Source organism: Aquibium oceanicum (assembly GCF_001889605.1).
GTDB lineage: Bacteria > Pseudomonadota > Alphaproteobacteria > Rhizobiales > Rhizobiaceae > Aquibium > Aquibium oceanicum.
Window position 1 is genome coordinate 2,990,800 of record NZ_CP018171.1, and the last position, 56,379, is coordinate 3,047,178.

Annotated in this window: 56 protein-coding genes and 1 tRNA gene (2 of these 57 cut by a window edge); 24 read left to right on the forward strand and 33 right to left on the reverse strand. The window is 64.7% G+C overall.

Going from position 1 to position 56,379, the window contains the following annotated elements; all coding sequences use genetic code 11:
* From BSQ44_RS14595 to BSQ44_RS14605, 3 genes are all read right to left on the reverse strand, one after another.
* Positions 1-1,208, reverse strand: the 5' portion of a protein-coding gene (locus BSQ44_RS14595; RefSeq protein WP_072605421.1) for a homoserine dehydrogenase. It extends 106 nt beyond the left edge of the window; only the first 1,208 of its 1,314 coding nucleotides appear in the window; the start codon lies at positions 1,206-1,208; the stop codon falls past the left edge of the window.
* 42 nt (positions 1,209-1,250) lie between these two features.
* The gene (locus tag BSQ44_RS14600; protein WP_179948750.1) at positions 1,251-2,471 is read right to left on the reverse strand and encodes an LL-diaminopimelate aminotransferase; all 1,221 of its coding nucleotides are present in this window, start codon (positions 2,469-2,471) and stop codon (positions 1,251-1,253) included.
* Between the two features lie 69 nt (positions 2,472-2,540).
* Positions 2,541-2,819: a hypothetical protein gene (locus BSQ44_RS14605; protein ID WP_162276743.1), complete on the reverse strand. Its 279-nt coding sequence runs from the start codon at positions 2,817-2,819 to the stop codon at positions 2,541-2,543.
* Between the two features lie 392 nt (positions 2,820-3,211).
* Here BSQ44_RS14605 and BSQ44_RS14610 point away from each other — a divergent pair, with 392 nt between their 5' ends.
* The 12 genes from BSQ44_RS14610 (at position 3,212) to BSQ44_RS14665 (ending at position 17,588) form a co-directional block, all read left to right on the forward strand.
* The gene (locus BSQ44_RS14610; RefSeq protein WP_072605428.1) at positions 3,212-5,041 is read left to right on the forward strand and encodes a PHA/PHB synthase family protein; all 1,830 of its coding nucleotides are present in this window, start codon (positions 3,212-3,214) and stop codon (positions 5,039-5,041) included.
* Positions 5,042-5,268: 227 nt separating this feature from the next.
* On the forward strand, positions 5,269-6,432 hold the full coding sequence (locus BSQ44_RS14615; RefSeq protein ID WP_235633241.1) for a YcbK family protein: 1,164 nt from the start codon (positions 5,269-5,271) through the stop codon (positions 6,430-6,432).
* Positions 6,433-6,506: 74 nt separating this feature from the next.
* Positions 6,507-6,582 (forward strand) — tRNA-Glu (locus tag BSQ44_RS14620).
* A 412-nt stretch (positions 6,583-6,994) separates the two neighbouring features.
* Complete coding sequence (locus BSQ44_RS14625) at positions 6,995-7,810, forward strand: IclR family transcriptional regulator (protein WP_072605433.1); 816 nt, start codon at positions 6,995-6,997, stop codon at positions 7,808-7,810.
* On the forward strand, positions 7,785-9,026 hold the full coding sequence (locus BSQ44_RS14630; protein ID WP_072605435.1) for a M24 family metallopeptidase: 1,242 nt from the start codon (positions 7,785-7,787) through the stop codon (positions 9,024-9,026). Before BSQ44_RS14625 ends, BSQ44_RS14630 begins: the two co-directional genes overlap by 26 nt.
* A 6-nt stretch (positions 9,027-9,032) precedes the next feature.
* Positions 9,033-9,881, forward strand: coding sequence for an ABC transporter permease (locus tag BSQ44_RS14635; RefSeq protein WP_072605437.1), 849 nt, complete (start codon positions 9,033-9,035; stop codon positions 9,879-9,881).
* Positions 9,878-10,690: an ABC transporter permease gene (locus tag BSQ44_RS14640; protein WP_072605439.1), complete on the forward strand. Its 813-nt coding sequence runs from the start codon at positions 9,878-9,880 to the stop codon at positions 10,688-10,690. Before BSQ44_RS14635 ends, BSQ44_RS14640 begins: the two co-directional genes overlap by 4 nt.
* A 35-nt stretch (positions 10,691-10,725) precedes the next feature.
* Entirely contained in the window at positions 10,726-11,826 is a 1,101-nt protein-coding gene (locus BSQ44_RS14645; protein WP_083534756.1) for an ABC transporter substrate-binding protein, read from the forward strand.
* Between the two features lie 75 nt (positions 11,827-11,901).
* Positions 11,902-12,975 (forward strand): ABC transporter ATP-binding protein, encoded by a 1,074-nt coding sequence (locus BSQ44_RS14650; RefSeq protein WP_072605443.1) that lies wholly within the window; start codon positions 11,902-11,904, stop codon positions 12,973-12,975.
* A 33-nt stretch (positions 12,976-13,008) separates the two neighbouring features.
* A complete protein-coding gene (locus BSQ44_RS14655; protein WP_072605445.1) occupies positions 13,009-13,698 on the forward strand; it encodes a DUF1028 domain-containing protein in 690 nt (229 codons plus the stop codon).
* A 48-nt stretch (positions 13,699-13,746) separates the two neighbouring features.
* Entirely contained in the window at positions 13,747-15,831 is a 2,085-nt protein-coding gene (locus tag BSQ44_RS14660) for a hydantoinase/oxoprolinase family protein (protein ID WP_072608076.1), read from the forward strand.
* 8 nt (positions 15,832-15,839) lie between these two features.
* Positions 15,840-17,588, forward strand: coding sequence for a hydantoinase B/oxoprolinase family protein (locus BSQ44_RS14665; protein ID WP_072605447.1), 1,749 nt, complete (start codon positions 15,840-15,842; stop codon positions 17,586-17,588).
* Positions 17,589-17,682: 94 nt separating this feature from the next.
* Here the strand turns inward: BSQ44_RS14665 and BSQ44_RS14670 are convergent, their stop codons facing one another.
* Both BSQ44_RS14670 and BSQ44_RS14675 read right to left on the reverse strand, forming a co-directional pair.
* On the reverse strand, positions 17,683-18,885 hold the full coding sequence (locus tag BSQ44_RS14670; protein ID WP_072605450.1) for an adenylate/guanylate cyclase domain-containing protein: 1,203 nt from the start codon (positions 18,883-18,885) through the stop codon (positions 17,683-17,685).
* Positions 18,886-19,114: 229 nt separating this feature from the next.
* A complete protein-coding gene (locus tag BSQ44_RS14675; RefSeq protein WP_072605452.1) occupies positions 19,115-19,618 on the reverse strand; it encodes a single-stranded DNA-binding protein in 504 nt (167 codons plus the stop codon).
* Between the two features lie 249 nt (positions 19,619-19,867).
* Here BSQ44_RS14675 and BSQ44_RS14680 point away from each other — a divergent pair, with 249 nt between their 5' ends.
* The gene (locus BSQ44_RS14680) at positions 19,868-20,140 is read left to right on the forward strand and encodes a hypothetical protein (RefSeq protein WP_157894602.1); all 273 of its coding nucleotides are present in this window, start codon (positions 19,868-19,870) and stop codon (positions 20,138-20,140) included.
* A 123-nt stretch (positions 20,141-20,263) separates the two neighbouring features.
* Positions 20,264-20,674, forward strand: a complete 411-nt coding sequence (locus tag BSQ44_RS14685) for a DUF1801 domain-containing protein (RefSeq protein ID WP_072605456.1) — start codon at positions 20,264-20,266, stop codon at positions 20,672-20,674.
* 4 nt (positions 20,675-20,678) lie between these two features.
* Here the strand turns inward: BSQ44_RS14685 and BSQ44_RS14690 are convergent, their stop codons facing one another.
* Positions 20,679-21,035: a gamma-butyrobetaine hydroxylase family protein gene (locus BSQ44_RS14690; RefSeq protein WP_072605458.1), complete on the reverse strand. Its 357-nt coding sequence runs from the start codon at positions 21,033-21,035 to the stop codon at positions 20,679-20,681.
* Positions 21,036-21,167: 132 nt separating this feature from the next.
* Here BSQ44_RS14690 and BSQ44_RS14695 point away from each other — a divergent pair, with 132 nt between their 5' ends.
* From BSQ44_RS14695 to lexA, 3 genes are all read left to right on the forward strand, one after another.
* Positions 21,168-21,818: a L,D-transpeptidase gene (locus BSQ44_RS14695; RefSeq protein WP_072605460.1), complete on the forward strand. Its 651-nt coding sequence runs from the start codon at positions 21,168-21,170 to the stop codon at positions 21,816-21,818.
* Between the two features lie 6 nt (positions 21,819-21,824).
* On the forward strand, positions 21,825-22,349 hold the full coding sequence (locus tag BSQ44_RS14700; protein ID WP_072605462.1) for an OmpA family protein: 525 nt from the start codon (positions 21,825-21,827) through the stop codon (positions 22,347-22,349).
* Between the two features lie 302 nt (positions 22,350-22,651).
* On the forward strand, positions 22,652-23,362 hold the full coding sequence (lexA, locus tag BSQ44_RS14705; RefSeq protein WP_072605464.1) for a transcriptional repressor LexA: 711 nt from the start codon (positions 22,652-22,654) through the stop codon (positions 23,360-23,362).
* A gap of 53 nt (positions 23,363-23,415) precedes the next feature.
* On the opposite strand, the gene BSQ44_RS14710 is transcribed toward lexA, so the two are convergent.
* A complete protein-coding gene (locus BSQ44_RS14710) occupies positions 23,416-25,842 on the reverse strand; it encodes a ComEC/Rec2 family competence protein (RefSeq protein ID WP_114579975.1) in 2,427 nt (808 codons plus the stop codon).
* A 79-nt stretch (positions 25,843-25,921) separates the two neighbouring features.
* Here BSQ44_RS14710 and gltX point away from each other — a divergent pair, with 79 nt between their 5' ends.
* Together gltX and gltA are read left to right on the forward strand one after the other, a co-directional pair.
* Positions 25,922-27,343, forward strand: coding sequence for a glutamate--tRNA ligase (gene gltX / locus BSQ44_RS14715; RefSeq protein WP_072605466.1), 1,422 nt, complete (start codon positions 25,922-25,924; stop codon positions 27,341-27,343).
* A 186-nt stretch (positions 27,344-27,529) separates the two neighbouring features.
* The gene (gene gltA, locus BSQ44_RS14720; RefSeq protein ID WP_072605469.1) at positions 27,530-28,819 is read left to right on the forward strand and encodes a citrate synthase; all 1,290 of its coding nucleotides are present in this window, start codon (positions 27,530-27,532) and stop codon (positions 28,817-28,819) included.
* An 87-nt stretch (positions 28,820-28,906) separates the two neighbouring features.
* Here gltA and lpxB read toward each other — a convergent pair whose 3' ends face one another.
* From lpxB to BSQ44_RS14795, 15 genes are all read right to left on the reverse strand, one after another.
* Complete coding sequence (lpxB, locus tag BSQ44_RS14725; RefSeq protein WP_072605471.1) at positions 28,907-30,079, reverse strand: lipid-A-disaccharide synthase; 1,173 nt, start codon at positions 30,077-30,079, stop codon at positions 28,907-28,909.
* Positions 30,076-30,963: an LpxI family protein gene (locus tag BSQ44_RS14730; protein WP_072605472.1), complete on the reverse strand. Its 888-nt coding sequence runs from the start codon at positions 30,961-30,963 to the stop codon at positions 30,076-30,078. The genes lpxB and BSQ44_RS14730 overlap by 4 nt, the downstream gene beginning before the upstream one ends.
* Positions 30,947-31,780: an acyl-ACP--UDP-N-acetylglucosamine O-acyltransferase gene (gene lpxA / locus BSQ44_RS14735; protein WP_114579976.1), complete on the reverse strand. Its 834-nt coding sequence runs from the start codon at positions 31,778-31,780 to the stop codon at positions 30,947-30,949. The genes BSQ44_RS14730 and lpxA overlap by 17 nt, the downstream gene beginning before the upstream one ends.
* Positions 31,781-32,251, reverse strand: coding sequence for a 3-hydroxyacyl-ACP dehydratase FabZ (gene fabZ / locus BSQ44_RS14740; protein WP_072605475.1), 471 nt, complete (start codon positions 32,249-32,251; stop codon positions 31,781-31,783). It abuts the gene before it with no gap.
* Positions 32,248-33,303 (reverse strand): UDP-3-O-(3-hydroxymyristoyl)glucosamine N-acyltransferase, encoded by a 1,056-nt coding sequence (gene lpxD, locus BSQ44_RS14745; protein WP_072605477.1) that lies wholly within the window; start codon positions 33,301-33,303, stop codon positions 32,248-32,250. The genes fabZ and lpxD overlap by 4 nt, the downstream gene beginning before the upstream one ends.
* Before the next feature lie 60 nt (positions 33,304-33,363).
* Positions 33,364-35,721, reverse strand: coding sequence for an outer membrane protein assembly factor BamA (bamA, locus tag BSQ44_RS14750; RefSeq protein WP_072605479.1), 2,358 nt, complete (start codon positions 35,719-35,721; stop codon positions 33,364-33,366).
* Between the two features lie 214 nt (positions 35,722-35,935).
* Complete coding sequence (rseP, locus tag BSQ44_RS14755) at positions 35,936-37,075, reverse strand: RIP metalloprotease RseP (protein WP_072605481.1); 1,140 nt, start codon at positions 37,073-37,075, stop codon at positions 35,936-35,938.
* An 81-nt stretch (positions 37,076-37,156) separates the two neighbouring features.
* Positions 37,157-37,975 (reverse strand): phosphatidate cytidylyltransferase, encoded by an 819-nt coding sequence (locus BSQ44_RS14760; protein ID WP_072605483.1) that lies wholly within the window; start codon positions 37,973-37,975, stop codon positions 37,157-37,159.
* Positions 37,976-38,003: 28 nt separating this feature from the next.
* Positions 38,004-38,723, reverse strand: coding sequence for an isoprenyl transferase (locus BSQ44_RS14765; RefSeq protein WP_072605486.1), 720 nt, complete (start codon positions 38,721-38,723; stop codon positions 38,004-38,006).
* Positions 38,724-38,760: 37 nt separating this feature from the next.
* Positions 38,761-39,321 carry a ribosome recycling factor gene (gene frr, locus BSQ44_RS14770; protein WP_072608078.1) on the reverse strand — a complete coding sequence of 187 codons (561 nt, stop codon included), beginning with the start codon at positions 39,319-39,321 and terminating at the stop codon, positions 38,761-38,763.
* A gap of 40 nt (positions 39,322-39,361) precedes the next feature.
* Complete coding sequence (gene pyrH, locus BSQ44_RS14775) at positions 39,362-40,084, reverse strand: UMP kinase (protein ID WP_072605488.1); 723 nt, start codon at positions 40,082-40,084, stop codon at positions 39,362-39,364.
* Between the two features lie 98 nt (positions 40,085-40,182).
* A complete protein-coding gene (tsf, locus tag BSQ44_RS14780; protein ID WP_072605490.1) occupies positions 40,183-41,106 on the reverse strand; it encodes a translation elongation factor Ts in 924 nt (307 codons plus the stop codon).
* Positions 41,107-41,259: 153 nt separating this feature from the next.
* Positions 41,260-42,021 (reverse strand): 30S ribosomal protein S2, encoded by a 762-nt coding sequence (gene rpsB / locus BSQ44_RS14785; RefSeq protein WP_072605492.1) that lies wholly within the window; start codon positions 42,019-42,021, stop codon positions 41,260-41,262.
* Between the two features lie 189 nt (positions 42,022-42,210).
* Positions 42,211-42,495, reverse strand: a complete 285-nt coding sequence (locus BSQ44_RS14790; protein WP_072605494.1) for a DUF4031 domain-containing protein — start codon at positions 42,493-42,495, stop codon at positions 42,211-42,213.
* A 4-nt stretch (positions 42,496-42,499) separates the two neighbouring features.
* A complete protein-coding gene (locus tag BSQ44_RS14795; protein WP_072605496.1) occupies positions 42,500-43,324 on the reverse strand; it encodes a cell envelope integrity EipB family protein in 825 nt (274 codons plus the stop codon).
* 140 nt (positions 43,325-43,464) lie between these two features.
* Here BSQ44_RS14795 and BSQ44_RS14800 point away from each other — a divergent pair, with 140 nt between their 5' ends.
* From BSQ44_RS14800 to BSQ44_RS14810, 3 genes are read left to right on the forward strand one after another with little or no spacing between them, the layout of a single operon-like run.
* A complete protein-coding gene (locus BSQ44_RS14800; RefSeq protein ID WP_072605498.1) occupies positions 43,465-43,929 on the forward strand; it encodes a RidA family protein in 465 nt (154 codons plus the stop codon).
* An 18-nt stretch (positions 43,930-43,947) separates the two neighbouring features.
* Positions 43,948-44,664 (forward strand): glycerophosphodiester phosphodiesterase, encoded by a 717-nt coding sequence (locus BSQ44_RS14805; RefSeq protein ID WP_072605500.1) that lies wholly within the window; start codon positions 43,948-43,950, stop codon positions 44,662-44,664.
* 59 nt (positions 44,665-44,723) lie between these two features.
* Positions 44,724-45,929, forward strand: a complete 1,206-nt coding sequence (locus BSQ44_RS14810) for a GNAT family N-acetyltransferase (protein ID WP_072605502.1) — start codon at positions 44,724-44,726, stop codon at positions 45,927-45,929.
* Positions 45,930-45,932: 3 nt separating this feature from the next.
* Here the strand turns inward: BSQ44_RS14810 and BSQ44_RS14815 are convergent, their stop codons facing one another.
* Entirely contained in the window at positions 45,933-46,319 is a 387-nt protein-coding gene (locus tag BSQ44_RS14815; protein ID WP_083534758.1) for a DMT family transporter, read from the reverse strand.
* A gap of 32 nt (positions 46,320-46,351) precedes the next feature.
* On the opposite strand from BSQ44_RS14815, the gene BSQ44_RS14820 reads away from it, so the two are divergent.
* Positions 46,352-46,786, forward strand: coding sequence for an HIT family protein (locus BSQ44_RS14820; RefSeq protein WP_072605506.1), 435 nt, complete (start codon positions 46,352-46,354; stop codon positions 46,784-46,786).
* A gap of 4 nt (positions 46,787-46,790) precedes the next feature.
* Here the strand turns inward: BSQ44_RS14820 and BSQ44_RS14825 are convergent, their stop codons facing one another.
* The 5 genes from BSQ44_RS14825 to BSQ44_RS14845 all read right to left on the reverse strand — a co-directional run bounded on the left by BSQ44_RS14825 (position 46,791) and on the right by BSQ44_RS14845 (position 51,464).
* Complete coding sequence (locus BSQ44_RS14825) at positions 46,791-47,144, reverse strand: AzlD domain-containing protein (protein ID WP_072605508.1); 354 nt, start codon at positions 47,142-47,144, stop codon at positions 46,791-46,793.
* On the reverse strand, positions 47,141-47,890 hold the full coding sequence (locus BSQ44_RS14830) for an AzlC family ABC transporter permease (RefSeq protein ID WP_072605510.1): 750 nt from the start codon (positions 47,888-47,890) through the stop codon (positions 47,141-47,143). Before BSQ44_RS14830 ends, BSQ44_RS14825 begins: the two co-directional genes overlap by 4 nt.
* A 164-nt stretch (positions 47,891-48,054) precedes the next feature.
* Positions 48,055-50,523 carry an ATP-dependent Clp protease ATP-binding subunit ClpA gene (gene clpA / locus BSQ44_RS14835; RefSeq protein WP_072605512.1) on the reverse strand — a complete coding sequence of 823 codons (2,469 nt, stop codon included), beginning with the start codon at positions 50,521-50,523 and terminating at the stop codon, positions 48,055-48,057.
* An 8-nt stretch (positions 50,524-50,531) separates the two neighbouring features.
* Positions 50,532-50,882 carry an ATP-dependent Clp protease adapter ClpS gene (clpS, locus tag BSQ44_RS14840; RefSeq protein ID WP_072608079.1) on the reverse strand — a complete coding sequence of 117 codons (351 nt, stop codon included), beginning with the start codon at positions 50,880-50,882 and terminating at the stop codon, positions 50,532-50,534.
* 255 nt (positions 50,883-51,137) lie between these two features.
* Positions 51,138-51,464 (reverse strand): phasin family protein, encoded by a 327-nt coding sequence (locus tag BSQ44_RS14845; protein WP_072605515.1) that lies wholly within the window; start codon positions 51,462-51,464, stop codon positions 51,138-51,140.
* A gap of 263 nt (positions 51,465-51,727) precedes the next feature.
* Here BSQ44_RS14845 and BSQ44_RS14850 point away from each other — a divergent pair, with 263 nt between their 5' ends.
* Complete coding sequence (locus tag BSQ44_RS14850) at positions 51,728-53,062, forward strand: D-alanyl-D-alanine carboxypeptidase family protein (protein WP_072605517.1); 1,335 nt, start codon at positions 51,728-51,730, stop codon at positions 53,060-53,062.
* Between the two features lie 69 nt (positions 53,063-53,131).
* Here BSQ44_RS14850 and BSQ44_RS14855 read toward each other — a convergent pair whose 3' ends face one another.
* The 5 genes from BSQ44_RS14855 to BSQ44_RS14875 all read right to left on the reverse strand — a co-directional run.
* Complete coding sequence (locus BSQ44_RS14855) at positions 53,132-53,824, reverse strand: DnaJ domain-containing protein (RefSeq protein ID WP_083534759.1); 693 nt, start codon at positions 53,822-53,824, stop codon at positions 53,132-53,134.
* The gene (locus tag BSQ44_RS14860) at positions 53,821-54,567 is read right to left on the reverse strand and encodes a vWA domain-containing protein (protein WP_072608081.1); all 747 of its coding nucleotides are present in this window, start codon (positions 54,565-54,567) and stop codon (positions 53,821-53,823) included. The genes BSQ44_RS14855 and BSQ44_RS14860 overlap by 4 nt, the downstream gene beginning before the upstream one ends.
* Before the next feature lie 70 nt (positions 54,568-54,637).
* On the reverse strand, positions 54,638-55,573 hold the full coding sequence (locus BSQ44_RS14865) for a division plane positioning ATPase MipZ (protein ID WP_072605520.1): 936 nt from the start codon (positions 55,571-55,573) through the stop codon (positions 54,638-54,640).
* A 131-nt stretch (positions 55,574-55,704) separates the two neighbouring features.
* The gene (locus BSQ44_RS14870) at positions 55,705-56,142 is read right to left on the reverse strand and encodes a DUF1489 family protein (protein ID WP_072605522.1); all 438 of its coding nucleotides are present in this window, start codon (positions 56,140-56,142) and stop codon (positions 55,705-55,707) included.
* Positions 56,143-56,208: 66 nt separating this feature from the next.
* Positions 56,209-56,379 carry the final stretch of an L-serine ammonia-lyase gene (locus tag BSQ44_RS14875; protein WP_072605524.1) on the reverse strand. It continues 1,230 nt past the right edge of the window, so 171 of the gene's 1,401 nt are visible here — the last part of the coding sequence; the start codon falls outside the window, past its right edge; the stop codon is at positions 56,209-56,211.

A 56,379-nucleotide genomic window follows, 5' to 3' on the forward strand; every position in this document is an offset into this window, starting at 1 on the left:
GTAACCAGGATGACCGTCTTGCGATCGGAGGAATCCTCGCCACTGGCGTGCTGCACGATCGATTCCAGCGAGATGTCGTTGTCGGCCATGCGCTTGGCGATCGCCGCGAACACGCCGGTCCGGTCGTGCACAGTCAGGCGGATGAAGTAGCCGCCGGCATGGGCGCGCATGCGCGCCTTGCGGTAGGGCGCGAGTTCCTTCGCCGGACGGCCGAAGACGGGACCGTGCTGGAAACCAGGTCGGCTCTTGGCGATGTCGGCGATGTCGCCGATCACGGCCGATGCCGTTGCGTTGCCGCCCGCGCCGGGTCCCGAAAGCAGGAGTTCGCCCAAAATGTCGGTCTCGATCGCGACCGCGTTGGTGACGCCATGGACCTGCGCGATCACCGAGGCGGTCGGAACCATCGTGGGATGCACGCGCTGCTCGATGCCGCTGTCGGTCCGCTGCGCCACGCCGAGAAGCTTGATCCGGTAGCCGAGTTCCCCGGCGGCGCGGATGTCGGCTTGCGTGATGTTGGAAATCCCTTCCATGTAGATCGCCGAGGGAGAGATCTTTGTGCCGAAGGCCAGGCTCGTCAGGATCGACAGCTTGTGGGCGGTGTCGTGGCCCTCGATGTCGAAGGTCGGGTCGGCTTCGGCGTAGCCCAGCCGCTGGGCGTCGGCCAGGCAGTCGGCGAAGGATATGCCTTCCTGCTCCATGCGCGTCAGGATATAGTTGCAGGTGCCGTTGAGGATGCCGAACACGCGGGTGATCGCATTGCCCGCCAGCGCCTCGCGCATCGTCTTGATCACCGGGATCCCGCCGGCCACCGCCGCCTCGTAGTTCAGGAGCACGCCCTTCTTCTCGGCGATTTCGGCAAGCGCAAGTCCGCTGGCTGCAAGCAACGCCTTGTTGGCGGTAACGACGTGACGGCCGGCTTCCAGCGCCGCCTTCACGCTCGCCTTGGCCGCCCCCTCCTCACCGCCGATCAGTTCGACGAAGACGTCGATGTCGCCCTTGCGGGCAAGCTCCACCGGGTCGTCGAACCATGCGATGCCGTCAAGCGTTATGCCGCGGTCCCGGGCGCGGTTGCGGGCCGAAACGGCCGTCACAGTGACGGCGCGGCCGCACTGGCGGGTGAGTTCGGCGGATTTCTCCGCCAGTATCCGCACGACCGACGCGCCGACCGTCCCCAAGCCGGCGATCCCCACACGCAATGCTTCGCCCATGGTTCCGGACCCCTCCTGAACGCTGATGGAAATTTCGATGGCTCAGCGATGCGCGCTGAGCGGAATGACGTTGTCGAGCGTCTGGCTCGCGGTGGACAGGAAACGCTTGATATTCCGCGCCGCCTGGCGAATGCGGTGCTCGTTCTCGACCAGCGCGAGGCGTACGAAATCGTCGCCATGCTCGCCGAAGCCGATACCGGGCGCCACCGCCACGTCCGCCTTCTCGACCAGGAGCTTGGAAAACTCCAGCGAGCCGATGGACTTGAACGGGTGTGGAATGGGCGCCCAGGCGAACATCGTCGCCGCCGGTGCCGGAATCTCCCAGCCAGCACGCCCGAAGGTGTCGACCATCACGTCGCGACGCTTGCGATAGACCTCGCGCACGTCCTCGATCTCGGTTCCGTCGCCGTTCAGGGCAGCCGTTGCCGCAACTTGGATGGGCGTGAAGGCGCCGTAATCGAGATAGGACTTTACCCTCGTCAGTGCCGAAATCAGGCGCTCGTTGCCGACGGCGAAGCCCATGCGCCAGCCGGGCATGGAGAACGTCTTCGACATGGAGGTGAACTCCACCGCGACGTCCATCGCGCCGGGCACCTGCAGCACTGAGGGCGGCGGATTGCCGTCGAAGAAAATCTCGGCATAGGCGAGATCGGACAGGATGATGATGTCGTTGCGGCGCGCATAGGCCACGACGTCCTTGTAGAAATCGAGCGTGGCGACATGCGCGGTCGGGTTGGACGGATAGTTCAGGATCAGCGCGAGCGGCTTGGGGATCGAATGCTTCACAGCCCGCTCCAGCGCCGGGATGAAGCTGTCGTCCGGCTGGGCCTGGATCGAGCGGATCACGCCGCCCGACATGATGAACCCGAAGGCGTGGATCGGGTAGGTCGGGTTGGGGCACAGCACCACGTCGCCGGGCGCGGTGATCGCCTGCGCCATGTTGGCGAAGCCTTCCTTTGAACCGAGCGTCGCCACTACCTGCCGCTCGGGATCGAGCTTCACGCCGAATCGCCGCGCATAGTAGTTCGCCTGCGCCCGCCGCAGTCCGGGGATGCCGCGCGAGGACGAATAGCGGTGGGTGCGCGGGTCGCGCACGACGTCGCACAGCTTGTCCACGATGGATTTCGGCGTTGGAAGATCGGGATTGCCCATGCCGAGATCGATGATGTCGGCGCCTTGCGATCGGGCGGTGGCCTTGAGCCGGTTCACCTGCTCGAAGACGTAGGGCGGCAGCCTGCGGGTCTTGTGGAATTCTTCCATGATGGTTCCGGCGGGATCAGGGGGCGGAAATTCGCGGCGATATACACCCATTCGCCGGGAGGGTCGATAGCGTCACTCGCCCTCGATCTCCTTCAGGGCGTCGGCGCCGTGGGTGGCTCCGAGCTTTCGAAGCTCGTCCATGTCCTTCTTCCCCACCGTGGAGCGGTCGAGATCCTTGCCCTGGTCGCGTGCCGCCGACTTCAGGTCGCGTTCCGCCCGCTTTGCCTCGCTGCTGCCGAGCTGTTCGGCGGCGCTGCGGCGGGGAATGTTGAGGTTGGGATACTGGCCAGTGTTCGCCGGAGCCGAGGGTCCCATGCCGACGACGCCGGTCGCCGTCCGGGCCGGTGGCACGGCCGGAGCCTGAGCCGCTACCGGACTGGCGGCTGAGGGTTCCGTCGATGCGGCGGGCTGCGATGAGGGCGTGGCGGGTGCGGGAAGGGGCGCGGCGGATCCAGACGCAACGGGTTCGCTGGATGCCAGCGCCGCCGACGGTACGGCTTCCTCGATGGAGACGCTCGCGCAGCCCGGAAGCAGAAGCGAAAAAGCAAGAAACGCGCCGGATGCGACGATTCGACCGGCGCCGGGCAGGCAAAAACGATATCGAGGACGCCTAAGGGACATATTGTCTTCCCGACCACACGTTAGGGAAGCCGGAGACCGGCGGCCCCCAGGGAGTTGGACCCGTATGGTCGTCACATGATATTGTGTCAAGAAAGCGCCTGCCCGGAGGAGATGCAACCGAAATGACCCGCCCTGAGGACAACAAGGATTCGTCCCGGCAAGCATCTTCCGCCGAACAATACATCATCAAGGATCCCGAACTTTTCGCACGTAATCTGGCGCGCATGATCGAGAACGCCGGCAAGGCCGCCTCCGCCTGGGTGACGCCGCGCGAACGCGGCGAGGTGCGTGACAGCATGGCCGAGCCGATGGCCGACATGGTCAAGACCTTTTCCAAGGTCAGCGAGTACTGGCTGTCCGACCCCTCCCGCGCTCTGGAGGCCCAGACGAAGCTGTTTTCGAGCTACATGACCATCTGGGCCAACGCGGTGAGAAAGTTGAGTGGCGAGGACGTCCCCTCCCCGGCCGAGCCGGAAAAAGGTGACAAGCGCTTCCAGGACCCGGAGTGGAGCACGCATGCCTTCTTCGATTTCCTGAAGCAGGTCTACATCGTGACCACGCGCTGGGCCAACGACCTCGTGCAGAACGCGGAAGGCCTCGACGAGCACACCCGCCACAAGGCGAATTTCTACGTCAGGCAGGTCTCGCAGGCGATATCTCCCTCGAACTTCATCCTCACCAACCCGGAACTCTTCCGCGAGACGGTTTCCAGCCACGGCGAGAACCTCGTGAAGGGCATGCAAATGCTGGCCGAGGACATCGCGGCCGGAAAGGGCGAACTGAAGCTGCGTCAGGCCGACTACACCAAGTTCGCGGTCGGCAAGAACATCGCCACCACGCCGGGCAAGGTGATCGCCCGCAGCGAGCTCGCCGAAATCATCCAATACGAGCCGTCGACCAAGAAGGTGCTGAAGCGGCCCCTGCTGATTTGCCCGCCATGGATCAACAAGTACTACATCCTCGACCTCAACCCGCAGAAATCCTTCATCGCCTGGGCGGTCGAACAAGGGCACACTGTCTTCGTCATCTCCTGGGTCAACCCGGACGAACGCCACGGTTTCAAGGACTGGGAGGCCTATATCGACGAGGGCTTGAAGTTCGCACTCGAGACGATCGAGAAGGCGACCGGCGAGCGGAACGTCAACGCCATCGGCTATTGCGTCGGCGGCACGCTTCTGGCGGCGGCACTCGCGCTGATGGCTAAGGAGGGCGACGACCGGATCCGTTCGGCGACCTTCTTCACCACCCAGGTGGATTTCACCCATGCCGGCGACCTCAAGGTCTTCGTCGACGAGGAGCAGGTCGCGGCGCTGGAAAAAGCGATGAAGGAGAAAGGCTACCTCGACGGCACGCGGATGGCGACGGCCTTCAACATGCTGCGCGCGGGCGACCTCATCTGGCCGTACGTGGTCAGCAACTATGTGCGCGGCAAGGAACCGATGCCGTTCGACCTGCTCTACTGGAACGCCGATTCGACCCGCATGGCGGCGGCGAATCATTCCTTCTACCTGCGCAACTGCTACATGAACAACGCGCTGTCGCAGGGAACGATGATGCTGGCCGGCAAGAAGGTGGCACTGAGCGACATCACGATTCCCGTATACAATCTCGCGGCTCGGGAGGATCACATCGCCCCTGCCCGCTCGGTCTTCACCGGCTGCTCCTTCTTCGGCGGCGAAGTCGAATACGTCATGGCGGGATCCGGCCACATCGCCGGCGTGGTGAACCCGCCGGCGATGAAGAAGTACCAGTACTGGACCGGCGGCAAGCCGGTCGGCGATTTCGATGCCTGGGTGACGGCGGCGAAGGAAAATCCGGGCTCGTGGTGGCCGCACTGGCAGGAATGGGTCGCCCGGCAGGACGACAAGCGCGTCGCCGCGCGCAAGACGGGCGCGCGCGGGTTACAAGTTCTGGGCGAGGCGCCCGGCACCTACGTGGCGGTTCGCGTCTGATCTGTAATGCGGTGTAACTGTCTGTGATCCATGCGGAGGTGCCATCGCGCACGTTTCGCCTGTATGTATCTTGCGTCGATTTCGGCAACTCCTCGTTAACGTTTCCTTGATTGACGGAGGCCGGTTCGCTGCGGCAAGGATCTCGATTCGAAGGTCCGGCTGAATTCATTCTTCCCGGATGTCCGGGGTGCAGGACGTTTCCGATGGAAGCGCCAAGGGGGTCACGCTTGAGATCAGTCGCAACGCTTCTCGCGGGCGCGAAGCTTCGATCAGCCTCCTGCGCGCTGGGCGCCGCTTTCCTGGCTGCTTGCACAGTCACCTCCGGCCCTAGCCTTGATGTCGCCGCGCCGGGATATGCTGGCGGAGCACCCTCGCTCGCAGGCGTCCTGACCCAGGCCGAGGCGCAGCTCTCCGCCGATGCAGCGGCTGACGCCGTGGCGGAAGGCGATGCGGCGGACACCACCGCAGTCGCCCAGGGGAACGGGGATGCGGAAGCGCCTGCCCTGCCCGATCAGGTCGCGTCCGTCCCCGAGGTCAAGCCCGGCGAGGCTGCGGCCGGTAAGGCTTCGGCGACGCCGGCCGGCAAGAAGCCGGTCGAGCTTGCCCTGGCCGCCGCGCCGGCATCAGGCGCTGCCGAGCCGCAAGCCCCCGCGCCCGAAATCAAGCCCACCGCCTTCATCGAAAACGGCCCCGGCCCGGCGCCCGCGCAGCCGCAGAAGAAGCGCGGCTTCTTCACCTCGCTCTTCTCGAGCGAGTCCCAGGCAGCGAAATCGGCCAGCCCCATCGTCGAGTTGAAACAGGCGCCGAAAGCGGAAACGAAACCCGCCGCGGAAAAACCCATCATTGCGCTGGCCTCCACCGGCGGCACGGCAGAGGCCGCCCGACCGGTGTTCTCCGGAGATGCGCTGCCCGGTGTCCGGCAGGACTCGCTCTTCGAGATCACCCGCAAATCCGGCATGGACGACATCTCGGACATCGACCTGCACGAGGAGGATGGCCCCGTCCAGATCGCATCGGCCGCCGGCCTGGCACGACTCGCGCCCAACGGCCTGATCAAGCAGACGGAGGGCGTGGACGTCGCCTGCCTCAAGCCTTCGCTGGTGCGTGTGCTCAAGACGGTCGAGCAGCGTTTCGGCAAGCGCATGATCGTCACCTCGGGCTACCGCAGCCCGGAGCGCAACCGGCGTGCACGCGGCGCGAAGAACTCGCTCCACATGTACTGCGCCGCCGCGGACGTTCAGGTACCCGGCGTGAGCAAGTGGGAACTGGCCAAGTTCGTGCGCTCCATGCCCGGCCGCGGCGGGGTCGGAACCTACTGCCACACCAACTCGGTCCACATAGACGTCGGTCCGGAGCGCGACTGGAACTGGCGCTGCCGGCGCCGCAAGTAAAATTCTCGTTGCGACGCGACGTAGCGGGTTGCCCCCTCGCGGGAAGCTGACTATAAGGCCGCACGTTCTGCCAAGCGCCCATCGTCTAGCGGTCTAGGACGCCGCCCTTTCACGGCGGAAACAGGGGTTCGATTCCCCTTGGGCGTACCAGGCAGCTTCTTCCACCGAATGTTTTCAATGGCCTGCAAGCCATTCCGTCTATGGGCCATAGCCCGTCGGACGGCTTCTCACCGCTTGTGCGCTGCCAGCCAGTGCAAACAGTTCGGGACACCGCTGCGCGGTGGTAAGCAGCAAATCCATGGCAAGCTGCGCTCGGCGCCCGCTCGGCCTCCGAGAATAAAAGAGCACGCTCCATATCTACGCTCGTTCCAGGTCGAACAAGATCTGTTTCGGCGGGACCAATATCTCCTGTCGTCGCCGCCCGCCGCAAAACCGCATTCGCGAATACTGGTCGCGCCCCCCTGCATCTCGCAAGAGTCACGGTTGACAGATCGGACGAACAATCTCTAAGCTTAATTATCGAGACGCCGTCTCTCATATCGAGACGATCGGAGGCTAACGATTGGACCGGGCCTACAACGACCTAAAATCCGTCTCCCGTGCCGCGGAAGTGCTCACGGCCTTCCTCAAGGCCGAGGAATGGTCGATTTCCGGCCTCGCGCGCGAACTGTCCCTGCATAAGAGTGTTACCCACCGCCTCGTCTCGACCCTGACGACGTCCGGGCTTCTGATCTGCGACGCACGCAGCGGGCTCTACAGGCTCGGACCGATCATGGCTCAGCTCGGCAACCAGGTTGAGCGCAACGGGCTGCTCCACCGCTTCGCGCGCCCCTTCATGGTGGACCTTGCGCGGCTGTCGGGAGAGACGGTGTCGATCCAGGTCGTGCAGGGCGATCACGGTCTCTGCGTGGACGTGGTGGAAAGCCAGCACGCGATGCGGCTGACCATCTCTCCCGGCCAGTCCTTCCCGCTGCACGCGGGCTGCGCGGGCAAGGTCATGCTCGCCTTCCAGGCTCCGGCCGTGATCGACCGGCTGCTGTCGCACACCCCGCTCCAGCGCTACACCGATGCCACCATCACGGATCCAGAGGCGTTGCGCGCCGACCTTGCCAGCATCAGGGAACGCGGCTTCGGCTTCAGCGACAGCGAGATCACACCCGGCGCCCGGTCGATCGGTGCTCCGATCTTCGCCGCGAACGGCATCGTGGCCGGTAGCCTCGTCATCTCCGGTCCGGGCATGCGTCTCTCGAACGAGCGGATGAACCAACTCGCGATACCCACGGCACAAGCAGCGGCAGGCCTTTCGGCCGCGCTGGGGTACACGCCACAACCGGTGGAAGGGGGGGCCTCGGATGCTCTTCAACAGAAAGCGGGCTGAAGCCCTGATCGAGGCGCAAGGCCTCGACGCGGTCGTCGCGTCGTCGGCGGAGAACGTCCTCTACATGACGGGCTTCGAATGCACGACGCACTGGATCAACAAGGGTTTCCAGCAATACGCGCTGTTCTCGCCCGGCCACAGCCCCGACGCCTCGCTGATCGCGCCGGGGCTCGAAATCGACTCGCTGGTGGAAGGCGATCTCTGGGTCGAGGACGTCTACGTGTTCAGCCCGTTCCTGCGTGGCCGCGCGTCGGATCCCGCGCTGATGGACGAGATCGGCCGCAAGGGGGCCGCGCTGGTCGCCCGGGCGCCGTCCGTCGGCACAGCCGTGGACGGCCTCGTCGCTGCCATCGAGGCGCGGGGACTGCAGGCCGGACGCGTTGGAATTGACGAGAGCGGTGTTTCGATACAGGCGCTCGAAGAACTCCGCAAACGCCTGCCGAACCTGAAGATTTCCTACGCGGCGAACCTTCTGTGGGAAATCCGCATGGTTAAGACAACCGAGGAGATCGAGCGTATCGAGCGATCGACGCGTGTCTCGGAGGATGCGATCCGCGCCGCCTATTCCACCATTCGACCAGGCGTGACCGAAGGCCAGATCATCGACGCCTACCATCGCGAACTCGCGGACGCGGGCGCCAGGCCGACCTTCTGCGTCGTCGGGTCGGGCAGCCGCTCCTCGTACCCGCATTCGCTTCGCTCCGACCGCGCGATCGAGACTGGCGACATTGTCCGCTACGACGTGGGCTGCACTTGGAGATACTACCACTCCGACCATGCGCGCGCGATCATCCTCGGCCAGCCCACGGACGAACAGCGCCGCGTCTGGGAGGCTCTGGCCCAGGGCGTCGACGACGCGGTTTCGGCGGTAAAGCCCGGCGCCACCGCGGCCGATCTCTTCAACGTGGCAATGGCGCCGGCCCGCCGCCTGGGCCTGGACAATTTCGACCGCTTCCACTGCGGCCACGGCATCGGGATCAGCGTCTACGATCCGCCGATCGTCACCGCGTCCGACCCGACCAAGTCCGCTTTCCTGATGCCCGAGATCAAGGAGGGGCTCGAGGTCGGAATGGTCCTCAACATCGAGGTCGGCTATTACGTCCAGGGCGTCATGGGGTTCCTTTGCGAGGACACCATGGTCGTGACGCAGCAAGGCTCCCGCCTCTTCACGCGCAACAGCAAGTCGCTCGACCTGCAGACCTTCGTGGAGCGCTGAGGCGCGATGGACCGGAGGCCGCTCCTATCCGCCTTGAGCTTCCTCGCGCTGCCGAACGCGTGGCTGTTCGCCTTCTTCGTGCTGCCGATGGCCACGATGGTGCTGTACAGCTTCTGGCAGGTGATCGACTACGAGATCGTCGCCGACTTCACCTTCCGCAACTATCAGCGCCTGACGCAGAACCTCTACGTCACCGTCTTCTGGCGGACGGTGAAGATCTCGATCTACGTCACCGCACTTTCCCTGCTGATCGGATATCCGGTCGCCTACTATCTCGCCCGTCGCGTCAAGCGCTTCCGGCTGACGATGCTCATGCTCATCATCCTGCCGCTGTGGACGAGCTATCTCGTGCGAACCTACGCCTGGATGCTGCTGCTCGGGACCAACGGCGTCATCAACAAGGCACTGCTCGCGGTGGGCATCGTGGATGAGCCGGTCAGTTGGCTCCTCTACAGCGACTTTGCGGTGACCGTGGCGCTGGTTCACATCTATATGCCCTTCCTGATCCTGCCGCTCTACGCGGTCATGGAAAAGCTCGACGGTTCGCTGTTCGAGGCGGCGCGCGATCTCGGCGGCGGCCGGCTTCGAACGTTCCTCTACGTGACGCTGCCCCTCAGCCTGCCGGGCGTGGCAACCGGATGCATCTTCGTGTTCATCCCCTCGATGGGTTCCTTCGTCACCCCCGAGCTGCTCGGCGGCACCCGGAGCATCCTCATCGGAAGCATCATCGCGCAGCAGTTCGGCGTCACATACGACTATCCGTTCGGCTCGGCGCTGGCGCTGGCTGTCATGGCGGCCATCCTGGCGTTTGCCGCCGTCGCGTTACGCTACGGACGACCGAGGGGCGTGCGATGAACGCGTCCGGCTCCAGGCCTGCCGATGTCGCCGGCTATCTCTTCGCCGCCTGGTTCTGGCTGGTGCTCGCCTTCCTGTTCGCGCCGCTGGTCGTCGTGGTGGTGTTTTCCTTCAACGCTTCCGAAATCAGCACGCTGCCGTTCGCCGGCTTCACCCTGCGCTGGTACCAGCAGATGCTGGCAAACGAGGACCTGCGGACGTCGCTGGCCAACAGTCTCATCGTCTCCGGATTCACGGTTGTCATCTCCACGACGCTCGGGGTAACCGCGGCATACGGCATCCATCGCTACGCCAGCGGGATGCGAACGGTGCTGAATTCGGCGGCGATCATGCCGATCATGGTGCCGCGCCTCATTCTCGGCATCGCGCTCCTGACCTTCTTCAATCTGTTCCAGGCAAATCTGTCGCTGGCGACCGTCGTCCTGGGCCACGTGGTGTTCTCGCTCCCCTATGTCGTCCTGATCGTTTCGGCACGCCTGGTCGGGTTCAATCCGGCGCTGGAGGAGGCAGCGCGCGACCTCGGAGCGGGAACCTTCACCGTGTTTTGGCGCATCGTGCTGCCCCTATTGCGACCCGCGATCCTGGGAGGCGCGCTGCTTTCGTTCACCCTCTCGTTCGACGAGGTGGTCGTGACGTTCTTCACCACCGGCACGGACAACACGCTGCCGATGATGATCTGGTCGATGCTCCGCTTCGGGATCACGCCGGAGATCAACGCTGTCGCAACCTTCACCATCATCGTCAGCGGCCTCGCGGCCGTTACCGCAGAATTCATGATTCGCCGTTCGCAAAAAGCAGGCGGCGTCTGAGCGAAGAGAGCTCAAACCAGAGGGAGCATGTGACTATGACGCATAGACCAACATTCAACATCCTCGCACCATCCAACATAAGCCGACGCGGCCTGCTCAAAGCGATGGGGCCGCCGGGGCTCGGCGGCGTCGCACTCGCCGGCGGACTGCGGCCGTCCTTCGCGCAGGACAAGACGCTGAACTACTTCACCTGGTCGGCCTGGGGCGACAAGCAGTTCGTCGCCGACGCCAAGGAGAACGCCGGCCTCGATCTGAAGACGACCTTCTATTCGAGTTCCGACGAGATGATGGCCAAGCTGCGCGGCGGCGGCACGCGTCTCTACGACATGATCGTGCCGGTGCAGAACTACGTGCACCTTGCCGCCAAGGCCGGGCTCATCGAGCCGATGGATCCAGCCAACCTGCCGAACGCAAGTCTGGTGTTCCCGGAGTTCCAGGGCACCGAGGACTGGAGCTACGAAGGCAAGCTCTACGGCGTTCCCTTCGTCTGGGGAGCCAATGCCATCGCCTTCAACCGCAAGGAGACCGGCGACGTCACCTCGATGGATCCGCTGTTCGATCCGAAATACGCGGGCAAGATCGCCATGCGCGACGAGCCTGAAGACTCGCTGGCGGTCGGCGCTATGCGCCTCGGCATCGAGAAGCCGTTCCAGATGGGCGAGGCAGAGCTTCAGGAGGTCAAGAAGCTCCTCATCTCGCAGAAGCCGCTCGTGCGCTCCTACTGGCGCGATTTCGCCGACGTGCGCAACATGCTGGCGTCCGGAGAGGTGGTGGTGGCCTGGACCTTCCTGGCCGTCATCGCGCCCCTTCGCGAAGCCGGCATCGACGCCGGCTGGGTCTGGCCAAAGGAAGGTGCGGTCGGCTGGAACGAGGCGGTCACCCCGGTCAAGGGCACCCAGAACCTCGCGCTCGTCGAGCAGTATGCAAACCACACGCTTTCTGCGGAGTTCGGAGAAATGATGGCTCGCACGACACGCTACGCGCCGGCCTCGAAGGCGGCCGTCGACAAGCTCGAGCCCGAAATGGTCAAGGATCTGGGCATCGACACGAGCACGATCAGCCGTCTCGTGTTCAAGCAGGTGCCGCCGGACAAAGCGCGGTGGAACGAGATCTGGAACGAGGTCAAGGCCGCCTGATCGGCAGCCTGCCGGCGCCGCGCGGTCTTTGGCCACGCGGCGCCGATATCGATACAGCGGAACGGGAAAGCCTTCATGACCGATATCGACGTCAGACTCCGCGGAGTGACCAAGCGCTTCGCCGACTTCGTGGCGGTCGATGCCATCGATCTCGACATCAGGCATGGCCGTTTCGTGACCCTGCTCGGTCCTAGCGGTTGCGGAAAGACCACCACTCTGCGGATGATCGGCGGTTTCGAGCATCCAGACGCAGGCGACATCCAGGTTGGGGGCGAACCGGTCACAGGCTCCTCCTCCCGCCACCACACTCGGATGGTTTTCCAGAGCTATGCGCTCTTTCCGCACATGAAGGTTTCCGAAAACATCGCGTTCGGACTGCGCATGGCGCGAATGCCGAACGAGGCGATCCGCCGCAGCTGCGCGGAGATCATCGAGATGCTCGGCCTCGCCGGTCAGGAAGACAAGTATCCCAACCAGTTGAGCGGCGGACAGCAGCAGCGCGTCGCGCTGGCGCGCGCCCTGGTGACGCGGCCCCGGGTTCTCCTGCTGGACGAACCGCTCGGTGCCCTCGATCTCAAGATGCGCAAGCGGATGCAGATCGAGTTGAAGAACCTCCAAAGGGAAGTCGGAATCACCTTCATCTACGTCACCCACGACCAGGAAGAGGCGATGAACCTGTCGGACGAGATCGTCGTGATGGATCGGGGCAGGATCGTGCAGTCGGGCACTCCGGAACAGATATACGGTTCGCCTGCCACGCCGTACGTCGCCGACTTCATCGGCGAGACGAACCTCGTCGAAGCCGTGATCGCTTCGCGCCGCGACGGAAGGATCGTCACCAGCTCCGCTCTGGGGGAAATCGTTGCGAGACCCGCAGTCGGCCTCGAAGCCCGCGACGGCGACCCCGTGGTGGTCGCCATCCGGCCGGAGAACCTGGCCCTGGGCGAAGGCGCCGAAGGCCTTTCGAACCAGACGAGGGGTACCATCAGGCAGATTTCGTTCCTGGGCGCGGTGACGCGCGTGATCGTCGATTGCGGCGGCCTGCCGCTTTCCATCGACCACAGAGGCCGGCTGGCCGCTTCGGCCGGCGACCTCGTTCCGGTCGGTTTTTCCGGCGACGACGTCGTGGTCATGGCCCCTCAGGTGTGAGCCTCACGCCTGCACAGCAGAAAGGACCATTCCATGACATTCACGATCGTCGGCCGTTGCGCGCGGACCGGTCACCTTGGCGTCTGCATGGCGACGAGTTCGCCCGCGGTCGGCAATCGCTGCGCCTTCGTCTCGCGCGATGGCGCGGTGGGGTTCCAGGCGATCGCGGAACCGCGACTGGGAGCTGCAACGCTGCGTCTCATCGAAGCGCGCAACTCGCCGCGCGCGGCGATCGATCTCATCGGCCAGGCCGACGATTGGCCCGAACACCGCCAGATCGGGATCGTCGATGCCGACGGTCGCGCTGCCGCGTTCACCGGCTCGAACAACATGGAGTGGGCAGGCCATCGCATCGGACCTGGCTATGTGGCGATGGGCAATCTCCTCGCAAGCGCCAAGGTCGTCGAAGCGATCGAGACCGCTTTCAGGGACAGCGAGGATGAAATCCTCGAAGAGCGGCTGGTTCGCGCCATCGAGGCCGGCCGTGACGCGGGTGGGCAGGAGGAAGGGCAATTGTCGGCCTCCATCCTGAGCTTCGGCCCAGAGACCTTCGCGCGCTGCGATCTGCGCGTCGACCATTCTCCGGAACCCGTAGCGGAATTGCGCCGCATTTTCGACTGGTACCGTCCGCTGATCCCCTACTTCCTCGCCCGGACCGCCGATCCGAACCAGCTCAGGCACAAGGACTGGCTGAAGCGACAAGGCATCATCCGGGACGAATGACCGGCGCCTAATACGCCCTCCCCGCAATCGTTCACAATGCAGAGCACCATGGAATCGCCACGAAAGACCGAAGAGACACGGCCCTCGCGACTGCGCATCGGCGTCGATGTCGGCGGCACGTTCACCGACCTTGTCGCGGTCATGCAGGATGGTCGCTCGGAGGTCTTCAAGGTGCCATCGTCACCCGCCGACCCGAGCGCGGGCGTGATCGAGGCGGTCAAAGCAGCTGCCATCGGGCTCGGTCTCGGCGTTCCCGAGCTTCTGGCACGCTGCGACGCCTTTGTGCACGGATCGACCATCGCCACCAACACCGTGCTGGAGCGCAAGGGTGCGCGGGTCGGCATGCTGACCACCGCCGGCTTTCGCGATTCGATCGCGATCCGGCGGGGGCTTAGGACCAATCCCTGGGACCACCGCACGCCTTTTGCCGAGCCGCTCGTTCCACGCCATCTCCGGCTCGGGGTGCGCGGACGTCTCGACGTGGAAGGACAGGAGATCGAGGCGCTGGAAGAGGCCGACATCGAGGCGGCGCTGGCGACGTTCGACGGTTACGGCGTCGAAGCGATCGCAGTCTGCTTCATGAACGCCTATGTGGATCCCCGTCACGAGCAGGCGGCTGAACGCGCGATCCGTAGTCTCGGCTGCGAGTTGCCGGTTTCCCTATCTTCGGCGCTGGCGCCGATCATGGGCGAATACGAGCGCGGCTCCACGACCGTCATCGACGCGCACATCCGTGCGCGCGTCGTCAGCTATCTGAAGGCGCTCGAGGAGAGGCTGCGCGCACTCGGCTTGTCGCAGGACATCCTGATCGTGCAGAGCAACGGCGGCGCTGTCTCGGTGGACCGCGTGGCGCGCGCTCCTGTCGGGATCTGCCTTTCCGGCCCGGCCGCGGGCGTTGGAGCCATGCGCTACTTCGGCAAGATGTGCGGCACCGACGACCTCATAACCATGGAGATCGGCGGCACCAGCTGTGACGTCACCATGATGAGCGGCGGGCGGGCGCAACTCGTCGATCTGTACGAGATCGGCGGCTTTCACGTTGCCCAGCCGGCGGTCGAAATTCATACCGTCGGCGCCGGTGGCGGGACGATCGCCCGCGTCGATGATGCCGGGCTGCTCATCTGCGGACCGCAGGGGGCCGGCGCCGATCCGGGTCCAGCCGCCTACGGACGTGGCGGGAAAGACCCGACCACCACCGACGCCCTGGTGATCCTGGGGCGGATGCGGCCGGGGCCGATCGGCGACGGCGCCATCGAAATCGATGAGGAGCGCGCCCGTGCGGCCGTGGCCGAGAAAGTGGCCCGCCCCCTGGGCGTCTCCGAGGAAGAAGCCGCGGCCGGAATGATCCGCCTCCTGGAACAGAACCTCCTGCATGCGGTCGAGGAAATCAGCGTCAAACGCGGCGTCGACCCGGCCCGCTACACCCTGGTGGCAGCCGGCGGGGCGGGCCCTATGCATGGTGCAGCGGTCGGCCGGATGCTGGGTTGCACACGCGTCTACGTTCCCCGCCACGCCGGCGTGTTCTGCGCGCTCGGCATGCTCGACAGCGATCTGCGCCTGGACTTCATGCAGGTCACCGATGTCGAACTCGGCGATACGGGTGTCGCGGGCCTCGACGCCGCACTGGCGGAAATGGGCAAGGACGCGGCCGACGAAATCGCTGGCGAGGGCTACGAAGCCGACGCCGTGACCTACGAAGCCGAACTCGACTTGACCTACAAGGGCCAACTCCGGGCCCTGCGCGTGCCGTTTTCGCGCGGCGTCGACGCGGCAAGTGACATCAGATCGCGTTTCGAGGCCGAGCACCAGCGCACCTACGGCCACATCAAGCCGATCACGCCGATACGCATCGTCGGCCTGCGCCTGATCGCCACAATCCCGGCGATACGGCTGGCTGCCCCTCGCCCCCCCGCCGCCGATGGCCCAGCGAGAGCGGCGGGGTCGCGGCGCGTCTATGTCGATCGCACCGCTGGGTGGCTCGATGTGCCGGTCTATGACGGGGCGCAGTTGCGCCCCGGCCACAGGATGGACGGACCGCTCGTCATCCAGGAAGCGACCACCACCCTCTTCGCCGGCCGCGACGATGTCGTCAGCGTCGATCCATCCGGCAACTACCTCATCGAGATTGGCTAGAAACGACCATGACCGCCATCGATCCCGTCCGTCTCGCCCTCGTCCAGAACCGCCTCGACCACATCTGCAAGCAGATGGGCTGGGTGATGTCGCAGACCGCCCTGAGTCCGATCTTCAGCCAGGCGCACGATTTCACGTGCTACATCACCGACGCCAACGGCTTTATCATCAGCCAGGCCGACGGGTTGCCGGCACACGCGGCCGGGGGTGGCTTCGCCGCGCGCGCACTGATCGAATCCTTCGACGATATCGCCGAAGACGACGTTTTCCTGATGAACGACCCCTACGTGGCGGGCGGCAACCATCTGCCGGACTGGGTGGTCGCCACACCCGTTTTCGTGGACGGCCGGATGGTCGCCATCGCCTGCGACCGCGCGCACCAGTCCGACATCGGGGGCGGCGCGCCGGGCACCTACAACGGCGATGCGACGGAAATCTTCCACGAGGGCCTGAGGCTCCCCCCGGTCCGCCTGATCGAGCGCGGCGAGGTGCGGCGCGACCTTTGGAGGCTGCTGCTTCTGAACAGCCGCACGCCGGAGCTGCTCGATGGCGACCTTCAGGCCATGATCGGCGCCACGCGCATCGGCTGCGAGCGCATCCAGGCGATTGCCGCCGAACTCGGGTCGGATGGTCTGATCGACTGCTTCGCCGCGGTGCTGGATCACGCGGATGCGTCGTTCCGCAACGTAGTGGCCGCGCTGCCGGACGGCACGTATGAGGGCGAGGAATACACCGACAACGACTGCTTCACCGATGGTCACCACGCCATCCGCATCAAGCTCACCATCGAGGGAGACAATCTTCTCATCGACTTCACCGGCACCGATCCGCAGATGATCGGTTTCAAGAACAGCCCCATCGCCAACAGCCATTCGCTGACCTATGTCGGCCTCGCCTCGTTCCTTTGCGACGACGTCCCAATCAACGAGGGCACGTTCCGCTGCGCCAGGCTCATCCTTCCCGAGGGGACGCTGGTCAATCCGCGCGCGCCTGCCGCACAGACCATGAGCACCATGTACATGGGCCACGAGATCGTGCACGCGGTCTGGCAGGCTCTGGCCAAGGCCGCGCCCGAGAAGGCGTGCGCCGGATGGTCCAAGACCATCCACGGCATCTCCACCGGACTGAACCGCCAGGCCGAGCCCTATGTGATGTACCACTGGAATGCGCTGTCTGGCGCTGGCGCGGTGCGCGAGCGAGACGGTTTCGACCAGATCGGGCTCCTCGGCTCCCTCGGCGGCCTGACCATCCCGAACATCGAAGCCTATGAGCGGCTCTATCCGATCCGGGTCCATCGCTGTGAGATCCGCTGCGATTCGGGGGGGCCCGGCCTGAAGCGCGGCGGCGCGGGCGTTGCCTACGAAGCCGAAGTCATCGGTCAGGTGATCCACACGTTCCGCAGCGAGGGCCTGGGACATTCCGCAGGCTTCGGCGTCAATGGGGGCGGCGACGGCGACAACTGCCGGATCGCGGTCGTCCAGCCCGACGGTACACGCCCCCAATTGCCTCGCTATGGAAAGCTCACACTCGACAATCCCCGCTTCGAGATTTTGTCGGGCGGCGGCGGCGGCTTCGGCGACCCGTTCCAGCGCCCCCTCGCCGCGGTTATGACCGATGTCATGGGCGGCATCGTCAGCCGCGAGGCCGCGGAACAACTCTATGGTGTCGTAGTACGGCCGGACGGGGCTCTCGACGAAGCACTCACACTGGCGAGACGCGCCAAGCGCAGGGAGTTTCAGGATTCGCAGGAAGCGTAGATCGACGAGTATCTCGATCTGAAGATATGACCCTTGGCACGGCGCCGCTCGTGGCTGGTCACACAGCGGCCGAAGCCGGCGCATCCGTGCAAGCTCAGTACGAGAACACCTTCTGTTTGCCCTCGAACCCCTTGAACTCGACCTCTGCCGCGAGCCGCGGGACGGTGCAGAGATTGATGGCGATGTCCGACGATGCGACACGCCGGAGCGACAGGTCGGACGCGGCGGCGAGCAGCCTCGCGGCATAGTTCACGGGGCGGCCGATCGCCGTGAAGTCGAGGCGGTTCGCCCCGCCGATGTTGCCGTAGTGGAAGCGCCCGGCATGCAGGGCCGAGCGGAAGGCCAGGCTCTCTCCGAGCGGACTGGCCGCCAGTTTCGCCTCTCCCTCCATGATCGTCTCGCTCGCCGCCTTCACGGCTTGCTCGAGCGCCCGCGAGCCGTCGTAGGGGAAGATCGCGAAGAAACCGTCCCCGAGGAATTTGAGGATCTCGCCGCCGTGCGCCTCTACCGGAGGCACCATCAGGTCGAAGGCGTCGTTCAGCATCTCGACCACCTTCTGCCCGGAGATCCGGTTGGAGATTTCGGTGAAGCCGATGAGGTCCGTGAAGAGGATCGCCGCCTCGATTTCCGTTCCATCGCCTCTGTGGACGCGCCCGTTCAGGATCTGCTCGCCGCTTCCCCGGCCGACATAGGTCGAGAGGATGGATGCCGCGTTGAGCCTCAAGAGGTAGGCTTCGACGAGACGCGCCAGAGGCTGGCGGATGCGATCCAGCGCCGCGAGCTGGTGATCGGAGAAGCCGCGCGGGTGCCTGGTCGAGAACGTGGCGGCATGCGTCTCGCCCGTCGTGAAGATCAGCGGCTGCGCCAGATAGTCGGCGAAGCCTTCATCCCTCAGTTCGCCCAGGATGACGAATTCGTCGATTGCCGCGATGTCGGTCAGCCTGCGCCGGATCGTTACCTGCTGCGAGGTAACGGCCGGAAGCGGGTTCTTCAGGTACTGATCTTCCGAGAAGATGCTGAGGGCGCCTTCGCGCATCTGCACGCCCTCAGCGGCGGTCCAGAGAAAGCGCCGCGCGGCGACGTTCGGATGGAGCGTGTTGACGAAGAGGCCGAAGCGATCGAGCGGTATACCGGCAGTCACGAGACGATGGCAGAAATCGTTCACGAAAGCATCGGGGCTCGTGCTCGACCGCGCTCCGTCGACCATCCACGCGATCAGGCCCGTAATCCGCAGATCGTTCACCTCGTCGGATGCCGGAGCATCGACGCGTGTCTCTGGATGCGGCTTGACGATCATTCCAACGGTCCCGACCGGCTGAGGCTTATTTCAAGACGGAGCTAGGTCGAGGACGCTGCGCCCGCAAGAGCCGCGGAGCGACGCCTGGTATGCACACTGCGTCTATGTGATCATCCGGCGCAAGACGAACCACACCCGCGCAAGCTCGGGGCGGCGCGCCAGCGGAATCAGTTCGGCTTCGCCAGTCGATTGGAAACACAACCCTGGTTCGCAGGGTCGCCTGCCCCTCTCAGAACGGAATCTCGTCGTCCAGTTCGCGCGAGAAACCACCGCCACCGCCGCTGCTGCCGCCGCGCCCGCGATCGTCATCCATCGGTCCCGAAGAGCCGAAGTCGGAGCCCCGACCGCCGGAATAGCCGCCGCCCTGGCCTTCGCCCTGGCCGCGTGCATCCAGCATCTGCAGCTCGCCGCGGAACTTCTGCAGCACGACCTCGGTCGAGTAGCGATCCTGGCCCGACTGATCCTGCCACTTGCGCGTCTGGATCGATCCTTCCACGTAGACCTTCATGCCCTTCTTCAGGTACTGCTCGGCCACCTTGGCGAGGTTGTCGTTGAAGATGACGACCCGGTGCCACTCGGTCTTTTCCTTGCGCTCCCCGGAATTCTTGTCGCGCCAGGTTTCCGACGTCGCGACGCTGAGATTCACGATCGGATCGCCGGACGGCAGGCGCCGGACTTCGGGGTCCGCGCCCAGGTTGCCGACCAGAATGACCTTGTTGACGCTTCCTGCCATCTCACATCTCCACGCTTGTCCGGAATGGTCGCTTTTCAGCCTGTACCCGTTATAGCCCAAGCGGGCCGCCACCGCACGGGAGCGCGATGATTTACCGGACATGTCCACACGAGTTTCGTTCTTGATATGTTCCTATCACGCCTCCAGCTCGGACGCAATGTCGCCGCCGCCGGATGCTTGAAAACGGCTGCGGCTTGACAGGCCGGCATGACCGGACGCAAACATCGCATCGTCCATGAGGAGGTTCCGATGAGGAAAACCCTGGCACTGCTCGTGCTGACCCTGTTCTGCGCACCGGCATTTGCCGATGACCAGCGGGCACCGACCGATGACGCCCTGCCGGGCGTGACCACCGGCTCCATTTCGCCCGTCGCCGCGGAACCGCAGCCCGAGCCAGACGAAGCGCTGGCCGCGGGTAGCCAGCCCGGCAGCATCCGTGCGGGAAACTGGGACATCCGCATCTCGGGCAGCGTGTCCTACGAGATCGGCTTCGGCGATCGCAACGGATCCAGGAGGCGCTGAACGCGTTTTGCCGCGCCGCAGAGCCGTCCGACACCGTCGCCCTGTAAATCGTCCGCCGTGCTCCTCGACATTGCCCGTCGCCCGACGGGCAGAACTGGCTTCATAGAGACGAATGGCAACTCCATGGACCACGACATCACGCCCGACCGGCTTATCGACGCGAAGATATCAGAACTGGGTGGCTGGCGCGGCCAGACGCTCACCCGCGTCCGGCAACTCATCCGCCAGGCCGATCCCGCCATGGTCGAGACGGTGAAGTGGGTGAAGCCGACGAACCCCTCCGGCGTGCCGGTCTGGGAGCATGACGGCATCGTGTGCACGGGCGAGACCTACAAGGACAAGGTGAAGCTGACGTTTGCCAATGGCGCTGCGCTCGACGACCCGTCCGGCCTCTTCAACGCCAGCCTCGAAGGCAATGCGCGCAGAGCCATCGATCTCTTCGAGGGCGATACGGTGGACGCGGACGCCTTCGGCGCACTGATCCGTGCGGCGGTCGCCCGGAACGTGTCGGAGAAGGCACGGAAGAAGAAGTGACGCCTCAGCGGGGATCGCGGCTCAGCCGCTTCTCGGCGAGTTCGTCGAGGTAGGCCTGCCAGCGCGCCTCCTTCTCGTGGCCGAGCTGGTGAAGATAGGACCAAGTGAAGATGCCGGTGTCGTGGCCGTCGTCGAAGCCGATCCTGACCGCGTAATTGCCGACCGGCTCCAGCTTGCGGATCGCCACGTCGCGCTTGCCGGGTACAGTCACGCGCTGGTCGGGCGAATGGCCCTGCACCTCGGCCGATGGCGAGAGCACCCGCAGCATCTCGGCGGCAAGCTCGATCGGCGCATGGTCGGGGAAGCTCACCGTCAGCAGGCGGCGATCCTTCGAGACCCTCAGTTCCTTCGGTGCGTTCATGGGTCCCCTATAAGCACTGCGGGCAACGTTCCGGAAGGCCCCATCGTAGCGGCTTACCCGCAACTTCGACATTGGAAGGTTACAGAATCGATTCTATAAGCTTCCGCAGGGTGATCGTCGGAGGGGATCGAGATGAATGTGACGCGGCGTGACTTGCTGGCAGGCGGACTGGCGCTGGCGGCGACGACGGCGATGGGCGTTCCGGCCCGGGCTGCCGCGAAGAAATCCTGGTACGCCGGCACCGGCATCGACAATGGCGTCAGCTGGAAGCGCACCAATTTCGATGTCATCGATCCGATCTGGCACAAGCAGATCGTCAAGTACTTTTCCGCCGAACCGGCGGGCACGGTGGTCGTCGATACCCAGCACCATTTCCTCTATCTGATCGTCGAGAACCAGACGGCGGTGCGCTATGGCGTCGGCGTCGGCAAGGAGGGCTTCAAATGGTACGGGCGCGCCAACGTGGCGCGCAAGGCGCTGTGGCCGCGCTGGACCCCGCCGCCGGAGATGCACGAGCGCAAGCCCGGCCTGCCGCAGTTCATCGAGGGCGGCGCGCCGGACAATCCGCTCGGCCCGCGCGCGCTCTACCTCCATCGCGACGGGGCCGACACGGGCTACCGCTTCCACGGTACCGTCGAGCCATGGAGCATCGGCAAGGACGTCTCGTCCGGCTGTATCCGCATGTTCAACGAGGACGTGATGGACCTCTACCAGCGCTGCCCGGTCGGCACCGCGGTCCAGGTCCTGCCGCATATCGCCGACAACGCGCCGAAGAAGAGCTGAACCGACATGACCCTTTTCTTCGGAATGAGGCGCCGGCTCTTCGCCGCGCTCGCGTTCGCTCTGCTGGCCGGCTGCACCTCCACCACGGCCACGCTTGAACCGCCGGTGCCCGACGTCACCAACGCGCCGGCCGCCGGCTTCGCCAACGTCCAGCCGGGCAGCGAGGAGGATTTTATCCTCAACGTCGGCCGCCGGACCTACTTCGCGCAAGGATCGGCCGAACTCGACCAGACCGCCAGGGTGACGCTCGACAACCAGGCCGCCTGGCTGCAGAAGCATCCGCAATGGCTGGTCAAGCTACAGGGGTTCGCCGACGACCCCGGCGGCGATGCGGCCATGGTGGAGCTGTCGCGCCGCCGCGCCGAGGCAGTGATGAACTACCTCGCCGCCGCCGGCGTCGCCCGCGACCGCATGTGGGCCAAGGGATACGGGAAGGAGCGCGTGGTTCGCGACTGCGCCGACACCGCCTGCAAGGTGCAGAACCGCCGCGTCATATCCAACCTTCGCGAGGAGAAGGACGGCGCCGCCTGAGCGCGTCGCCTTCGCGCTGCAACCGCTTGATCGCGATCGGCGCCTTCCAGCCGGCTTTCGTGTTCGCCACAAGCGGATAGACACGCCCCCATTGCGGCGCCGGGCTGTTTCGCCGTCGCCGATCAGCCGTACCGCACCCTCGGCACCGGTTGGCGTATTTCGGCCCCGCCAGCGTCAACTGGCTTCCAGCTCGGCGACGCCGGACTGTTTACTCGAATTAAAACTATTGCGGAACAAGAATGGAACAGATAGGTTTGTTCCGGTTTTGTTTTTAGGCGTTCGATTCCCTGAGGGGTGCCAATATGCTCACGCGCAAGCAACACGAACTCCTGCTCTTCATCCATGAGCGGCTGAAGGAATCCGGTATTCCTCCGTCCTTCGACGAGATGAAGGAGGCGCTCGACCTGGCGTCTAAATCGGGCATCCATCGCCTGATAACAGCGCTCGAGGAGCGCGGCTTCATCCGGCGGCTGCCCAACCGGGCCCGCGCGCTGGAGGTCATCCGGCTGCCCGATTCCATCGCGCCGGGGCTGGGTGGACCGCGCAAGTTCTCCCCGAGCGTCATCGAGGGCAGCCTCGGAAAGCGCCCCGATCCGGCGCCCGCGCGCCAGGCGAGCAACGACGACGCGGCCGGCATCTCCATCCCCGTCATGGGCCGGATCGCCGCCGGTGTGCCGATCGACGCCATCCAGCACCAGACGCATTCGGTCGCGGTGCCGCCCGACATGCTCTCCGGCGGCGAACATTTCGCGCTCGAGGTCCGCGGCGATTCCATGATCGAAGCGGGCATACTCGACGGCGACACCGTCGTGATCCGCAGCACCTCCACCGCCAGTCCGGGCGAGATCGTCGTGGCCCTGGTCGACGACGAGGAAGCCACCCTCAAGCGGTTCCGCCGCAAGGGCGCCTCGATCGCGCTCGAAGCGGCCAATCCAGCCTACGAGACGCGCATCTTCGGGCCGGACCGGGTGAAGGTCCAAGGCCGTCTCGTCGGTCTGATCCGGCGCTACTAAACGCCAGACGTCTTCGGCGTTCGCATACGCCGCCTGATGCTTACCCTGCGCAATCAGTCCGCATCGCGCTTGTAGGGCGGCATTCCGCGGGCTTCGCGGGACCAACGCCGATGCTCGTGCCAGGGCCTGTAGGGTTCCCGGACGGCGAACCGTATCTCCGCAGGCCTTCCCTGCCCTGCCCCGGCGAAGCGGATTTCGGCGCTGCCGCGCCGCGCAAGGTCGCGCTTGGTGACCACGAGCAACTTCGCCGGGTCGCACGGGTTAACCGCCGTGGCATCGTCAATAACGAGGACGTCGGCAAAATCGCAGAATTGGCGCGCGTTCCCCTCCGCGGAAACGAACGCCACGATCGCACCGCCGCCGTGTCGCGCGATGCAACTTGTCTCGTCGCAAGCGAAAGCTCCGGGGACCAGCCCGTCCAGCATGGCGGCGGTCAGCGGTTCGGCGCTGACGACCGGCACAGCAACACCGTGCGTCATCGCCGCGTCCATCCAGATGCCAGTGACGAAGCGGTTGGGTCGCCTCTTGTTGACCGCCAGTTCCCCGGCCTCCGTCCGCATGGCGATCAAGTCTCCCTCCTCCGAGAGCAGGAGGTTCGGGAGATCCCGCGTCGCGATGAGCACTATACCGGCAACGAGCAACGGAACGGCGGCGAGACGAAGCCAGGTCGAAAGGACAGTCAAGAGGACGAGAGCAATGGTCATCGACAGCACCGCCGATAGCGGGATCGTGCCCACGGCATCGAAAGGCGTGCGTTCGGCGAGCCATCCCGCGATCGAGACCATGATCCCGATGCCCCACCCCATGATGTCGAGCGCGAAGCCTTCGAGGCCGAACGGCATAAGGATGCCAGCGAGAACCGCCGAGGGCATGATGACGAAGGATACGACGGGCATCGCGCCGAGGTTGGCGAGGAGGCCGAGTGGCGCCATGCGGTGGAAGTGCCAGACGCCGTACAGCGCCGTTGCCGTCCCCGCCACCAGCGAGGTCATCGCAATTCCGGCGCAATAGAGAAGCAGAAGCCGAAAGCCGCCTCCGACCAGCGAGCGTTGCCGCGGCTGTCCGCCCGTGAAACCGTTCAGCCGACGCTCCGACCACCAGGCATAGGCCGCGATGAGCGCAGCCGTGGCGGCGAACGACATCTGGAAGCTCGGCCCGACCACCTCATGCGGCGCTATCGCAATGACGACGAGCGCCGAGATGGCGAGATTGCGCATCGTGATCGCCGACCGGTCGAAGAGCAGCGCCACCAGCATCACGGCGATCATGACGAAGCTGCGCTGCGCCGCGACCGCCGCTCCGGAAATCAGCAGGTAATAGGACGCGGCCAGCAACGCGACGGCCGCCGCATACTTCTTCACGGGCAAGCGAGAGGCGAAGCCGGGAAACAGCGCGAAGACGAAGCGCAGTCCGAACATGACCGTGCCGGCGACGAGCGCCATGTGGAGACCCGAGATCGAAAGGACGTGCGCGAGGCCGGTCTTGCGCAGCGCCTCGTTGATCTCCTCGGGAATGCCGGCGCGCGTCCCGGCGATAAGCGCCGTCGCGATCTGTCCCTCCGGTCCTTCGATCCGGCTGGTGATGCGGCCCGCGATCGCCTGGCGCATGTCCGCGATCCGGGCCGAGAGTGCGGCGCGCCAGCCAGCTTCGGCGTCGAGCCGCGAGGGTCTGGGATCGGAAAGGAAGAACCCGGTCGCGCCGATGCCATCCATATAACTCTCGAAGGCGAAGTCGTAGCCGAATGGACGCGCGGGGCCCGAAGGCGGAAAGAGCCGTGCATAACCCGAAACGCCGTTTCCGGCATGGATTTCGGGCGGCAAGGACCGCGCGGAAAGCCGCACCCGGTCGGGCGCATGGCGGAGCACCGGCCGGTCGGTGGAATGAACGTCGATCGTCAGCCGCACCCGACCGCTCGCCTGTCGTTCGACCGTCACCACCCGACCGGTCACGAGCGTCGGGATCTCAGAACCGAGCATCTTGGTGCCGGCCCGCCACGTCTCCAGCTTGCCTGCGAGCACGCCTAGCATGGAGACGATGAGGATCGTCGATACGACCCGGCCGAGGCCCGCGCGCCGGAAGAAGGCGCGCGCAAGCACGGCCGACCCGATGCCGGCGGCGACGATGGGAAACGACGGCTCCAGGGGCAGCGCCCAGTAGAACGCCGCGCCCGCGCACAGGATGACCGGGAGGAACAGGAAGGCCGTCCCCCGGTCGCGCTCGGCAGCGAGGGCCTCCGCCAGCGCTGCTTGGACGGCAGCAAACGCCCGCTCCCGCCTCGTGCCCGGACGGTATGCCGCGCTCCCTTCCGCGTCTGCTTGCCCACGGTGCACGCCTGCCGGCAAGAGCATGCCCGGCACGGGCAGCATCCCCCTTTCGTCCGGATCCGGTTCGTCGATCGTCGCCATCGCGACCCCGTCACTGCCGTCCGAAAGCCGGTTCCCGAAAGCCCCGGCAAGCCCGACGGCTTGCACCCCGATCATCCTATGCTACATGAACGCGACCCGAAATCACCCGCGCAGTGGCGCCAAGGCGCCCAGCACGCAAAGCCTCCGGAATCCGATGCCCGCACCCGTCGTCACGCGCTTCGCGCCGTCCCCCACCGGTTACCTCCACATCGGCGGCGCGCGCACCGCGCTCTTCAACTGGCTCTTCTCCCGGCACACGGGCGGCAAGATGCTGCTGCGGATCGAGGACACTGATCGCGAGCGCTCGACCGAAGCGGCGACCGCGGCGATCCTCGACGGTCTTTCCTGGCTCGGCCTCGCCTGGGACGGCGAACCCGTCTCGCAATTCGCGCGCGCCGAGCGCCATCGAGAGATCGGCGAGGAACTCGTCCGGCGCGGCAAGGCCTATCGCTGCTATGCGTCCCAGGCCGAACTGGAGGAAATGCGCGAGAAGGCGCGCGCAGAAGGACGCCCTCCCCGCTACGACGGCCGCTGGCGCGACCGCGATTCGGCCGAGGCGCCGGCCGGCGTCAGGCCGGTCATCCGCATCAAGGCGCCCCAAGAAGGCGAGACCGTCGTGCACGACAAGGTGCAGGGCGACGTCCGTTTTCCCAACAAGGACCTCGACGACTTCATCATTCTGCGCTCGGACGGCAACCCGACCTACATGCACGCCGTCGTGGTCGACGATCATGACATGGGCGTCACACACATCATCCGCGGCGACGATCATCTGACCAATGCTGCGCGTCAGACGATCATCTATCAGGCGATGGATTGGGACGTACCGGTGATGGCCCACATTCCGCTCATCCACGGAGCGGACGGCGCGAAGCTGTCGAAGCGGCACGGAGCGCTCGGCGTCGAGGCCTACCGGGCCATGGGCTACCTGCCGGAAGCGCTGCGCAACTATCTGGCGCGGCTCGGCTGGAGCCACGGCGACGACGAGGTGATGTCGACGGAAGAGATGATCGGCTGGTTCGAGATCGAGGACGTGAACAAGGGCGCCGCGCGCTTCGATTTCCAGAAACTGGAAGCCCTGAACGGCATGCACATGCGCCGCACGCCGGATGCCGAACTCCTCGACAACCTTCTCGCGACGCTGCCCTATATCGAGGGCGGCAAGGCGATGGCCGACAAGCTCGACGACAGGCGCAAGGCCATGCTGCTTCAGGCCATGCCAGGTCTGAAGGAGCGTGCGAAGACGCTGGTGGAACTGGCCGACAGCGCCGGCTATCTGTTCTCCGAAAGGCCGCTGACCCTGGACGAGAAGGCGGAAAAGCTGGTCGGGGAGCCTCCGCGCGAGATTCTCGCGGGCGCGAAGGCGGCCCTCGAGAACATCACGGGCGAATGGAATGCGGAGACGACCGAAGCCGCGATCCGCGCCTACGTCGCCGAAACCGGGCTCAAGCTCGGCGCGGTGGCGCAGCCCCTGCGTGCAGCTCTCACCGGCCGTTCGACGTCGCCCGGCGTCTTCGACGTGCTCGCGGTGCTCGGACGCGAGGAGAGCCTCGGCCGCCTCGGCGACCTGCTGTGAGGCGTACGCACACTCGTGGATAACCGCCTGTTCGTTTCAAAATGACCGGCCTTTTCGCGCTGCAACATTAGACGTTGCCGCAACTTGGCATCGGCGGTGAAATGGGATAGCTAGATCGCCATTCCAGACCGCGATTTTTCATCGCGGAACTCTTCCACACAGCCGATTGACGATAAGGAGTCCGCGATGACCGATTCAACCGCAAAACTCGATTTCGGCGGCAAGGAAATCGACCTCAACGTCCGTCAGGGCTCGATCGGACCCGAAGTCATCGACATCGGCAAACTCTACGCCCAGACCGGCGCCTTCACCTACGATCCGGGCTTCACGTCCACCGCGAGCTGCGAATCCGAGATCACCTTCATCGATGGCGACGAGGGCATGCTGCTCCATCGCGGCTACCCGATCGAGCAGCTTGCCGAGCACGGCGACTTCCTGGAAGTCTGCTATCTGCTGCTCTATGGCGAATTGCCGACGAAGACGCAGAAGGAGGACTTCGACTACCGCGTCACCCGTCACACGATGGTGCACGAGCAGATGTCGCGCTTCTTCACCGGCTTCCGCCGCGATGCCCATCCGATGGCGGTGATGTGCGGCGTGGTCGGCGCGCTGTCGGCCTTCTACCACGATTCCACCGACATCTCGGATCCCTACCAGCGCATGGTCGCCTCCATGCGGCTGATCGCCAAGACGCCGACGATCGCAGCGATGGCCTACAAGTACCACATTGGCCAGCCGTTCGTTTACCCGAAGAACGACCTCGACTACGCGGCGAACTTCCTCAACATGTGTTTCGCGGTGCCGTGCGAGGACTACAAGGTGAACCCGGTTCTGGCGCGCGCCATGGACCGCATCTTCATCCTGCACGCCGACCATGAGCAGAATGCGTCGACCTCGACCGTTCGTCTCGCCGGGTCCTCGGGCGCCAATCCGTTTGCTTGCATCGCGGCCGGCATCGCCTGCCTGTGGGGTCCCGCCCATGGCGGAGCTAACGAGGCGGCATTGAACATGCTGTCGGAAATCGGCTCGGTCGACCGCATCCCCGAATTCGTCGCCCGCGCCAAGGACAAGAACGATCCTTTCCGCCTCATGGGCTTCGGGCACCGCGTCTACAAGAACTACGATCCGCGCGCCAAGATCATGCAGAAGACCACGCACGAGGTGCTCGGCGAACTCGGCATCAAGGACGATCCGCTGCTCGACGTGGCGATGGAGCTCGAGAAGATCGCGCTGACGGACGAGTACTTCATCGAGAAGAAGCTCTATCCCAACATCGACTTCTATTCCGGCATAACGCTGAAGGCGCTCGGCTTCCCCACCACCATGTTCACCGTGCTGTTCGCGGTCGCCCGTACCGTCGGCTGGGTGGCGCAGTGGAAGGAAATGATCGAGGATCCGCACCAGAAGATCGGCCGGCCGCGCCAGCTCTATATCGGCGCGCCGAAGCGCGACTACGTGGCGATCGCCAAGCGCTGACCGCTCGAAGCAGATCGATTTCGCAATTCGAACGGTGCCTCCGGGCGCCGTTTTTCGTTGAAGGGGTTTGCGAAGCCGCGGCCAAAGTCAGCCGCGATGTTTCCTCATCGCTTCGAGAGCGGCGTGCGCGGCGATTTCGCCCGAAGGGCGATCCGTCGCCATGGCAGCGGCGATCGCGTCGAACCCGTCCAGCTGAGCTGCACGTGCCGACGTGTCGCCGGCCAGTTGTTCGAGATGCCGCGCGATCGTACCGGCCCGCACGAAATGGTCGTAGTATTCCGGAATGACCGGCCGATCCGCTATCAGGTTCGGAAGCGATGCGCTCCAGGCATGGATCATGGAATAGGCAAGCCGGCCGAACGCATCGGTCTTGTAGCAGGAAAGCGTCGGTACCCGGGCGAGCGCCAGTTCCAGGGTCACGGTCCCCGACGCGGCCAGTGCCGCGTCCGCCTGGCCGAACGCCTCGTACCTGGCGTCCTTTCCCAGGACGATTTCGGGTTTGACCGGCCAGTCCGCCGTGCCTTCGCGAACCATGTCGGCGACATGAGGGACGGTCGGAATGACGAGCCGAAGGGTCATGCCGCGTGCGATCAGCGTTTCCACGGTTTCCCTGAAGGGATCGAGCAGCTTCGTCACCTCGCTGCGCCTGGAACCAGGCAACAGGAGCAGCGTCCTGGCCGCGCGCGGCTCGCGCGGTGGCGCGGCCTTCTGCCGTTCGGCCGCCGCCGACAGCCCGGTATCGTGCGTCAGGCGATGGCCGACATAGGTCGCGGAGGGCCCGTCGAGCCGTTCGAGTTCCGCCACCTCGAAGGGGAGGACGCACAGGACATGATCCACGAAGCCGCGCATGTCGGCCGCCCTCTGCGGCCGCCACGCCCACACGCTGGGGCAAACATAGTGGATGATCGGAATGGACGGGTCGGCCGCGCGGACCTTCCTGGCCACGCGCAGGCTGAAATCGGGGACGTCGACGGTGATGAGACAGTCCGGATTGCTCTCCACCACGGCGTCCGCGGTCGCCGAGATCCGGCGAAAGAGTTGCGGAAGCCGCGCCAGGACCGCCGAGATCCCCATCAGCGAAATCTCGCCCGGATCAAACAGCGTTTCGAGCCCGAGCGCCTGGAGATGGCTGCCGCCCACGCCCGAAAGTTCGATGGCCTTGCCGCTCTCCTTCGCCAACGCCGATACTAGGTCGGCCGCGAGAATATCGCCCGATTCCTCTCCGGCGACGATGGCGATGCGCATGCGGTCCGCCGTCATGGCGTGCCGCCGGCAATACCGGTCACGAAGATACCGAGTTCGTCGGCCAGTTCGATGACTTGCTTCCGCTGCAGCACGATTGCCCTCCCCGCCTCGACGGCAATTCCTGCAAGTCCCGCCGCGTGAACGCCCCTGACGGTATCGGGACCTATCGAGGGAAGATCGGCGCGAAGCTCCTGGTTCGGCTTGGCGCACTTGACGAGGACACCGCCGGCCTTGCCGATCCGCCCCTCGGTCCGCAATCGTCGCACGCGATCGATCATCTCCGCCGTCCCTTCAGCGCCTTCCAGCGCCACGACGCGGCCCCTCACGGCGATCGCTGCCTGACCGATGTCGAGAGCGCCGATCGCCCGCGCCGCCTCCATCGCGGCTGCGATGTTGCGGCGTTCCGTGGTGGAGGGTTTCACCTGCGAGATCTGTCCCTCTCGCGCGATGAGGTCCGGCAGGATCTCGTGTGCGCCCAGGACGTTGAAGCCTTCAGCCTCGAGATGCCGCACGATCGCGCGAAGGATAGCGTCATCGCCGCGCGCGAGACCGGCGACGACGGTCGGCAGCACTTTCAGGAGGCTGAAGTTCCAGCGGATCGATCGCAGCGCCGGTCGCCGGGAAATGGCTCCGGCCAGGACGACGTGCGTGGCTTCCGCACGCCGCAGTATCGAGATGAGCGTTCCGTAGTCCTCCACCTTCAGCATCCGGTGCTCGAAGCGGAACAGATCCGGATCGGTGTCGGGCTGATCCTCGATGATTACGAGGAACGGCGGGCGGGCGGCCAGCGACAGCCCAGCGGCCAGTTCGCCGGGCAGTGCTCCCCCGCCTGCCACGATGGCGACGCGACCGTCTCGCGCGGCATGGCCATGACGCGACGGATCAGCCGATGGGGTCATCGCCGCTATCTTCGGCCTTCAGATAGGGCGGTACGCAATAATAACGCTTCCGGCGATTCGTCATGAAGGCCACGATCTCCATCACCGACGGGGTATCCGCAAATTCGACCGCTACCGATTCGAGGTTCACCGCAACCGGTCGTGCCGGATCGAAGATGCGGCGATAGGCTTCCCGCATACGATAGATCTCAGCCCGGGCCATACCGGACCGGCGCATGCCGACGAGGTTGAATCCGTGCAGCTTCGCCCGGTTCCCCACGACCATGCCGTAGGGGATGACGTCGCCCATGACGGCGGAGCTGCCGCCCAGGAATGCGCGTCTGCCGACCCGGACGAACTGGTGCACGCCCGTCAGCCCTCCTACGATGGCGTGATCCCCGATCTCGCAATGACCACCCAGGGTTGCACCGTGGGTTAGCGTCACGTTGTTTCCGACCACGCAGTCATGGGCTACGTGCGAATTGGCGAGGAAGAACCCGTCGTCGCCCACCATAGTGACGCCGCTGCTCGCATCGGAGCCCACGTGCATCGTGACATTTTCCCGGATCTTGCAGTTGCGGCCGATTTCAAGCCGCGTGACGCTGCCTTTGTGCTTGGTGTCTTGCGGAGGTCCGCCGAGTGTTACGTTGGGGTAGACCTTCGTCCCGTCTCCGATGCGGGTGGCGTTCATAACCGAAACGTGGCTCATCAGTTCCACGTTGCCGCCGATCACCGCGTGCGGGCCGATGTGGCAGAACGGTCCGATCTGGGCGCCCTTCCCGATCTGCGCTCCATCTTCGACGACTGCCGCCGGGTGAATGAAAGTCTCGGCCAAAATTTAGCCTTCCACCTTAGGAGTCATCATCGCGGTCAACTGCGCTTCCGCGACCTTGTTGCCCTCGACCGTCGCTTCGCAGGCGAAGCGGAACACCCCACCCCTTTGCTTCAACTTCCTGACGTGGATCCTCAACTGGTCCCCCGGTTGTACCGGCTTGCGGAACTTCGCTTCGTCAATCGCCATGAAATAGACGAGGCTCGGGCTCGTCGCCGCGCTCTCGTGGATGCAGATCGCGCCGGCCGTCTGCGCCATCGCTTCCACGATGAGAACGCCCGGCATGACGGGATGACCGGGAAAGTGGCCCTGGAAATGCGGTTCGTTGATGGTCACGTTCTTGATGCCGACGGCCGAATTGTTTCCCTCGATCTCCACGATGCGGTCGACGAGCAGGAACGGATAGCGATGCGGCAACAGACGCAGCAACTCCATGATTCCGACCGACTCGAGTGTCGAGGAAGCTGCGTCGCTCATGTTCCCGGTCCCTTGCGTCTCGTGTCTGCGGCGAGCTTCTTTATGACATTCGTCTCGCGAAAGAAATCGGTGGCGAGTTTCGCGGGGAATCCCGCCCACCTCTGTCCGGCCGGCACGTCATGCATGACACCGCTACCGGCTGCGATCTGCACGCGGTCGCCGATCGCGACGTGGTCGGAGATGCCCACGCGGCCTCCCAGCATGACGAAGTCGCCGAGCGTGACCGATCCGGAGATACCGACATGCGCGGCTATCGCGCAGTGCCTGCCGATCCTCACATTGTGGCCGACCTGCACCTGATTGTCGATCTTGGTCCCTTCGCCGATCACCGTGTCGCCAAGTCCTCCACGGTCGATCGTCGTGTTTGCACCGATCTCGACATCGGCCTGGATGATCACCCGCCCGATCTGCGGGACCTTCTCGAGACCGGCAGGACCCGGAATGAAACGAAAGCCGTCCTGGCCGATACGCGCGCCGGGATGAACCACGACGCGATCACCGATCAGCGACGCGAGAATGCTCGCATTGGCTCCTATCCGCGCCTGCCGTCCGATCCTGCAATCCGGACCGACGATCGCTCCCGGACCGATTACGGCATCGCGGCCGATCTCGGCTCTCGGTCCGACGACCGCGCTATGCTCGACGATCGCTCCATCCTCTATCAGCGCGTCCTCGGCGACGTGAGCATGTTCGGAGACGCCGGTCTCGGCGGTGACGGCGGCGGGATACGTCGCGAGCGGAAACAGCTCTCGGCCGATACGGGCGAATGCGAGCGCGGGAGATTTGGTGGTTATGACCGCGACGCCGGGCGGCGCGAGGGAGGCGATTTCGGGCTGGCACAGTACCGCTGCCGCCGACAGTCCCGTCATCATCGCGGCATTGCGTTTTCCATCGACGAAAACCAGCTTTCCGCCGCCGCCTTCGCCAGCAACAGCCAGACCGTCGATGCGTCTGGAAGCAGTCGACGGGTCCAGCAGGATACCATCGATCATGGCGGCGGCTTCGCCCACCGAGATCGCTCGCGCAGGCGAGAAGAAAACGGGCTCAGCCATTCTCAATCAGGACCCTCGGACCCGCTCGCCGGCCTGTAGGCCCGCGAGCGAAAGTCAAAGCTAGAAGCGCGTCGAAACGCCGAAGTTGAAGTGCTGAACCTGGTCGGTGGGCTCCTTCACGACCGGGACGGCGTAGTCGAACCGGATCGGTCCGAACGGCGACTGCCACAGAAGGCTCGCGCCGACCGATGCACGCCACTCCATGTCGGTCGCATTCGCGCCGCCCAGATCGTTTCCGAACAGGGTCGCCGCATCCGCGAACACCGCGCCTTTTATGCCAAGACTCTCCGGGACTGCCGGAAGCGGAAACTGCGCTTCCGCGCTAGCGGAGATGTAGGTGTCGCCGCCGAGATGGTCGGTGCCATTTGCTGCAACCGGTCCGATACCGCTCGATTCGAAACCGCGGATCATCTTGGAGTCGTTCTGAAAATAGTCGAACAGGCGAAGTGGGCCACCAGTCTGAACGATGTGGCCAGCCCCCACCGACACCACACCCACAACATCCTGCTCTTCCAGAAGCATGTGATAGTAGGAGCCGCGTCCGGTCAGCTTGACGAACTCCGCATCCCCACCGAGACCCGCATACTCGACGCTGAAGGTTGAGTACAGACCTTCCCTCGGGTTCTTCGGATCGTCGATGGTGTTGTAGAGCAGCGTCCAGCTAACCGAGGACTTGACCCAGGGACTCTGCGTGATCGCATCGAGGATCTGCGGAGCGATATTACAATTGGGGTCTGTCGGATCCGTCAGGCATATGCCGGTCAGTTCATATTCCTCGCGCGAATAGTTGTACGCGATCTGCGAGGTAAGCGAATCGGTGATCGGAAGCCCAAGGCGGATCGTCGCGCCGGTCGTATCCGACGAGTAGCGGTCGTTGTACTCTCGCGTCTGCCGGTAGATGTCGAAACCCGCCGCAATGCGGCGACCGAGAAAATAGGGCTCGGTGAAGGAGAGGCTGTAGTCGCGAGAATTCGTGCCACCGCCGGCCGATACCTTGATGTACTGGCCGCGACCCAGGAAATTGCGCTCCGACACCGATCCCTCGAGGCTCACTCCGCCGGTACCGGTTGATTCGCTCTTCGTCGAGTAACCCGCACCGACCGAGAATTCGCCCGTCGGCTTCTCGACGACGTCGATGATCAGGTAGACCTGATCCGGCTGCGAGCCCGGCACCGTCGAGATGTTCACCGTCTGGAAGTAGTCGAGCCTGTCGAGGCGGCGCTTTGCCCGCTGAACCATTACCTGGTTAAAGGCGTCGCCTTCGCTGACGTCGAACTCGCGGCGGATCACGTAGTCGCGCGTCCGGTCATTGCCGCGGATCTCGATGCGCTCGATGTAGGTACGCGGACCCTGATCGATGGAGTAGGCGACGTCGATCGTGCGGCTTTCGAAATTCCGGTTGCCGCGCGGCGTCACCTGCGCGAAGGCGTAGCCCCGCCCGACGACTTCCTCCGTCAGCGCAATGATCGTGTCCTCGACATTGTCGGCACTGTAGACGCTGCCGCTGCGCGTTTCGATCTGAGAGTTGAGCGATTGCGCATCCACGCCGTCGAGCGTGCTTTCAATCGAGATGTCCCCGAAGGTGTAGCGCTCGCCTTCCTCCACCGTGAACGTGACGGTGTATTGGTTCTGCGCTTCATCCAGTTCCGCCGACGACGAGATCACGCGGAAATCGGCGTAGCCGCGATTGTAGTAGAAGCGCCGCAGCGCTTCCTCGTCGGCGCGCAGACGGTCGTCGCTGTAGACGTCGTTGCGGAACAGGAAGGACAATAGGTTGGACTGCTTCGTCGAGATGACGTCCCGCAGGCGCCCGTCGCTGAAGGCGTTGTTGCCCACGAAGGTCACACCAGTGATTTTCGTGCGACCGCCTTCGACGATCTCGAAGACGACGTTCACACGGTTCTCGCCGAGATCCATGATACGCCCGCTGACGGTCGCGTCCTCGCGACCGACCCGGCTGTAGGCCTGGCGCACCGCTTCGATGTCGGCGTCGAGCGCTGCCTGCGAATAGGTGCTACGCGGCTTCAGCTGGACCGCGGCGGCGAGGTCGGCGTCCTTGACCTTCTTGTTGCCCTGGAAAATGACGGCGTTGACGATCGCGTACTCGTCGACTTCCACCACCAGCGTCGAGCCGACCTGGTTGATGCGGACATCCGAGAACAGCCCGGTTCCGAAGAGCGTCTTGACGGCCTCGTTGATGTCGGCCGGACTAAAATTCTGGCCCGGAGAGATGCCGACATATTCGCGGATGGTGCCGGAATCGACGCGGCGGTTGCCGCGAACTTCGATGCTGCGGACGACTGCGGCCTCTGCTGAAGCGACGGCCGCGAACTGAACAGCAATCGAACCGGTAGCGACCAAGCCGGCTGAAAGGGCGAGTGCCGATACGGCGCTCACGAATTTACTACCTGCCTTCATCGGGCTTTATTACCTTGTTCTCGTAGTCCCCACGGCGAGAAACCGGAGTGTCGATCGTGACCGACTCCCGTATGACCCGGATTTCCTATACACGCAAGGCTTCTGGTTAATTTGAGTTTACTAATCCCGCTGGCGTGTCGTTCCCGCCACGCATTTTCCCCTCATGGTAAATGTCTCGTCAATCCAACCACCTAGCGCCGAGGCCCGATCCTGTTCAACAGCCGAAGATGTCGTTCCAGAACACGAAGGCCATGAATGCCAGAACGAGGAAGAGACCCGCCCGGTAGAACGCATCCATGACACGTTCGGAGACCGGTTTCCGGCGTACCGCCTCGATGGCATAGAATACGAGATGGCCGCCGTCCAGCGGCGGAATGGGAAGAAGGTTGAGCACTCCAATGCCGACCGAAAGCAGCGCGACCAGTTGCACCAGCCACTCGAACCCCATCGAAGCCGCCCTGCCCGCCATGTCCGCGATCTTGACCGGACCGCCGAGCTGGCAGCGGTCTTCACGTCCTGCAACAAAACGCCGCAAAAATTGTCCGGTCCGCACGATGATGTGCCCGGTTTCCGCCACCGCTTCACCCAGCGCCTCCGCCGGCCCGTATTCGATCATCCGCGGCTGGCCGACTTCCTGATTGTTGACGACGCCGATGATGCCGATCTTCACCACGTTGCCCATGGCGTCGGTCTGTTCCACGAGCTCCGGCGTGGCGGTGAGTTCCACCTCGCTGCCGTCCCGCAGCATCACGAAGGCGATCGGATCGCCGGCTCTGCCGGTTACGTAGCGCTGTACGTCGCCGAACGTCTCCACCCGGTTGCCGTCGACCATGACGAACCTGTCGCCCGGCTGGATGCCCGCAGCGGCGGCGGGGCTGCCCTCGCGTACCTCCGCGACCATCGGCTCGGCGACGTACCGACCGTAGATCGAGAACATGACCGCGAAGACCGCGATAGTCAGCAGGAAGTTGAAGAGCGGCCCTGCCAGCACAGTTGCGAAACGTTTCCACACCGGCTGAAGGTGGAACGCCCGCGCCCGATCTTCCTCGCTGAGCTGATCGATATCGTCCGGGTGCGGCTGGCTGGTCGCGGTCATGTCGCCCACGAACTTGACGTATCCGCCAAGCGGAATCGCCGAGAGTTTCCAGCGTGTTCCGTGGCTGTCGTTGAAGCCGATCAGCTCCGGCCCGAAGCCGATCGAAAACGCGCTCACGCCTATCCCGCACCAGCGCCCGACGAGATAGTGCCCCATCTCGTGGACGAAGACGACGACGGTCAGGACGAAGAGGAAGGGCACGATCGTGCCCAGAATGAAACCGTCCGTGCTGAAGATGGAGGCTGCGATGTCACCCAAACTGCGTACCTGTCTTGTTTTCTGCGATCCGGTGAATTGAAGCGACAATGCAGGCGCTCGAATGGCGCGGCCCAGAACGGATCAGTTGCCGAAGAGCCCCGCCGCCGGTGTTTCAGCTCCGGAAACGAGCCAGCCGATGACGTACAGCCCAATCGCGGCGGTCACAAGCCCATCCAGCCGGTCCATGACGCCGCCGTGCCCGGGGATGAACGAAGAGGAATCCTTGATTCCGAAACGCCGCTTGATCCAGGATTCGAACAGGTCGCCAATCTGCGAGAGAACGGAAAGCACCAGCGCAATCGCGACGAATGCCCATCCGAGGCGCGTCCCCGCGACCGCGAGGACCACTATGCCTGCCGCTACACCGCAAATGGCGCCGCCGACGGCCCCGCTCCAGGTCTTGCCCGGCGAAATGGCCGGCGCGAGCTTGGGCCCGCCAACCGCGCGACCGACGAAATAGGCGAAGATGTCGGTGCCCCAGACCACGGCGAAGAGGAAAAGGATGCCGACCAGCCCGGGCATGCCATCGCCCCGAACCATCGACATGGAAACCACCGGGAGCACCACGTAGAGAATTCCCCCGGCGCCCCATCGGGACTGTCCCGCCGGGCCCGGAGTGGCGAGGCCGAGCAGGAACATCGAGAGAAGCGCGAGCAGGACGACGCCGGCCGGGATGCCGATGAGGACAAGCAGCAGGGGAATGCCAACCAGGACGAGATAGACTAGGAAAGCCACGCGCCGGGACGCGATTCCGCAGATCGTCGTCCACTCGGTAAAGATCGCCAGCCCGGCGGCCACGGCGAGCAGGCGGAAAGGCCAGCCGCCGATCCACGTCGCGCCGAGAGCGACCGCGGCCATCACGACGGCGGAAAGGATGCGCAGTCTCAGGTTGCTCGTCATTGCCGTCCCGGACGCCGCGCGAGGAGGGTCAAGACGCCACGTCTCGGGCCGAGACCCCGCCGAACCGGCGGTCGCGACCCTCGAACCAGTGGATCGCCTCCGCCAGGTCCTTCGGACCGAAATCGGGCCAGTAGCAAGGAAGGAAGATCAGCTCCGCGTAAGCGGCCTGCCACAGAAGGAAGTTCGACAGTCGCTGGTCGCCGCCGGTGCGTATGATCAGGTCCGGATCCGGCATGCCGGCCGTGTCGAGGAAGGCACCGAAGGTTTCGGCCGTCACCTGACTCCAGGATATCTCGCCTTCCGACGCCATGCGGGCGATCTTTGCCGCGGCACGCGCGATCTCGTCGCGCGAACCGTAGCTGAAGGCGATGACAAGCGTCATCTCGGTGTTGTCCGCCGTCAGCGCCTCTGCCTCCTCGAGCAAGTTGCGGATGTCGGGCGCAAGGCCCCTGCGGTCGCCGACGATGCGCACCCGCACGCCGTTCTGGTGCAGTTCGGCCAGGTCGCGGCGGATGAAGAGCTTCAGCAGGCCCATCAGGTCGCTGACCTCGGTGGGCGGACGCGTCCAGTTTTCCGACGAGAACGCATAGACGGTCAGCCATCGGACACCTTGGTCGCCGGTGGCGCGCACCACCTTGCGCAACGCCTCGACGCCGGCGCGATGCCCGGCGGCGCGGGGCAAGCCGCGCGCGGTCGCCCAGCGACCGTTCCCGTCCATGATGATCCCGATATGGGCAGGCTTGGACATGATCCCTTCCGACTGGCGCCAGCGGAGCTTTCGCTCCTCAGACGTGCATGATCTCGGCTTCCTTTTCCACGAGCGCGGCATCGATGGCGGCGATCGTGTCGTCGGTGAGCTTCTGCACCTTGTCCGACCGGGAACGAACGTCGTCCTGGCTCAGGTCGCCTTCCTTCTCGGCCTTCTTCAGATTGTCCATGCCGTCGCGGCGGACATGCCGGACGGCGACGCGGGCCTGTTCGGCATACTGATGGGCGATCTTTACCAATTCCTTTCGGCGCTGCTCGTTGAGTTCGGGCAGCGGAATGCGCAGGTTGGTGCCATCGACGATCGGGTTGAATCCGAGGTTGGACTCGCGGATCGCGCGATCGACCGCGCCGACCATCTGCTTGTCCCAGACCGACACGGAGATCATGCGCGGTTCCGGCACGGTGACGTTGGCCACCTGGTTGATCGGCATCTGCGAGCCGTAGGCCGACACCATGATCGGATCGAGGAGATTGCTGGATGCCCGCCCGGTGCGGAGCGATGCGAGATCGGACTTGAAGGCGCTTATCGCACCGTCCATGCGCCGCTGCAGATCCTTGAAATCAAATGAGGTACTCATGTCGAGGCTCCATGCTCCGGCCGCGACCCGAACGGACGCATCATGCATCCGCCACGATCGTGCAGCGGCCTTCTCCCTTCAGAATGTCTCCGAATCCGCCCTTCTCGTGGATCGAATAGACGATTATCGGTATGTTGTTCTCGCGCGCAAGCGCAATGGCTGCCGTATCCATGATCGCCAGCCCCTTCTGCAAGACTTCCAGATGACTGAGGTGCTCGTAGCGCGTGGCCGTGGGATCCTTTTTCGGATCGGCCGTGTAGACCCCGTCGACCTGGGTTCCCTTGAACAGCGCGTCCGCCCCGATCTCGGCCGCGCGCAGCGCCGCCGCCGAATCGGTGGTGAAGAAGGGATTGCCGGTGCCGCCGGCGAAAATTACGACCTTCCCCGCGTCCATGTACTGGGTCGCCTGCCGCTGCGAGAAGCTCTCGCACAGTTCCGGCATGGCGATCGCGGACAGGACCACCGCATCGACGCCGATCTTGATCAGCGACGTGCGCAGCGCCAGCGAATTGATGACGGTCGCCAGCATGCCCATGTGGTCGCCCGTCACGCGGTCGCCGCCCTTGGAGGCCACCGCCACCCCTCGGAAAATGTTGCCGCCGCCGATCACGACGCCGACTTCCACGCCGAGCGAGCGGGCCTCCGCGATGTCGGAGGCGATCCGGTCCACCACCGACACGTCGATCCCGAACCCCTGCTCGCCCATAAGCGCCTCGCCGGAAGCCTTCAGGAGCACACGGCGATACGGGGGCTGGGCGGGCATTATCACCTCTTCTGGTGCGTTGGGCGGGGTCTGCGATACACGAAGGGCGCCGCGATGTCACGCAGCGCCCTTGAGACGGCTGGATGGGCCGTGAACCGTTACTTCTTGGCGGCCGCCGCCACTTCGGCGGCGAAGTCCGAGGTCTCCTTCTCGACGCCTTCGCCGAGCGCGAAACGCACGAAACCCGTCAGCTTCGCGGGAGCGCCGATGTCCTTTTCGGCAGCCTTGAGCGCCTGCTCCACCGTCATGTCCGGGTTGATGACGAAGGCCTGCTTCAGGAGGACGACTTCCTCGTAGAACTTGCGCAGCCGCCCTTCCACCATCTTCTCGATGATGTTGTCGGGCTTGCCGGAACCGCGCGCCTGCTCGGTGAAGATCGCCTTCTCGCGTTCGACCGCGGCCGGGTCCACCTGGTCGGCCGTGAGCGCCAGCGGGTTCGTCGCCGCGACGTGCATGGCCACCTGGCGGCCGAAGGCGCGCGCGGCTTCCGCGTCGCCCGTGGTCTCCACGCCGACCAGCACGCCGAGCTTGCCGAGGTTCTCGGCCACCGCGTTGTGGACGTAGGTCGCGACAGCGCCCGAGGAGACGCCGAGCTTGGCCGAACGGCGCAGGCTCATGTTCTCGCCGATCGTGCCGATGGCGTCCTTGATCGTGTCGTTGACGCTCTTTCCGCCGCTCGGATAGCTCGCGGCGCCCACTGCCTCGACCGAGCCGTCCGTCGACAGCGCCACCGTTGCGACGTTGCGCACGATATCCTGGAAGGCGTCGTTGCGGGCCACGAAGTCGGTCTCGGAGTTGACCTCGACCACCACCGCGCTCGAAGCGTCGGACGCGATGCCGATCAGGCCCTCGGCGGCCGTGCGGCCGGCCTTCTTGTCGGCCTTGGAGATGCCCTTGGCGCGCAGCCAGTCGACGGCCGCTTCCATGTCGCCGTTGGTCTCGGTCAGCGCGGTCTTGCAGTCCATCATGCCCGCGCCGGTCATCTCGCGGAGTTCTTTGACCTGGGAAGCGGAAATGCTCATTGCTACCTCTCGTCCATGTCCCGGTCCGGCTGCGGCCACCCCGGGCGCAGCGGAACGGGTTGATATGATTTCACGAAACCGGCGCGACCCACCGGCCGCGCCTCCCGCATCGCAGATTCGTGCGACGCGGATGTTACCTCTCGAAGGGGCCGATCAGGCTTGAGGTTCGAGAGCCGGCTCGACCGGCGCTTCTTCCGCGGCGCCGATATCCATGCCCGACTGGCCCTGCTGGCGGGCGATGCCGTCGATGGCAGCCTTGGAGATCAGGTCGCAGTAAAGCGAGATAGCGCGCGCGGCATCGTCGTTGCCCGGGATCGGATAATCGATCTGGTCCGGGTCGCAGTTCGAATCGATGACGGCGACGACCGGAATGCCAAGACGCTTGGCTTCCTGGATGGCGATCGCTTCCTTGTTGGTGTCGATCACGAACATCAGGTCCGGCGTCGAGCCCATGTCCTTGATGCCGCCGAGCGCCTTGTTCAGCTTCTCGCGCTCGCGCTCCAGGTTCAGGCGCTCCTTCTTGGTGAAGCCCTGGGCCTCGCCGGCGAGCAGCTCGTCGAGCTTGCGCAGGCGCTGGATCGAGTTCGAAATCGTCTTCCAGTTCGTCAGCATGCCGCCGAGCCAGCGGGCATTCACGAAGTACTGCGCCGAACGCTGCGCCGCATCGGCGACGATTTCCGACGCCTGGCGCTTGGTGCCGACGAACAGCACGCGGCCGCCGCCGGCCACCGTGTCGGACACGACCTTGAGCGCCTGGTGCAGCAGCGGCACCGTCTGCGACAGGTCGATGATGTGGATGTTGTTGCGTGCACCGAAGATGTAGGGCGCCATTTTCGGGTTCCAGCGGTGAGTCTGGTGGCCGAAGTGAACACCAGCCTCGAGAAGCTGGCGCATGCTGTAATCAGGCAGAGCCATCGTTATGTCCTTTCCGGTTCAAGCCTCCACGGGCCATAGGCGACCGATTGCTCGGATGCGCCACCGGAGGTGTCTGCCGGATTTCTCCCGGACGGAAACCAAAGCCCGCGTGTGGAATGGCCGCGCAGATAGGTGATTTCGGCGTCGAATGCAAGCGCGGTGCGCGATCCGGCGAAATCGGCAGGACGATCAGGCGGCCTTGCGCTGCTTGCCGTTCTTCACCCGCACGCGGCGATACACCTCCACGATCTCCCGCCGGCTCGCGCTGACTGCGCCGAGGCTGAGCGCACGGCTGCGCTCCAGGCCGGTGATGTCGTAGTGCGGAGCCGCCGTCTTCGGCGGACCCTGATAGGAGTGGATCGTCAGGCCGAGCTTGGCGGCGAACCGGTGAAGTTCATGCACGTCGTCGGCGATGAGGTGGCACCATTTGCGGCCCGCCCAGAACCACATCGGCCTGTCGACATAGACCGCCATCCGGCTACTTCTGGCAGCCCTTCGGCATGTCGAAGACTGCCAGATCGACAAGCTTCCCCTTCATGGAGAAATCGCCGTAGTCCATCACGAGGTCGCGCGTGATGCCGTTCTCGTGCAACTTGAAGTCGATACGGTAGTCGGGGACCTCCTCGCCGTCCGCCTTGTCCAGATCGAAATAGGCGATCGACACCGGCCAGAACTTTTCCGGCTCGATGGCCTTCGCGACGGAGAATTCCTCGTCCTCCTTTGAGGTCGTGCTCTCCTTGCCGATGATCACAGTGGTGGTCATGATCCGGTCTGCGTCTTCCGAACCGTCGAACAGGTTGGTCTCGTAGAACGTCTCCCCGGCCTCGGCCTTCCTGATCAGTTCCACCAGATGCTGGGTGGGAAACTGCGTTGCGTCGAGCGTGACCTCGCTGTCCTGCGGCTTGTCGATGTCGACGATGGTGGAGCCGTCTGCCTTGTGGGCGCTTCCCCGGATTTCGCGGTCGAGCGACTGGTCGACATAGGATTTCGTCGCGAAGTCGAACGAGGTTCCGCCCGGATCCTCGTAGGTCGTCGTCTGCTGATCGGTGACGCGCGAGGTCTCGCTGGTGTCGATCTGGGTCACGAAACGGAACGTGACGGTGTAGCCCTCGCACTCGGATCCGTTGAATTCGTAGACCATCCGTCCGTTGAGGCCGGTAATTCCCGAGCGGTCGCTCGCCTCGTCGAGCACGATGTCGTAGACGGCCCGGTGCGGCGTGAGCGTCGGCTGCGCGAGGGCCGGCATGGCGGCCGATCCTGCAAGCAGTGCGGTGATGAACGCGGCGGGGCGCATGATGCGCATGGTGCAACTCCAGTTAGTCCCGGCATCTCGTGCCGGCTCGATTCTTTCGTGACGATAATTAAAAAGCCGTGGCGTAAGCGAGGCGAAAATAGCAGATTGCACCCCGAACCCGCCATCCCGCACACGACCGGAGACTGCCAATGTCCGAAACGGTGGAAACGCGCCTCGAATCCATGGGCATCACGCTGCCCCCCGCCGCGGCCCCTGCCGCGAATTACGTTCCCTTCTGCCGATCGGGCAATCTCCTCTTCACCGCCGGCCAGCTTCCGCTGAAGGACGGCAAACTCGCGGCCACGGGCCTGCTCGGTCGCGATCTCGATACCGCTGCGGGCAAGGAGGCGGCCCGGCTCTGCGCCGTCAACATCCTCGCCCAGGCGAAGGCAGCGACCGGCGACCTCGATAAGATCGCCCGTCTGGTGAAGATCACCGTCTTCGTCGCTTCCACGCCCGATTTCACCGAACAGCACCTGGTCGCGAACGGCGCGTCAGACCTTCTCGCCGAAGCACTCGGCGAGCGCGGCAAGCATGCGCGTTCGGCCGTCGGCATGGCGTCCCTGCCAATGAACGCGCCGGTCGAGGTCGAGGCGATCATCGAGATCGCCTGAAAATCCTTTGGAAACAGCATGACCGACATTTCATGGATGACGAAGCGACCGATCGCACATCGGGGCTATCACGACCTCAACGTCTCCCGCTGGGAGAACACCCTCTCCGCCTTCGCCGCGGCGATCGAGAAGAACTTCGCCATCGAATGCGACGTCCACCTGAGCGCAGACGGCGTGCCGGTCGTCTTCCATGACGACAAGCTCGACCGTCTCGCAGGCGCGGACGGCTTCGTCTGGCAGCGCTCGGCGGCGGAAATGGCCGCGCTCAGCATCGGCGGCACCGCCGACCACGCCCCCTCCCTGTCCGAAATGCTCGAATTCGTCGGCGGGCGCGTCCCGCTGGTCATCGAACTCAAGGGCATCCCCGGCCACGACGAAGGCCTCGTCGCAAGAGTTGCCGAACTTCTGAGAGGCTACTCCGGCCATGCCGCCATCATGTCCTTCGACCACTGGCTCGTGCGCCGGTTTCCTGCGGAGGCGAGCGGCATCCCCTGCGGGCTCACCGCCTGCGGGACGAAGACGCATGAACTCGAAGCTCACTTCTCGATGCTTGGTCACGGCATCGATTTCGTCTCCTACGGCGTCTTCGACCTGCCCAATCCCTTCGTCACCTTCGTGAAGGAAAAGCTCTCGATGCCGGTCATCACCTGGACGGTGCGCAAGCCTCGGGAGGTCGAGGACACCTTTCGGCATGCGGACCAGATGACCTTCGAGGGCTTCGACCCCGACGCCTGATCGCAGCAATGCGCATTGCGCGTCTTGCATCGCTGTTGCGGCGCAATATGTTGGCTAGGATGCGTGCGAAGGAAGGCGGCGACCTGAAATTGGACAAGGGCGAGTTCGTCATCCGCATCGTGCCATCCTTCGGCGACTTCACCCGCGAGGAATGGGATCAGCTTTCCGGCACTTCGCGTGGTGCATCGGATACGCCTTACAACCCATTCGTGTCATACGATTTTCTCTCCGCGCTGGAGGACTCCGGCTGTGCCGCGCGCGCCACCGGCTGGCAGGGTCAGCACCTTCGCCTGGAGGCGCCGGACGGAAGCCTGCTCGGGGCTGTCCCCTGCTATCTGAAATCCCATAGCCAGGGCGAGTACGTCTTCGATCATGGCTGGGCCGACGCCTTCGAGCGCGCTGGCGGCCGCTACTATCCCAAGCTCCAGGCGAGCGTTCCCTTCACCCCCGCGACGGGTCCGCGCCTTCTTGCGAGGAGGGGAACCGACGAGGAGACCGTACGCGCCGCTCTCGCGGCCGGCCTGAAAGCGCTCACCGACCAGATCGGCGCGTCTTCGGCGCACGTCACCTTCGCCCGCGAGCCGGAAGCCGAAGCACTCGAGGAAGCCGGCTTCCTGCGCCGCAACGACCAGCAGTTCCACTTCTTCAACGAGGGTTACGGCTCCTACGACGACTTCCTCGCCTCGCTCGCCTCCCGCAAACGCAAGGCGCTGAAGAAAGAGCGCCGCACCGCCGTCGAAAATGGCATCGACATCGAATGGCTGACCGGCAGCGACCTGACCGAAGCCGTCTGGGATGATTTCTTCCGTTTCTACATGGATACCGGCAGCCGCAAATGGGGCCGCCCCTATCTCAACCGGCGCTACTATTCGCTGATCGGCGAGCGCATGGCGGACGACATCCTCCTGGTGATGGCCCGCCGCAACGGCCGCTTCATCGCGGGCGCGATCAACTTCATCGGCGGCGATACGCTCTTCGGCCGCAATTGGGGCTGCGTGGAAGACCATCCTTTCCTGCATTTCGAGGTCTGCTACCATCAGGCCATCGACTTCGCGATCGACCGCAAGCTGAAGGTCGTCGAGGCAGGCGCCCAGGGCGAACACAAGCTGGCGCGCGGCTACATGCCGGTGAAGACCCACTCCGCCCACTACCTCGCCCACCCCGGCCTGCGCCGCGCGGTGGCCGACTATCTCGTGCGCGAGCGCGCGGAGGTGACGGCGGTCGGGGAGTATCTGGAAGAGCGCGGGCCGTTCAGGAAGGGCTGAACGTCAGTGGACGATTGACCGGGAGAACAGGTTCACGACCAGCACGCCGGCGAGGATGAGCCCGATGCCCACGATCGCCGCCAAATCGAGGGATTGGCGGAACCAGAACCATCCGATCGCGGTGATGAACAGGATACCGAAGCCCGACCACAGCGCGTAGACGACGCCGACCGGCAGCACCCTCAGCGGCAGCGACAGGAAGTAGAAGGCCAGCCCGTACCCCGCGACCGTCGCCAAGGAAGGCCACAGGCGCGTGAAGCCATACGACTGCTTGAGCGCCGTCGTGGCGAGAACCTCGAAGACGATGGCGATAGCCAGGAAGACATAATTCACGACCGCACTCCACTGCTCGGGGCGAGGTTGACGGGGCCGATCGTAGCGACGAAACATGCGGCCTTCCATGCGTACCGCACGAGGACCCGATGAGCCAGAGCGCCTATGACGACCAGAACGTCTTCGCAAAGATCCTGCGCGGCGAGATGCCCTGCTACAAGCTTTACGAGGACGACGCGACCTTCGCCTTCATGGACATCATGCCGCGCGCCGACGGCCATTGCCTGGTGATCCCTAAACATCCGTCGCGCAACATCCTGGACGTCGATCACGACAGCCTGGCGGCCGTCATGCGCACCGTGCAGAAGCTGGCGCGCGCCGTCATGAAGGCGTTCTCGGCCCACGGCATCACGGTCCAGCAGTTCAACGAGCCCGCCGGCGGGCAGGTCGTCTTCCACCTCCACGTCCACATCCTGCCGCGCCACGAAGGCGTGTCGCTGCGCCCGCACACGGGCGAGATGGCGGACAAGGCCTCGCTTGAAGCGAATGCGGAAAAGATAAAGGCCGCGCTGACCGAAGGCTGAGCGGTCACAGGCCCAGCGCAAAGTACCCGGCGATGAACACGGCCTCGGCCGCCGCGATGCCGATGACGATCTTCCGTCCGAGCAGCAGATAGGCGGCGAAGCCGGCCGCCGCCGCTGCCAGCCTCAGCGGCACCGGCGTTGCGGCAAGCGCGCCGCCCGGAAACATCACGAGGTTCGCGATGACGGCCGCGACCAGCGCGGTCGCCACGGCGCGCACCAGCACCAGGATGTCCGAATCGTCGGAGATCCGCCCGCCGAGATAGACGCCGAGGAAGCGCCAGGAATCGGTCGCCAGCCATCCCGCCACGAGGATGAACAGAAAAGGCCACCACCAGGCATCGATGCTGTCGAAGCTCATGCGGGGCGGCTCCGCCGGGAAAACCGGTGCCATCCATAAGCCGCTCCACCGCCGATGAGGCCGGCCGCGAGCAGATCGAAGCCCGGCACGAGCACGTGGAACAGCGGCCCGAGCCCAAGGCCGAGCACCATCGCCACATGCGCCGCACTCTCCCGCGCCGAACCCCAGAGCGAGGTGAGGAAGTACATGGGCGTGAGCAGAAAAAGTGCGGCCGAAGCCGCGGGCGGCAGCGTGTCGGCGACAAGGTAGACGACCGTGACGACGGTCATGTTGCCCGCCACCAGCGTCCCGCCGAGGCCGGCATAGAAGATGGTGCGCCTTTCCGGCGGCACGTCGCGGAAGCGTTCGAGCGCCAGCACCCAGGAGGTCACCGCCACGAAATGCGACAGGGCATAGAGTACCCAGGGACGGGTCTTCTCGACCCGCATCTCGGGTACTAGCGCCACGACCATCGGCATGAGCCGAACCGACGAGAGCGCCACCGCGAAGGCCGCTGCGAAGATCGACGATTTCGACAGGATCGCCCCGATGAGCACGACCTTCGCCGGCAGCGCCCACACGACGGCTGTCATGAACACCGTCTCGACGACTGTTAGGCCGGACGCCTTGGCGAGCCCCGCGAAGCCGACGAAGGCGCTGGCCAGGATGAGGCCTGGTATCGAGAATGCCGCCGCAGCGCCGCGCAGGAACCAGCGACGCCCCTCGCCCGCGACGGCAGCCGATGATCGGGGTTCGTTCTCAACCATGATGCGCGCTTAGCACAGGGTCCTTGCCGTGGCGAAGCCAATAGCGGCCGGGATATTGCACCAGCATCGAATATGCCGGCCGATGGCGGGAGAGCCAAGGAAAAGGCCCGGCGGGTGAAAAACCTGCCGGGCCTCGTTTTCGTCACCGCGGGTCGCGGAATGCCTCAGTTCTTGCGCGGCAGCTGCGGCACCAGGCTGCGCTTGGGCGCATCCTTCTCGCCCGTCGGTCCCTTCGGCTTCGCGGCGGCCTTGGCCGGCTTTGCCTTCTTGGCCTTCGGCTTGCGCGGCGCCGGACGGCCTTCGGGGTTCTCCTTCTTCGGCCGCACCGGGGTCTCGTCGGCGATCGTCTCGAGCTTCAGGCCGGTCGTGCCGCCCTCGACGGTCTCGACGGTGACGCGCACCGTGCCGCCCTTCTTGAGCTTGCCGAACAACACCTCTTCCGCCAGGGGCTTCTTGATGTGCTCCTGGATGACGCGTCCGAGCGGGCGCGCGCCCATGCGCTCGTCATAGCCCTTGTCGGCGAGCCAGGCGATCGCCTCCGGCGAGAGGTCGAAGGTGACCCCGCGTTCGGAAAGCTGCGCTTCCAGCTGCATGACGAACTTCTGCACCACCTGATGCACCACCGGCACCGGCAGTGAGCCGAACGGGATGATCGCATCGAGCCGGTTGCGGAACTCCGGCGTGAACAGGCGGTTGATCGCCTCCACGTCGTCGCCCTCGCGCTTGGTCGATCCGAAGCCGATCGCCGCCTTCTGCGCCTCGGCGGCTCCCGCATTGGTCGTCATGATCAGGATGACGTTGCGGAAGTCGATCTGCTTGCCGTTATGGTCCGTCAGCTTGCCGTGATCCATCACCTGCAGCAGGATGTTGAACAGGTCCGGATGCGCCTTCTCGACCTCGTCGAGCAGAAGCACGCAGTGCGGATGCTGGTCGACGCCGTCAGTCAGCAGGCCGCCCTGGTCGAAGCCGACATAGCCGGGAGGCGCACCGATCAGTCGAGACACGGTATGCCGCTCCATGTACTCCGACATGTCGAAGCGCAGGAGCTCGACGCCGAGCGACGACGCCAATTGCTTGGCGACCTCGGTCTTGCCGACGCCGGTCGGACCCGAGAACAGGTACGACCCGATCGGCTTTTCCGGTTCCCGAAGGCCGGCACGGGCAAGCTTGATCGCCGAAGCGAGCGCGGTGATCGCGGTGTCCTGCCCGTAGACAACGCTCTTCAGTTCCTGGTCCAGATTGGCCAAGACCTTCTCGTCGTCGGCCGAGACCGTCTTGGGCGGGATGCGGGCCATCGTGGCGATCGTAGCCTCGATCTCCTTGACACTGATGGTCTTCTTGCGCCGGCTCTCCGGCAGAAGCATCTGCGACGCACCCGTCTCGTCGATCACGTCGATCGCCTTGTCGGGCAGCTTGCGGTCGTTGATGTAGCGCGACGACAGCTCCACCGCCGCCTTGATGGCGTCGTTGGTGAACTTCACCTTGTGGAAGTCCTCATAATAGGGCTTCAGCCCCTTCATGATCGCGATCGCATCGTCGAGCGACGGCTCGTTCACGTCGATCTTCTGGAAGCGCCGCACCAGCGCGCGGTCCTTCTCGAAGAACTGGCGGAACTCCTTGTAGGTGGTCGAGCCGATGCAGCGGATCGCTCCCGAGGAAAGCGCCGGCTTCAACAGGTTCGACGCATCCATGGCGCCGCCCGACGTCGCGCCGGCGCCGATCACCGTATGAATCTCGTCGATGAACAGCACCGCGCCGGGATAATCCTCGAGTTCCTTTACGACCTGCTTCAGCCGCTCCTCGAAGTCGCCGCGATAGCGGGTGCCGGCGAGCAGCGTGCCCATGTCGAGCGCGAAGATCGTGGCATTGGCCAGCACGCCCGGCACCTCGCCCTCGACGATGCGCTTGGCCAGGCCTTCGGCGATCGCCGTCTTGCCGACGCCCGGATCGCCCACATAGAGCGGGTTGTTCTTGGAACGGCGACACAGCACCTGGATGGTGCGGTTGATCTCGTTCTCGCGGCCGATCAGCGGGTCGATTCGGCCCGACTTGGCCTTCGCGTTGAGGTTGACGCAGTAGGCCGTCAGCGCGTCCTGCTGCTGCTTCTTCTTGCCGCCCTCCTCCGGCTCAGGACCTGCCTGGCCCGGCTGGTCGTCCTCGGCACCCCGTGGCGGACGCGTTTCCGTCGCGCCAGGACGCTTGGCTATCCCGTGCGAAATGTAGTTGACGGCGTCGTAGCGCGTCATCTGTTGTTCCTGCAGGAAATAGGCGGCATGGCTCTCGCGCTCGGCGAAGATCGCCACGAGCACGTTGGCGCCCGAGACTTCCTCGCGACCGGAGGATTGCACGTGGATCACGGCGCGCTGGATGACGCGCTGGAAACCGGCGGTCGGTTTGGAATCCTCGTCGTAGCCGGTGACGAGGTTGTCCAGTTCCGTATCGATGTAGCTGAGGACGGTCTGCCGCAACTCGTCGAGATCAACGTTGCAGGCGCGCATGACGGCGGCCGCGTCAGTATCCTCGATGAGCGACAACAGGAGGTGTTCGAGCGTCGCGTATTCGTGGTGACGCTCGTTGGCAAAGGTGAGCGCCTGGTGCAGCGCCCGTTCCAGGCCTTGGGAGAAAGCCGGCATTCAGTACCTCACTTCTTCTCCATCACGCATTGCAGCGGGTGCTGATGCTGACGGGCAAAATCCATGACTTGCGACACTTTGGTCTCGGCGACCTCGAATGTATAGACCCCGCATTCCCCAACCCCGTGATTGTGAACGTGGAGCATGATCCGTGTCGCCGCCTCCCTGTCCTTCTGGAAAAACCGTTCCAGGATGTGGACGACGAATTCCATCGGCGTGTAGTCGTCGTTGAGGATCAACACGCGATACAGGCTGGGCTTCTTGGTCTTCGGCTTGGTCCGCGTGATGACGGCGGTGCCACGCCCGGGTGTGTTCGACCGCTCGTCGTCGCCCTGCGCTCGCCTTGTGTGGTTTGCCATGGCTACCCCACCCGTCTTCAAGTCCAGCTGTTCCTTGTCCCGGTCATCTGAGAGAATGCTCAATGTAGGCGCTCGTCTCCAGATTTTAAGGTGTTCTTTCGCGCTGACAATATGGAGGGAATCCTCAGGACCGGGATTTTTTCGTCATCCGCGCGACGCAGCCGCCGCCTGAAAGCACGAAAGCCCGGCCGCGCAACGCGACCGGGCTGCCATGCGCACCTTGCGGTGCGCCGTCCCCGCCTCGAAGGAAAATGCCTACTTCGAGCTCTTCATAACTGATTCGAAGGGCTGGAACGCATCTTTCGCCATGTCGGCGAAAAGTTCGCCCATCTTGGTGGTCTCGGCCACGAAGGCCTCGTAGGCCTGGCGCGCATAGTCGGTCTGGACCTCGACCGCCTTGTCCAGCGACTTCGACGCAAACAGCTTCTCGAGCGTCGCGCTGCCGGCTTCTACCGACTTCTTGGAGTACTCGGTCGCCTCCGCGGTGATCGACTGCGCGCCCTTGGAAAGGGCAGCGACGCTCTTGAGGCTCGTATCCATGAACTCCTTGCCAAACTTGTTGGCGTCTTCGAACGAAAGCATGTCCTCGGTCCTCGCGTAGCTGATTGTCGGAAGGGGTGATCGCCCGTTGTGCGGCGCATCTTGATAGTGTGCAGTGCACAAAAAGTCAACGCAAACGATGCTGCCATGCCGCGGCATTGGCTCGAATACGCCCCAAATCCTCCCGATTCGGGAAAGAAACCGGTTACCTTAAACGGATTGGTAACGACGTCCCCCTACCGTTTCTACACGAACAGCGGTGCCAAGCCGTAGAGCCTCAATAAGAAGACTTCGAAGGTGTGACAGTGCGTCAGTCAACCAAAGCTCATTCCCGCAGATTCTCCCCCGCCAACATGCTGATCGCCATGATCGTGGCGGTCGCGACGAGTGTCGCGGCGGCTCCGGCCTGGGCCGGCAAGTACGCGGCCATCGTGGTCGATGCCAACACCGGCAAGACCCTGTTCTCCTCGCATGCCGAGGAGCCCCGCTTTCCCGCCTCCCTGACCAAGATGATGACGCTATACATGGTGTTCGAGGCCATGCAGGCCGGGCGCATCAACAAGCAGACACGGGTTCCGTTCTCCGCCCATGCTGCGGCACAGCCGCCGACGAAGCTCGGTGTCCGGGCCGGCAACTCGATCACGGTCGAAACGGCCATCTATGCACTGGTCACCAAGTCGGCCAACGATGCGGCCGCCGCCCTGGGCGAGATGCTTGGCGGCAGCGAGATGGGCTTTGCCCGCCTGATGACGGCGAAGGCACGCCAGCTCGGTATGCGATCCACGACGTTCCGCAATGCGTCGGGCCTGCCCAACGGCGAGCAGAAGACCACCGCCCGTGACATGGCGACCCTCGGCATTGCCTTGCGTGAGCACTATCCGCAGTACTACTCGTATTTTTCCACCCGCTCCTTCACCTTCGGCAAGACGCGCATGGGCAATCACAACAAGTTGCTCGGCCGCGTGAAGGGCGTCGATGGCATCAAGACCGGCTACATCCGCGCATCAGGCTTCAATCTGGTCTCGTCGGTGAAGACGGGCGGCAAGAGCCTCGTGGCGGTCGTCATGGGCGGCAACACCGGCGCCAGCCGCGACGCCCACATGGCGGAACTGATCAGGAAGTATCTTCCGAAGGCCTCCACGCGGGATACCGGCCCTGTCGTCGCCGGACGCGTCGTCAACAAGGGCGGTCCGGTCGCCATCGCCGGCATCGCGCTGCCGAAGGTGGACGTGCCGACCCCGGAATTCCGTCCCACGCCGATCGAGGTCGTGACGGCTTATGCCGATCCCGAAGAGGCCGTCACCCCGACCCAGGCCGAAGTGGCCGAGATGGTTGAAGAAGGCATCGGACAGGGCGACATCGATCCCGTGAACACCGCTTCGACGCCGTCGGGCGGCTGGGTCGTGCAGGTCGCCTCCACGCCCAGCAAGCAGCAGGCCCTGTCGGTGCTGAGCCAGACCAGCCAGCGGGCGGGATCGATCCTGGCGGGCGCTTCGCCTTTCACCGAGCTCTTCGAGCTCAAGGGCAACGTCTACCACCGCGCCCGGTTCGGCGGCTTCACCACCAAGACGGCGGCATTCGATGCCTGTTCCGCCCTCAAAAAGAAGAGAATCGACTGCTACGCGGTGCAGCAGCAGTAAGAAGCGTTCAAATCCGGGGCGTCCGCGCCCCGGTCTCCCGGAAATGTGCTTGAGTCGACGGAGACTTCTTCAATGACTATTCAGCAGGACATCCTTGGCTTCGTTGATCCGCGCCGCAAGGAAGTCGGACCCACCGAGGTCGGGGTGCAGGCTCTTCATAAGGCGGCGATGCGCCTTTCGGATGTCGGCCGTGCTGGCACCCGCTTCAAGACCAAGGATCTGGTAGGCCTCCTGCTTAGTCATGGCGCCCGCGCTTGGCGCTGCTCGCTCCCGCCGGCCACCGTCCGTGTCCGCGCCTTCACGCCAACCGGGAAACCGGCTGTCAAGATAGGCTTCCAGGAGCTGTAGGCTCTCCCCGTCTCCCGAAAGCTCCGCATGCAGCGCGACGAGATCGTCCTTGCCGAGCGTGCCGAGCACCTTGCCTTCGTACTGTCCCGCAAGGACGATGCCTTCCAGCCCGCCGGTATCGTGATCGAGTTCCATCTCGAGGGCCGCTGTCCTGACGGTGGAGCGCTTGCCGCGGCTCGGCTGGGAGGCGCGACGCGAGCGGCCTGACATATACCAGGCCACCGCGGCCGACAGTGCGATCCCCGCCAGTCCCGCGCGGCCGAGCAGCAGCATCGCCAGTCCGCCGAGCCCGACGACCACCGGTCCCGCCACATTGATCGCGCCCGCCACCTTTGCGGCATCGGCGCGGACGAAGGCGAGCAGGAGAAGAAATGCGACTGCGAAGGCGGCGGTCGCATAGAACATGAAGGTCATGGCCCGGAACCGCGGCGCTTTCCAGACAGGTTTTCCAGCAGCAGCCGGTCGGACTCGCTGCCGCGTGCCTCCAGCGCCTTCAGCCCACCGGTCGCGAAGACGGCGATGGATGACAGCAGACGCGCCAGCGTCGCCGCCGACCGCTGGTCGAAGCGGAACCATGCGCCGCGCGACAGCCGTGCGATCTCCTTGAATGCGGTCTCGGCGCCAGGGTCCCGCCCTTCCTGGAAGACGAAGACTGGGACGCCATGCAGACCGAGCCGGCCTGCCTTCTCGGCGAGATCGTCGACATTCTCCTCCATCGCATCGCCGATGTAGACGAGCGCGTCGATCTTGGACCGCGTGTTCTCCTTGATCGCGTGCGACAGCACCTTGCCGATCTGCGTGTGTCCGCCCCGGCAGTCGATCCTGGTCATGATGCGGGTAAGTTCGTCGGTGTCGCGCACGAACTTCGACGCGCGGCATTCTCCGAAACCGCGGAAATACACCAGCTGGACGTTGAGGCCGCCCGCCTTGCCGACCGTCTCGAACATCTCGCCCTGCAGGCGGCAAGCGAGATCCCAGGTCGGCTGGCGGCTCATTGTGGCGTCCATCGCCAGAACCAGCCGCCCCTTCGCGCCGCCGGAGATCGCGCCGAGTTCCTTCACCTGCTTCAAGAAGGCCGCGACTTCGCCGCCGCTCGATTCGGCGCGTTCGGCGGGCGTCTCTTCGCGCCTCGGAGTGGGCGTTCTGTGATTGCTCATCGATGCAAAGATGTGGCGCAACACACTGCTATGCAAGCCCCGGCCGGGTGCCGCCCCCGGTCTTCGCGCGTCAGCTGACGAAGATGTCGGGCAGTGAAATAGGCCGGCTGGTCGCCTCGGCGAATTTGCGCCTGATATCGGCGCGGTTGCGCCCGCGCTCGTCGGTCGGCAAGCGCAGCGCCGAGATGAGCTGGCGAATCTCCTGCCGCGCCGCCAGATGGGACAAGGTCGGCTTGGTCGCCAGGACGTGCTCCTCGAACTCGTCGAGGGCGGTGAGGCCGATCGGAAAGAACTCGCGGAAGATCACGCGCTCGGAGATTCCGTCGGCAATACGGAACCCGAGTTGTGCCGCGAGGCTCTTCAGGCAGGTATCGATCTTCTGTTCGTTGCGCGAGGTGATGTTCGACATGCGGTTGCGGACCACCACCCAGTCGAGGATCAGATTGTCGGTCTGCCGGCGCTCGCGCCGCGCGTCGCGCACGGCCGAAGCGTACTGGGAAACCTCCAGCACCTCGTTGCTCACCGGATCGACACGCGCCAGCACGTCGAAATCGATGAAGCTGTCGTTCATCGGCGTGATCAGCGTATCGGCGATCCGGTGCGCCAGCCGGCTGAGGAATGTGTCGGCGCCCGGCGTGTCGACGACCACGAAGTCGTAGCTGCTCTCGATCTCGGCAAGGCCTTCCGAAAGCTGCCGAAACTCCTCGCTCTCGGCATCCGTCACGCTGTCCTTGCGCGCCGGCGGCACGTGGAAATGGTGAGGAACGAGAAGCGACAGTTCCGCCTTGACCGACCATCGGCGCCGGTTCTCGACGTAGCGGGTGAGCGTCAGCTGCCGGCCGTCAAGATCGACGGTAGCGACCGAGTATCCCGATCGCAGCAGGGCAACCGCGATGTGCATTGCGGTGGTCGACTTGCCTGACCCGCCCTTCTCGTTGCCGCACACGATCACGTGCGCGCCGCGTTGCCGCCTTTCGGGAGAGCCGTTTAGCCCCGAGAACGTCAATGTCCCAAACTCCCACGCCCCATCGCAAGATGCCTTTATTTCCGCCGTGCATCAAGGCTGGTGCGCAAAACAATAGGCAAGACTACGGATTCGCCGCGGAAGTCTTCGCGACGGGGGGACTTCGGGGTTTGCTAGAGAAGCCCGAGATCGGCCAGTTCGCGGCGCAGGTCAGACGGCAGAGCGGTCGCGCCCGCCCTGCCCTGCCCGACATCGGCCGGCGCATCGGCGGCCGTCAGATACCGCCAACCCTGGAAGGCCCGGCGGGGCTGCCAGTCGGTCTCGATCACCTTGGGATCGAAGACGAGGTGGCAGCGCTCGATGCCGTCCGCGTCGGTGAAGGGGCGGATATCCAGCAGCCGCTGGCGGCACTGGACGTTGCCCTTGATGACCCAGTAGAGCGACCCGCCGTCGAGAAGTTCCTCGCGGCGTTTCGGGATCATTCGGGTGGTGTGCCGGTGTTCCGGCGTCTCGCCCGCGCGGCGCATCTCGTTGCGCCGGAACTCGATCCAGGTCTCGAGATCCTCGACGCTGTCGGCGCCCACGCAGAGCTTTACCAGGTTCAGGGCCATGGCCGATGGTGTAGCGTTTCGAGCCGCCCGGTCAACGCCGCGGCGGGGTTCTCCACAGTCGCGGGCTCAGCACTCCACGACATTGACCGCCAGGCCGCCAAGGCTGGTTTCCTTGTACTTCTCGTTCATGTCGAGCCCGGTCTGGCGCATCGTCTCGACCGCGGCGTCGAGCGGCACGAAATGGCTGCCGTCGCCCTTGAGCGCCAGCGACGCGGCCGTCACCGCCTTTACCGCGCC

Bases quoted from the DNA above. Each gene is read 5' to 3' on its own strand.
- BSQ44_RS14640 (WP_072605439.1), top strand. From the start codon at position 9,878: ATGAACGCGTCCGGCTCCAGGCCTGCCGATGTCGCCGGCTATCTCTTC.
- BSQ44_RS14680 (WP_157894602.1), top strand. From the start codon at position 19,868: ATGAGGAAAACCCTGGCACTGCTCGTGCTGACCCTGTTCTGCGCACCG.
- BSQ44_RS14610 (WP_072605428.1), top strand. From the start codon at position 3,212: ATGACCCGCCCTGAGGACAACAAGGATTCGTCCCGGCAAGCATCTTCC.
- BSQ44_RS14765 (WP_072605486.1), bottom strand. From the start codon at position 38,723: ATGTCCAAGCCTGCCCATATCGGGATCATCATGGACGGGAACGGTCGC.
- BSQ44_RS14655 (WP_072605445.1), top strand. From the start codon at position 13,009: ATGACATTCACGATCGTCGGCCGTTGCGCGCGGACCGGTCACCTTGGC.
- BSQ44_RS14685 (WP_072605456.1), top strand. From the start codon at position 20,264: ATGGACCACGACATCACGCCCGACCGGCTTATCGACGCGAAGATATCA.
- tsf (WP_072605490.1), bottom strand. From the start codon at position 41,106: ATGAGCATTTCCGCTTCCCAGGTCAAAGAACTCCGCGAGATGACCGGC.
- BSQ44_RS14635 (WP_072605437.1), top strand. From the start codon at position 9,033: ATGGACCGGAGGCCGCTCCTATCCGCCTTGAGCTTCCTCGCGCTGCCG.
- BSQ44_RS14815 (WP_083534758.1), bottom strand. From the start codon at position 46,319: ATGTTTCGTCGCTACGATCGGCCCCGTCAACCTCGCCCCGAGCAGTGG.
- BSQ44_RS14710 (WP_114579975.1), bottom strand. From the start codon at position 25,842: ATGATCGGGGTGCAAGCCGTCGGGCTTGCCGGGGCTTTCGGGAACCGG.
- lpxD (WP_072605477.1), bottom strand. From the start codon at position 33,303: ATGGCTGAGCCCGTTTTCTTCTCGCCTGCGCGAGCGATCTCGGTGGGC.
- BSQ44_RS14825 (WP_072605508.1), bottom strand. From the start codon at position 47,144: ATGAGCTTCGACAGCATCGATGCCTGGTGGTGGCCTTTTCTGTTCATC.
- BSQ44_RS14845 (WP_072605515.1), bottom strand. From the start codon at position 51,464: ATGCTTTCGTTCGAAGACGCCAACAAGTTTGGCAAGGAGTTCATGGAT.
- frr (WP_072608078.1), bottom strand. From the start codon at position 39,321: ATGAGTACCTCATTTGATTTCAAGGATCTGCAGCGGCGCATGGACGGT.
- BSQ44_RS14830 (WP_072605510.1), bottom strand. From the start codon at position 47,890: ATGGTTGAGAACGAACCCCGATCATCGGCTGCCGTCGCGGGCGAGGGG.
- lpxB (WP_072605471.1), bottom strand. From the start codon at position 30,079: ATGACGGCGGACCGCATGCGCATCGCCATCGTCGCCGGAGAGGAATCG.
- gltX (WP_072605466.1), top strand. From the start codon at position 25,922: ATGCCCGCACCCGTCGTCACGCGCTTCGCGCCGTCCCCCACCGGTTAC.
- rpsB (WP_072605492.1), bottom strand. From the start codon at position 42,021: ATGGCTCTGCCTGATTACAGCATGCGCCAGCTTCTCGAGGCTGGTGTT.
- BSQ44_RS14795 (WP_072605496.1), bottom strand. From the start codon at position 43,324: ATGCGCATCATGCGCCCCGCCGCGTTCATCACCGCACTGCTTGCAGGA.
- BSQ44_RS14760 (WP_072605483.1), bottom strand. From the start codon at position 37,975: ATGACGAGCAACCTGAGACTGCGCATCCTTTCCGCCGTCGTGATGGCC.
- lexA (WP_072605464.1), top strand. From the start codon at position 22,652: ATGCTCACGCGCAAGCAACACGAACTCCTGCTCTTCATCCATGAGCGG.
- BSQ44_RS14630 (WP_072605435.1), top strand. From the start codon at position 7,785: ATGCTCTTCAACAGAAAGCGGGCTGAAGCCCTGATCGAGGCGCAAGGC.
- BSQ44_RS14855 (WP_083534759.1), bottom strand. From the start codon at position 53,824: ATGACCTTCATGTTCTATGCGACCGCCGCCTTCGCAGTCGCATTTCTT.
- clpS (WP_072608079.1), bottom strand. From the start codon at position 50,882: ATGGCAAACCACACAAGGCGAGCGCAGGGCGACGACGAGCGGTCGAAC.
- BSQ44_RS14800 (WP_072605498.1), top strand. From the start codon at position 43,465: ATGTCCGAAACGGTGGAAACGCGCCTCGAATCCATGGGCATCACGCTG.
- BSQ44_RS14650 (WP_072605443.1), top strand. From the start codon at position 11,902: ATGACCGATATCGACGTCAGACTCCGCGGAGTGACCAAGCGCTTCGCC.
- gltA (WP_072605469.1), top strand. From the start codon at position 27,530: ATGACCGATTCAACCGCAAAACTCGATTTCGGCGGCAAGGAAATCGAC.
- BSQ44_RS14645 (WP_083534756.1), top strand. From the start codon at position 10,726: ATGACGCATAGACCAACATTCAACATCCTCGCACCATCCAACATAAGC.
- BSQ44_RS14695 (WP_072605460.1), top strand. From the start codon at position 21,168: ATGAATGTGACGCGGCGTGACTTGCTGGCAGGCGGACTGGCGCTGGCG.
- BSQ44_RS14810 (WP_072605502.1), top strand. From the start codon at position 44,724: ATGCGTGCGAAGGAAGGCGGCGACCTGAAATTGGACAAGGGCGAGTTC.
- BSQ44_RS14805 (WP_072605500.1), top strand. From the start codon at position 43,948: ATGACCGACATTTCATGGATGACGAAGCGACCGATCGCACATCGGGGC.
- BSQ44_RS14660 (WP_072608076.1), top strand. From the start codon at position 13,747: ATGGAATCGCCACGAAAGACCGAAGAGACACGGCCCTCGCGACTGCGC.
- BSQ44_RS14670 (WP_072605450.1), bottom strand. From the start codon at position 18,885: ATGATCGTCAAGCCGCATCCAGAGACACGCGTCGATGCTCCGGCATCC.
- BSQ44_RS14665 (WP_072605447.1), top strand. From the start codon at position 15,840: ATGACCGCCATCGATCCCGTCCGTCTCGCCCTCGTCCAGAACCGCCTC.
- clpA (WP_072605512.1), bottom strand. From the start codon at position 50,523: ATGCCGGCTTTCTCCCAAGGCCTGGAACGGGCGCTGCACCAGGCGCTC.
- BSQ44_RS14790 (WP_072605494.1), bottom strand. From the start codon at position 42,495: ATGGCGGTCTATGTCGACAGGCCGATGTGGTTCTGGGCGGGCCGCAAA.
- BSQ44_RS14675 (WP_072605452.1), bottom strand. From the start codon at position 19,618: ATGGCAGGAAGCGTCAACAAGGTCATTCTGGTCGGCAACCTGGGCGCG.
- BSQ44_RS14690 (WP_072605458.1), bottom strand. From the start codon at position 21,035: ATGAACGCACCGAAGGAACTGAGGGTCTCGAAGGATCGCCGCCTGCTG.
- bamA (WP_072605479.1), bottom strand. From the start codon at position 35,721: ATGAAGGCAGGTAGTAAATTCGTGAGCGCCGTATCGGCACTCGCCCTT.
- BSQ44_RS14870 (WP_072605522.1), bottom strand. From the start codon at position 56,142: ATGGCCCTGAACCTGGTAAAGCTCTGCGTGGGCGCCGACAGCGTCGAG.
- pyrH (WP_072605488.1), bottom strand. From the start codon at position 40,084: ATGCCCGCCCAGCCCCCGTATCGCCGTGTGCTCCTGAAGGCTTCCGGC.
- BSQ44_RS14730 (WP_072605472.1), bottom strand. From the start codon at position 30,963: ATGACCCCATCGGCTGATCCGTCGCGTCATGGCCATGCCGCGCGAGAC.
- BSQ44_RS14820 (WP_072605506.1), top strand. From the start codon at position 46,352: ATGAGCCAGAGCGCCTATGACGACCAGAACGTCTTCGCAAAGATCCTG.
- fabZ (WP_072605475.1), bottom strand. From the start codon at position 32,251: ATGAGCGACGCAGCTTCCTCGACACTCGAGTCGGTCGGAATCATGGAG.
- BSQ44_RS14860 (WP_072608081.1), bottom strand. From the start codon at position 54,567: ATGAGCAATCACAGAACGCCCACTCCGAGGCGCGAAGAGACGCCCGCC.
- BSQ44_RS14700 (WP_072605462.1), top strand. From the start codon at position 21,825: ATGACCCTTTTCTTCGGAATGAGGCGCCGGCTCTTCGCCGCGCTCGCG.